The sequence below is a fragment of the Kitasatospora sp. NPDC032121 genome, from assembly GCF_055580145.1.
In genome coordinates this window covers 354,858-399,113 of the sequence record NZ_JBVILX010000006.1, presented here as the reverse complement: position 1 = coordinate 399,113, position 44,256 = coordinate 354,858, and the positions used below count along the sequence as shown (strand labels likewise).

Sequence of the window (44,256 nt, the reverse complement as noted above, 5' to 3'; positions counted from 1 at the left end):
CGTCAACGTTCTCTGGGCCCTGATTCGTGACAGACGGTGCTACCACATCACACCCCCAGCGACCGAGACGGCTTGACAACGACATTAGGAAGCGACGGCCTTGGCTCGGTCGGCGGCGATGTTCACGGCGAGGCCGGCGAGGACGGTGCCCATCGCGTAGCGCTGGATCCGCAGCCAGCCGGGGCGACGGTTGAGGAAGGCCGCGATGCTGCCCGCGCTCACCGCGATCAGGCCGTTGACGGTGATCGCGATCGCGATCTGGGTCAGGCCCAACAGCAGGCTCTGCACGGCGACGTGACCGCGCTCCGGGACCACGAACTGGGGCAGCAGCGAGATGTACATGATGGCGATCTTGGGGTTGAGCAGGCAGGTCAGGAAGCCCATCGCGAACAGTCGGCGCGGCGGGTCCGGCGGCAGCTGCTGCGGGGCGAAGACCGCCGTGCCGCCCGGCTTGACCGCCTTCCAGGCCAGCCAGAGCAGGTATCCGGCACCGGCCAGCTTGATCGCGGTGTAGAGGACGGGCACCACCGAGAACACCGCGGCCACCCCCGCCGTCACGGCGACCAGGTAGACCAGGAAACCGGCCCCGACCCCGAGCAGCGAGATCAGCCCGGCGCGGCGGCCCTGCGCGATCGAACGCGACACCAGGTAGATCATGTTGGGCCCGGGCGACAGCACCATGCCCAGGGCGACGGCGGCGATCCCGAGCACGGCCCGGCCGTCCACGGCGGATGTCAAGGCGTCCATGCGAGGAGGCTAGGCCGGGCAGTCGGCTCGATGCAATGATGACTTTGCACTCGGTGCAATGCGAGCCGCTGGAGGGCCGACCCCGATGGACGACTACCGCCTGCTCGCCGACCGGATCGCCGCCGAGATCGCGGACGGGCGGCTGCGGCCCGGCCAACAGCTGCCGACCCAGCGCGCGTTCGCCCGCAGCAGGGGAATCGCCGACTCGACGGCCGGGCGCGTCTACGGGGAGCTGGCCCGGCGCGGACTGACCGTCGGGGAGGTCGGTCGCGGCACCTTCGTCCGGGCCGGCCACGCACCGGACGGCGCCCGGGTCGCGCTCGCGGAGCCGTCCGCCACCCCCGTGGACCTGGAGCTCAACTACCCCTCCGTCCCCGGGCAGAGCGAGCTGCTGACGGCCGGACTGGCGCCGCTGCTGCGGCCGGACGCGCTGGGCGAGGCGCTGCGGCCGGTCGGCGCGGCGGGAACGGGCGCGGCCCGGCGGGCGTTCGCAGGACTGCTCTCGGTCGACGCCTGCGACGCCTGTGACTCCTGCGATGCCTGCGATTCCGGTGACTCCTGCGGCTCCTGGCACGTCGACCCGGCGGACCTGCTGTTCGCCGGCAACGGGCGGCAGGCCATCGCCGGGGCGCTGTCCGCGCTGGTGCCGCCCGGGCAGCGGCTGGGCGTGGAGGAACTGACGTACCCGGTGGTCAAGGCGGTGGCGGAACGGCTGGGCATCGTGCTGGTGCCGCTGGCCATGGACGAGCACGGGCTGCTGCCGGACGCCGTCGCGGCCGCCCATCGGACCGCCGGTCCGCTGCGCGCGGTGTACGTCCAGCCGCGCCTGCAGAACCCGCTCGGCGTGAGCCTGCCGCGGGAACGGGCGGTGGCGCTCGTGGCCGTGCTGCGGCGGCTCGACCTGACGGTGGTCGAGGACGCCGTCTGGTCCTTCCTCCGGCCGGGGTCTGCGCCGCTGGCCGCGCTCGCGCCGGAGCGCACGGTGCTCGTGGACAGCCTCTCCAAGCGGCTCGCCCCGGGGCTGACCACCGGGTTCGCGGTCGTTCCCGCGGCGCTGCGCGAGCGGGTGGCGGGGGCGCTGCGCTCGGGCGGGTGGGCGCCGAGCGGCTTCGCGCTGGAGGCGGCCGTGCGCTGGATCGGGGACGGCACGCTGGCCTCGGTGGAGGCCGCGAAGCGGGCCGACGCGACGGCCCGGCAGCTGCTGGCGCGCGAGGTGCTGACGGGGCAGCGGCTGCGGTCCGACCCGGGCTCGTACTACCTGTGGTGGGAACTGCCTCCGGGCCTGCGGGCGGAAGCCTTCGTCGCGGAGGCGGCGCGGGCCGGGGTGTCGGTCACACCGGCGGCGGCCTTCGCCGTCGATCCCCGGCGCTCGCCCTCCGCCGTCCGGGTCGGGCTCGCCTCACCGCCGTTGCCGGTGCTGGCGCGGGCACTGGAGATGCTGGCGGTGATCGCGGCGGGGCTCGGCGGAGGGCGGCGAAAGAGCTAGGGGAGACGGATGACGGATGACAGCTGACAGATTTCGAAATCTGTCAGCTGTGATCCGTTCGCTGTCATCTGTCTGCTGTCATCTGTTCGCAGCCAGCCGCCGGCCGCCGGACTGTCAACCGTCAGCCGCCCGACCCGCTCCGGCTCCCCCGGGCCTCCGTGTCCGCCGCGCCCCCTGCACCGACGGCGCGCAGGCGGCTCGCGGCGGTGGCGGCGAGCTGGGGGGCGAGCCGGGCCACGTCCCGGGAGCCGACCACCGCGATCATGGTCGGCAGCAGCCAGCGGACCGGCTGCATCCCGCGCAGCCAGGCCTGCGCGTAGACGTGGGCGGACCGGCGGGCGATCCCGGCGACGATCCGCTCCACCGCGGGTTCCAGCGGGTACGTCTTGTTCGCCGGCCACGGCAGCCGGGATCGCATCTGCCTCAGCACGGCGTCCTGGTCGGCCCCGCGCACCATGTCGGTGTCGGTCCAACTCAGGTACCCGACACCCACCTTGACCCCCTGGTACGCCACCTCGGCACGGATCGAGTGGGCGAAGGCCTCCACCCCGGACTTGCTGGCGCAGTAGGCGCTCATCAGCGGCGCGGGGGTCAGCGCGGCGAGCGAGGCGATCTGGAGCAGGTACCCGCGGCTCTCGGCGAGCGCCGGCAGGAAGGCCCGCGCGGTGGCCACGCTGCCGAGCAGGTTCACCTCGATGACCCGGCTGAACGCCTTGTGGTCGCTGTCGGCGAGCGGCCCGCCGATGGCGATCCCGGCGTTGGCGACGACGGTGTCGATCCGCCCGTAGTGCTCCTTGATCCGGCGGGCGGTGTCCTCCAGCGCCTCGAGGTCGGTGACGTCCACCTCCCAGCTGGTGGCGGACGGGCCGCACCGCTCGGCGACGTCCTTCAGCTCCTCCGGCTCCAGCCCGAGCAGGGCCACCTTGGCCCCGCGCCGGGCGAGCTTGCGGGCCAGCGACGCGCCGACGCCGCGCGCGGCCCCGGTGACGACGACGACCTGCGCGGACAGCGGCGGGATGGCGTTCATGCGACGGAGGTCCTCTCGTCGACGGAAGCGGGAACGGTGCCGACGGGCTCGGCACCAGCGACGGAAGCGGCGGCGGGAGCGGCGGCCAGGTACGCCGAGGCCATCCGGTGGATCTCGGCGGCGACCTCGTCCGGGCGCTCCAGCGGCGACATGTGGCCGACCCCGGGGAGCAGCAACAGCCCCTGCGGGTCCTGGAGTTCGGCGACGATCCGGTGGGCGTGCACCGGCGGGGTCAGGCGGTCGGCGGTGCCGACCACCACCGCCGTGGGCGCGGCGAGCCGGGCGAGTCCGGCGTGGACGTCCAGCCGGTCCAGCACCGCGGCCCAGTTGGCGCGGACGGCGGTCAGGCAGGCGTGCACGATCCGGGCCGTCGCCTCGACCTGGCCGGCGGGCGAACCGGGCCCCATGGTCGCGTACTTGAGCGCCACCCGGCTGACCGGCGAGACCGGCCCGAGCGGCATCCGGGAGCGCAGCAGCTGCCGGTGCAGGAGGCGCCGCAGTCCCGGGGAGCGTACGGCCGGTGGCAGGACGGTGAGTTCGGCCACCAGGTCGCCGGGCCCGGTGGAGATCAGGACGGCCGCGGCGGTGCGTTCGGCGACGTCGGGTCGGCCGCCGGCAGCCATGATGGTCATCCCACCCATGCTGTGTCCGGCCAGCACGGCCCGCTCGCCCGCCGGAACGGTCCGCGCGAGCACGGCGGAGAGGTCCTCGGCCAGTGCCCGGGTCGAGTAGCGGGCCCGACTCGGCGGGATCTCGCTGCGCCCGTGGCCGCGCTGGTCGTAGGCCACCACCCGGTAGCGGTCGGCCAGTCGGCGGATCACCGGGGCCCAGAAGGCGGTCGAGCAGGTCCAGCCGTGCGCGAGCACCACGGTGGGCGCGCCGGGCCGGCCGTGCACCTCGACGTGCAACCGGATGCCGTCCGCCGATCGGATGCTCAACTCCTCCTCCGGAACCGGCGGTTCGTACCCCTCGGGGAGGTGGACGCCACTCACGCGGAGACCTCCTGGCCGGCGGTGCGGGCGGCGGTCGGCGCGGCGCGCATGATCAGTTCGTACTCGCCGAGGTCGACCTTGCGGGTGGCCCGGCGGAACGAGGTGGTGGAGCCGGGCCAGAGCACGGTGTTCTTGCCGTTCGGGTCGAGGTACCAGCTGAGGCAGCCGCCGGTGGTCCACACGGTGCGGTCCATCCGGTGCTGGAGTTCGAGGTTCCACTGCCGCTGGGCGCGCGCGGTGGGCTGCATCGCGGCGGCTCCGATCGAGCCGAGCGTGGTCAACGCGTCGATCATGTAGTTCAGTTGGGACTCGATCATCAGGATCATCGAGCTGTTGCCGAGGCCGGTGTTGGGCCCGATGACGAAGAAGAGGTTCGGGAAGCCGTTCACGGTCGAGCCGCGCAGCGCCTCCATGCCGTCCTTCCACTCCTCCGCCAGGCTGGTGCCGTTGACACCGAACACCCGGGCACCGATGGGCATGTCGGTGACGTGGAAGCCGGTGCCGAAGACGATGGCGTCCACCTCGTGCTCGCTGCCGTCGGCCGCGACCAGGGTGGAGCCGCGCAGTTCGCGCAGGCCGGAGGAGACGACCTCGGTGTTGGCCGCCGCGAGCGCCGGGTAGTAGGTGTTGCTGAGCAGGATGCGCTTGCAGCCGATCCGGTAGTCCGGGGTCAGCTTGGCGCGCAGCGCCGGGTCGGGGACGCCCTGGGCGATGTGGCGTTCGGCGAGTCGCTGGACCAGGCGCAGCAGTCCGGGGCGGCGCACGAAGGCGTCCACCTGGATCTCGCGGAGCGCGAAGAGGGTGCCGCGGCGGATCTTGGTGGTGACCGGCAGGCGGCCGTGCAGCCACCTCTCCAGCTGGGTGATCTCGCGGTCGCGGCGCGGCAGCACCCAGGCCGGTGTGCGCTGGAAGACCGTCAGCTTGCCCACCTTGGGCTGGATCGACGGGATGATCTGGGCGGCGGAGGCGCCGGTTCCGACCATCGCGACGCGCTTGCCGGTGAGGTCGAAGTCGTGGTCCCAGCGGGAGGAGTGGAACACCTTGCCGGGGAAACCGCTGAGCCCGGGCAGGTCGGGGATCTGCGGGTCGGCGAGCGGTCCGGCGGCGGAGACGATGGCGTCGGCGGTCCACTGGCCGGCCGAGGTGGTGATCCGCCAGTGGGTCCGCTCGCTCTCCCAACGAGCTTCCAGCACATCGGCGTTGAAGCGGAGGTGGGGTCGGAGGCCGAAGACGGTGGCAACCTTCTCCAGGTAGGCGCGGATGTCCGGCTGGCCGGAGAAGCTGCGCGGCCAGTCGGGGTTGGGCGCGAAGGAGAAGGAGTAGAGGTGCGAGGGCACGTCGCAGGCGCAGCCGGGGTAGCTGTTGTCGCGCCAGGTGCCGCCGACGGAGTCCGCGCGCTCCAGGACCACGAAGTCGGTGATCCCGGCGCGGCGCAGTCGGACCGCGGCGCCGAGGCCGCCGAAGCCGGAGCCGATCACCGCCACCCGGACGTGCGGGACGGACTCCTGCGCAGCGGCGGTGTCGGTCGCTGCGGACGCGCCGGAGCTGGGGCGCTTGCTGCTGGATGCCATGCGGCAACCTCCTGAGGGTGGGACGGTGATCGTCGCGCTCTCCCGGGGGTCTGCGGCCCCGGGACCTCCCGGGGGCTCGCCTCCGGGACCCCGCCAATCGCGCCAGTAATCACTGGCATCGTTGGCAGGGTAGCCCTTGCTGACACCGGATGGAAGAAGCACGACAGCTCCGGTTCGGGGATCCTTCCGAGCCGACGGTCCTATGCTGATCGCCGTGGACAAGGTCAGAGCTGCTGCGGGCGACAGAAAACGCGAGTACCGGGTGGAGGAACTGGCCGAGGCCGCCGGTATCACCACCCGCACCCTGCGCTTCTACCGCGAGCGCAAACTGCTTCAGCCGCCCCGCAAGGAGGGCCGCATCGCCTGGTACGGCGAGGAGCACCTGGCCCGGCTGCGGATGATCGGCGAACTGCTCGAGCGCGGCCACACCCTGGGCGGCATCGCCGAGCTGATCGGCGCCGGGGAGAGCGGGCGGGACGTCGCCGGGCTGATCGGGCTGGAGGCGGCGATCGTCGCACCGTGGTCCGACGAAACGCCGGTGCGGCTGGACTGGGAGGAGCTGAAGGCGGCCTTCGGCGACCAGCTCACCGAGGAGAACACCGCCGAGTCGATCGCCCAGGGCTACATCACCGTCGAGGAGGACGGCATCACCCACGTCAGCCGCCGGCTGATGGACGCCACCACCGCGTTGGTGGCGGAGGGGGTGCCGCTCTCGGCGGTGCTGGAGGCGAGCCGCCGCACCCGGGAGCACGTGGACGCCATCGCCGAGATCTTCATCGAGGTGGTCACCGAACACCTGCTCAGCGCGCTCGCCACCGACACCCCGCTGTCGCGCGGCGAGGCGGCCCGGCTCACCGAGCGCATCCTTCGGGTCCGGCCGCTGGCACGGACCGTCGCGGACGCCCAGTTCACCCTCGCGATGGACCGGCGGGTCCACGTCGAGTACGCCGAACTCCTGCGCCAGCGACGAGAGAACGGCTCCGAGGCGTAACCGGGCCACGGTCCGGGCAGGGATTCCGGCGCCCCGCCCGTACGTTGGAGGTGCCGTCGATGCCCCGACCGCTCAGCCGCCGCACCGCTCTCGGCCTCGCCGCCGGGATCGCCCCCGGGCTCGTGCTCGCCGCGTGCGGGGCCGGCGGCACTGGCGGGGCTCGCGACACCGGCAGCACCGGCGGGACCCGGACGGTCCGGCACGCGCGCGGCGAGAGCACCGTACCGGCGCGGGCGAGCCGGGTGGTGGCCCTGGACAGCGACGCGCTGGACTCGGTGGTCACCCTCGGGCTCGACCCGGTCGGCGCCACCACCGTCGCGGCGGGTGCCGCCTTCCCCACCTACCTGCCCGCCGAACGGCTGGCCGGTACGAAGCCCGTCGGGGCCATCGGCCAGCCCAGTCTGGAGACGATCGCAGCACTGCGACCGGACCTCATCCTGAGCAACCAGGTCCGCGACGACAAGCGGTACGACGAACTGTCGAAGATCGCGCCGACGGTGCTCACCCGGACCACCGGGCCGACCTGGAAGGAGAACGTCCGGCTGCACGCCGAGGCGCTGGGCCGGACGGCCGAGGCCGACGCGGCGGACGCGGCGTACCGGGCGAAGCTCCGGGACCTGGTCACCGCGCTCGGCGGGCCGGCCAGGGCGGCGGCCACCCGGGTCGAGATGGCCCGCTTCCTGGCGGGCGCGCCGACCAGGCTCTACCTGAACGACACCTTCGTCGGCTCCCTGCTCAAGGACCTCGGGCTCGGCCGGCCCGCCAACCAGGACAAGACCGGCTTCTCGATGGAGATCAGCCCCGAGCAGGTGGACCAGGCCGCGGCGGACGTCATCTTCTACTCCGTGTACGGGGACGAGGCCAAGTCCGACCAGGGGAGGATCACCGGAGGGGCGCTCTGGAAGAACCTGGACGCCGTGAGGAGCGGGCGGGTGTTCCGGGTGGACGACGGTTTGTGGATGCTCGGCATCGGCTACACCGGGGCCGGGCTGATCCTGGACGAGATCCGCAGGGATCTCGTGCCGACGGTCGGGTGACGGGTGCCGGGCGACGGGCGCGGGTGCCGGGTGCCGGGTGCCGGATTTCAGATGTCAGCCGACAGATGACAGCTGACAGATTTCATCATCTGTCAGCTGAACTCCGTCATCTGTCACCGACCGCCCGCCGGCGCCAGCCGCCCGGTGCACGCGAGGAAGGCCACGAACCCGCCGAGGACGATCCAGCCGGGCCAGCCCGCCAACGACATGGTGAGCGGGTCCAGCTCGGCGTCGGGGTCCGCGAACTCCCGGACCATCGACACGCTCATGCTGCTCGCGAAGGCGTGCGCCACCACCGCCGGGACGACCGACCCCGAGCGCAGCCTCAGCCAGGTGAAGACCGGCACGACGAGCACACAGCTCACCGTCAGCGCGGGCACCGCCAGGTACCAGGGCCGTCCCGGGTACTGGCCACCCATCAGCAACGTCGGCAGGTGCCAGAGCGCGAAGGCCGTCCCGGTGAGCAGGTACGCCCGCACCAGCACCCCCGCACCGCCGCCTCCGCCACCACTACCGTCACCGCGTCGCAGCAGCCGGGGGAAGAGGAAGCCCTGCCAGCCGATCTCCTCACCGAAGAACAGCGGCAGCGACAGCACCATCCCGATCACCCCCCGGACCGCCCACGCTCCGACCCGCTCCGGGTCCAGCGAGCCGAAGCCGGCGAAGGGGTAGCTGCCCGCCAGGGCGCCGAGCACCAGCGCCGCGGCCGTCAGCCCGCCGAGCACCCCGAGCGGCAGCAGGCAGGCCCGGACCGCGCGCCACCGCGGCCTGGGCAGGCGCAGCGCGAGCGCCTCCCGCACTCCGCCGCCGCGCTCGACGAAGCGGACCACGAGCAGCGCCGCCAGCGCCGGGGCCAGCATGGCGGCCCCGATGCAGAGTTGCTCCAGGGCACCGGTCTCCTCCCGAGCGTCGGCCCGCCGGTACCCGTCGGCGAGCAGCGGTGCCATCGCCGCCCACATCCCGGCGTAGGCGAGCACCAGGTAGACCAGCAGGCCGCGCCGCCGGACGGCGCTCGTCGGGGTTCGCGTCAGTAGCGTCATGTCGGGGACGCTACGGACCTAGGGCCCTTTCCCGGAACCAAGTGCACTGCCGCCCCCGGTAGTTGTCCACTACCACCGCGATGGTCGAGTTTTCTGGGTGTACGGGAGCCCGGCAGAGGTGCTACGTCGCGCCCCGCGCTCCGCCGCCCGCCACCCGTCGTGCCGCGAGTCACCACGAAAGCTGCACGAGAAGGAAAATTGACGTATCGTCAGGCGTCACACAGCGGGGGCGACGGTGGTCCGCTCACCGTCGCCCCGCCGTACTCCCCCGCCGGCCGGCACCCACGGTCCGGCGGGGCCTCGACACTGCCCCGGGCCGGGCCTGATCGGTTCAGGCCCGGGCCTTGACCTCGGTCCGGATCAGTTGACGTTGACCGCCGTCCACGTGGCGGCGACCGCGTTGTACTCCGCACTGCCCGAGCCGTACAGGTCGGCCGCCGCGCTGAGGGTGCCCGCACGGGCGCCCGCGTAGTCGGTGGTGGAGGTGAAGTACGTGGTCAGCGCGCGGTACCAGATCTGCGCGGCCTTGTCGCGGCCGATGCCCGCGAGCGTGGAGTTGTCGTACGTCGGGCTGTTGTAGCTGAACCCGTTGATCGTCTTCGCGCCGCTGCCCTCGGACAGCAGGTAGAAGAAGTGGTTCGCCACCCCGGACGAGTAGTGCACGTCCAGGTTGCCGACGTTCGCGTCCCAGTAGTCCGCCGAGCCGCCGTCCTTGCTCGGCTGGTCCATGTAGCGCAGCGGGCTGCCGTCGCCGCGCAGGTTGATCAGCTCGCCGATCCAGTAGTTCGGCGGGTTGGAGGGCAGGTTGGCGTACCACTCGACCATCGTGCCCATGATGTCCGAGGTGGCCTCGTTGAGGCCGCCGGACTCGCCCGCGTAGTTGAGGTTGGCGGTCGCCGCGGTGACGCCGTGGCTCATCTCGTGGCCGGCCACGTCGATCTCGGTGAGCGGTGCGGTGTCGTTGCTGCCGTCGCCGTACGACATGCAGAAGCAGCTGTCGTCCCAGAAGGCGTTGACGTAGTTGGAGCCGTAGTGCACCCGGCTCAGGGCGCCGACGCCGTCGTTGCGGATGCCGCTGCGGCCGAAGGTGCTCTTGTAGAAGTCCCAGGTGGTGGCGGCACCGAACTGGGCGTCCACGGCGGCGGATTCGCGGTTGTTGACGGTTCCGTCGCCGAAGCTGTTGCTGGTGTTGGCGAACAGCGAGCCGGTTCCGTCGGTGCCGTTCTTGAGGTCGCTGGTGGACTGGCCGCCACGGCTGTCGTCCTTCAGCTGGTACTCCGAGCCGCTCTGGGCGGTGGTCAGCGGGACCTGGCCGACGAAGACGCCGTTGCCGTTGCCGGCCGCGGTCTGGACGGTCTCGTGGCCGGCGAGGGTGCGGCCGTCGGTGGCATCGGTGACCAGGATCTGACGACTCGGGGTGCCGTCGGCGCGCAGGCCCTCGACGGTGGTGCGGTACGCCAGGCGGGGGTTGCCGTCGGTGGCCCAGACCACCAGCTCGGCCCGGCCGGCCTGGTGGACCTCGGTGAGCGGCGACTCGTCGGCATCGGTGGCCACCCCGACGGTGGCCCTGACCGCCGCGGTGACCTCCGTGACGGCCTGGTCGGCGGAGAGCTTCGGGGTCAGGTTCGGCAGCGCGATCCGTGCCGCGACCGCCTTGTCGACCGACTTCACCGAGCCGTCGGCCTTCTGGTGCACGACGAGGTCGCCGCCGATCACCGGCAGGCCGGCGTAGGTGCGCTCGAAGCGCAGGTGGCGGGTGCCGTCCTTGTCCAGCACGGCGTCCCTGGCGACCAGTTGCTCCTTGTCGCCGAGCTTGAGCGCCTTGGCGAGCGGGCCGGCCTGACCGGCCGCCAGCTTGAGCACGGTCGCGTGCTGCTGGGCGGCCTGGGCCTGCAGCAAGGGGGTGGGAGCGGCCTGGGCGGCGGTGCTCACCTGGATCACACCGGTCAACAGGGCCGTGGCCGAGAGTACGGCGACGGCCGCGAGCTTACGCTTCACGTACGAGTCCTTCCGGGAAACCGCGTCTGGGCGCGGTCGCACCGCGTCCCGGGGGGCCGGGTCGGCACCTGTGGGGCGGGACGGGCACTGACGTGCGGGAACCCCGTGCAGTCGAGCGGCTCGCCACCGAGGGGTGGGGGTGGGGCTACCGCCGGGGGATGACCAGAAGCATGACAATCCAGCAGATGAATTGACAGGTCTGGCTCAGCGATTGGCCAGGTCCCGCCATTGGGTAAAGGGCGTCCAATCGACGGGCATACCGGGGCGATTCACCACATCCCACCGCGGGCCTCGACCCGTGCGACGGCCGACCGCCTGCGCCTACGGGCACTCACCCGCCGAACGCCGGGGTGACTCGTGCGCCCGGCCGACCGTCGATCGACTTTTACATGTGTGTAGAAGATTCCATACGGTCCCTTGACACGCCGGTGGCGAGGTCCCGCCACCCGAACCCCCTTGCCCACCTCATGAGTTCCTGCTATCGGCGCGCATCGGCCCGCGCCTGCACCCTGCCCGTGCCTGCGCCCGGGCCTGAACCCGTACCTGCGCCCGGGCCTGTGGCCGGGCCTGAACCCGGGTCTGCGCGGCCTGGGCCGTCACTGGAGCCGCCACTCCTGGGCGGTGTTTCCAGGGGTGCAGGCGACCATGGTGACCGCGCTGCCGGGGCCGTTGTTGGTCATGCAGCTCTGGTTCTGGTAGTCGCCAAGCGTGTACGAGCCGGTCGAACTCCCCGTGCGAACCGTCCAGTTGGTGAGGAAGCTGAATCCGCTGTTCAGGACGACCTTCCCATCCATCGTCTGGACCATCAGCGGGCCGCCGTTGTTGCAGGCGTTGAAGAGGATCCACGAGCCGGGGTTGGTCGAACGCACCCAGCCGTACTGCGCGTGACCTCCGACCACGATCGGGTTGTCGCCGTTCAGGTTGTCGTCGCGCATGCCGATCGCGCGGCCGTCCTTCACGCTGACGATGGTGCCCCAGCTGTTGCCGCCACAGGAGGCGGGCCGGCTCGGGCTCTGCGGGGCGCCGGTGGTCTGGGCGGGGGGCTGCGGGTTCTGGTTGGCGGGCGGGTTGGCCGGGTTGCCGCCGCCGGGCTGGTTCGCCTGACCCGCCGACGCCCCGCCCGCGGCCGTTCCCGTACCGCCGGCCCGGTTGCCGCCGGAGCCACCCGGGCCGCCGCTGCCACCCTGACCGGCGGCCGGGACCTGGGCGGCCGGGAGCTGCGGCTGGCCCTGGGCGGCGCCGGGCACCGGCTGGTCGGACCCCGGGGTGGCCGCCGGGGTGTCGGTCGGTGCCGGGGCGGCGGGCGCGGTCGTGGTCGCGGGCGCGGTCGCCGGCGTGGCGCCGCCCGGGTTCGCGGGGGCGGTGACCACCACGGTCGGCTGCGCGCCTGGCGGCAGGGCGGCATCGGAGCCGCCGGCACCGCGGTCGATCAGCAGGACGGTCGCCGTGCCCATCGAGATGACGACGGGGATGACGACGGGCACCAGCAGGGTGCGCCGCGAGCGCCGTCGGCCGGGTTCGGTGGGCGCCTGCGGCCCCACCTTCGCGACCTCGTCCGGCGCCGGGGTGCCACCCCTCGCCAGGTCCACCGCGGCACCGCCCCCGGCCGGCTCCGCTGCCCGGTCCTCGGGTCGATCCGCCGTGACCCGCTCGGCCGGGTCCGCCGCACGGGCACCGCCCGCAGCCCCCTCGCCCGCACCGGGCCGCAACGGGATGGTCCCGCTGTCGGCCGCGCCGGCCTTCCCGGGCACCCGCGCGCCTGCGGCGCCTCCCTCCCCCGCGAGCGCCGCACGGGCCGCACGCGCCGCCGACGCCATCGCGGCGGCGTCCGCGTACCGCTCCTCGGGCTTCTTGGCGAGCGCCCTGGCGACCAGTGCCCGCACCGACACCGGGAAGGTGTCCGGCAGTTTCGGCACCGGCTGGTTGACGTGCTTCAGCGCGATCTGGAGCGGCCCGTCACCGGAGTACGGCGGCCGGCCGACCAACAGTTCGTAGCAGACGACACCGATCGAGTAGAGGTCGGTGGCCGGCCCGAGGTCCGCGCCCTCGGCCTGCTCCGGGACATGTAGAGCGCGGTGCCGATGATCGCGAACGGGGCGGTGAGCTTGGTACTGGCGAGCGCCCGGGCGATGCCGAAGTCGGTGATGGCCACCCGTCCGTCGGCGCGCACCATCAGGTTGGACGGTTTGATGTCCCGGTGCACGATCTCCCGCCGGTGCGCGGCGTGCAGCGCGTCCAGCGCGCCGGCCACCAGGTCGAGGACGCGCTCGACGCCCATCGGGCCGGTGTCCTTGAGCACCCGGTCCAGCGGACGGCCGTCGATCAGCTCCATGACGATGTAGGCACAGCGCTCCTCGCCGTCGCCGCCGCTTTCGCCGTAGTCGTGGACGCCCACCACTCCGGGGTGGTCGACCGCGGCAACGAGCTGGGCCTCGCGGCGGAAACGCTGGGCCGAGGTCTCGTCCTCCAGCAGTTCCGAGCGCAGGATCTTGACCGCGACCCGCCGCGCCAGCACGGTGTCCTCGGCCTCCCAGACCGATCCCATCGCGCCGCCGCCGATCTTCTCGACCAGCTCGTACCGCCCACCGAGCACGGTGCCCGCGCCGCTCATACCCCTGCTCCCCCGTGTCATGACCCCGCCCCCGCGGGTCGTCGGCACACAGTGTGCCAGAGGATGTCGAGGACTCAGTCGCGCAGGTCTGAACGGGAATTGAGCATCGCTTGTCAGTCGGCGAGGAAGTACCGAGCACAGTCCGCGACCGTCCGACCGGCCGCGGCGACGGCCCGCGGCCGGTCGGACTGGATGGCGTGACCGGCGCCGTGAACGGTGCCGTGAACGGTGCCGGTGCGTTTCCCCGGACGGCGCTGCCGGCCATGTGCCGACGGGTCGCCGGGTCGGCCGGGTCGGGATCGGGCCTCAGGCCGGCAGGACCCGCTTCAGCAGGCCGAGCAGCGCCTCCCAGTGCCGTTCGGCGGCCACCGCGTCGTAGCGGGTGGTGTCGGCCTGGGTGTAGCCGTGCGGGGCGCCGGCATAAACCTCGGCCTTGTACCGGACGCCGGCGGCGGTGAGGGCCTCGGCGAGCCGGTCGATCTGCTCGGGCGGCAGCGCGGGGTCGTCGTCCGCGTGCCCGAAGTACAGCTCTGCGGTGATCCGGTCGGCACCCAGGTGCGGGCTGTCCGGGAGGTCGGTGGCGAGGCTGCCGCCGTGGAACCCGGCCGCGACGGCGATCCGGTCCGGGTGGCTGACGGCCGTGCGCAGCGCCAGCAGGGCGCCGCGGCAGTAGCCGGTCAGGCCGACCGGGCCGTCCTGGACCAGCGGGGACTCGGCGAGCCAGCGCAGGTATGCGTCCGCGTCGCGGGCGGTCGCCTCCGGGGTGAGCGTGTCGAGCAACGGGACGAGCCGGCCGAAGAGTTCGTCGGCCTGGTCCAGGTCTATGAGTTCCGGCAGTTCGACGACCGGCGAGCGGCCGTTGCGGTAGTAGGCGTTGGGGACGAGCACGGTGTACCCGGCGTCGGCCAGCCGGTCGGCCATGGCCTCCAGGTGCGGCCGGAGCCCGAAGGCGTCCATGTAGAGGATGACGCCGGGGTGGGCCCGACCGTCGTCGGGGTGGGTGAGGTAGGCGTCGGCGGTGCCGTCCGCCGTCGGGATGTCCACGAGGGTTCCGCGCACGGGCATGGTGAGGGGCGCTCCTTCCGGTTCGTCCGGCAGCGTATCCGGTGGGCCCGTGGCCCGCCCGTGCGCTTTCCGCCACAGCGCGGCCTCGCCCTCACAGCACGGCCTCGCCCTCACGGCGCGGCCCCCACACGCGGCGTGGTTTCGCGCCCCGGCGGAACCACGATGCACGGCCACGACGTGCCCGGGGAACGCCGGGGCCCCGCGGGGGCGTTGTGCGGGCATGGGGTGGATCGTGGGTGTGACGGCGGTGGTCGCGGCGGTGCTGGGGCTGGTCCTGCTGGCGGCGTGGCAGGTCCAGGACGAGGCCTCGTCACGGCCGCGTCAGCGCGGGCCGGGGACGGGGCTGGGTGTCGGCGGGCTGGAGGAGCTGCACGCGCTGTTCAGCCCGGGCAAGCAGGTGCAGATCGAGCAGAAGCACGAGCGGCTCGTGCTGCGGGACGACGCGCAGGCCGGCGCGCCGCCGCACTTCGGCGTGGACCTGGACCGGGGCGTGGCGGTGCTGCCCGACGGCGCCGGCGGGCGGACGCCCGGGGAGAAGGGGACTCAGGACTCCCAGGTGCGGGAGCAGAGCACCAACCGGTAGCCGTCCGGGTCGGCCATCGTCACGCCGTACTCCTCCCAGTACGGGTTGTGGGACTCGACCCGGGTGCCACCGGCCTCCTCCAGCCGGGCGACCAGGGCCTCGTCCACCGGGGCGCCGAGGTAGACGACGAACAGGTCCTCCACCGTCGGGGTGGGCTCCAGCGGCCGTTCCGGGTCGTGGGTCAGCTCGAAGTGCCAGCTGCCGCCGGACGGACCGACCATCAGCAGGTCGTGCTTGCCGGGCACCCGCTCGGTGCTGCGCCACTGCACGTCGAGGCCGAGGCCGCCGACGTAGAAGCGCTCGGCCGCCGCGAGGTCGCGCGAGGGGCGGGCGATCCGTACCCGCGTCGTGGAATCGATCACGCGGGTGACCATAGCCGATGCCACTGACAGCGAACGGGCCCGTACGGCGGCGCCGTGGACGGACCGTCAGAGGCGGCCCAGCCGCTCCTCGTCAGAGGTCCGCGGGCAGGTCAGGCAGGCGGCCGCGGCGGGACCGACGGCGTAGTAGAGGCAGCAGCCGAGCCGGGTGCGGGTGTGGTGGGCGCGCCCGTCGGGGGTGTGCAGGCGGCGGAAGTCGGCGCCACCGGGGAGCGGCAGGGTGCCGCCGGGCAGGACGGCCTCGGCGGCGGCGACGGAGGCGTCCTCCTCGCCGAGCATCCGGCCGAGGTACCAGAGGGCGGAGGCCAGGTCGTCCGTCACCATGCCCCAGAGCGCGCGGTCGCGGCGCCGGGTGGGCCCGGCGAACGCGGCGAGCACCGGTTCGAGGTGCGCGACCACGGCGGCCCGCAGTTCGGCGCGCAGTTCGTCGTCGCCGGGGAGGGTGACGTGTCCGCGCGGGCGCAGGGCGAGCGCACCGGTGGGGGCGTGCAGCCAGAGGTCGGCGGCCTCGACGACGGGGACCCGGCGGGCGAGGTACCAGGGCCCGGCGATCAGCAGGCAGGCCGACCAGGCGTAGTGGTGGAGCAGCCGGGAGGCGGTGACGTGCGGTCGCGGGGCGCGGCCGTGCTCGTCGGCGATGCGGGCCTCCGCGCCAGCCAGGACGGCGGCCAACGCCCGTTCGTCGGCGGCGAGTTCGGCTCCGGAGTACCAGCCGTCGGCGGCGCGCGGGTCGGGCTCGGCGGCGTCGAGCAGGCGCAGCTCGAGCACCGGGCAGAGCTCCAGCAGCCGCCGGTAGTCGGCGACGAGCGCCGAGGACGCGACGGACACCGCGGACGCGACGGACACCGACGACGCAACGGGCGCGACGGGCATGGGTGTTCCGGGAACCATTGACACTCCCGTGATCGATTCTGCATGATCGATTAAGGTGAGGCTCACCTTACAACGCTTCACGACGTCGAGCGGCGCCGGGTGATCCCGGGTAATCCCGAGCGGCCCCCGGCCGACCCGGCCGGCCCTATCGCCCCACAGCCCGACGGTTCGCCCCCCACGGTCGAGCCAACCGAAGCTTGACGAATTTAGGTAAAGCTAACCTAAGATATTGCTTCGTGCTGAGAACCGACCCGCCGGCCTCCACAGCCCCGGCGACGCCTCGTTCTCCGGCGATCCGGCAGCCCCTGCTGCTGCTCGCCGGCGTGTGCGCGCTCGTGCTGTGTGCCGCCCTGAGCCTCGCTCTGGGCTCCCGCTCCATTCCGCTCTCCACCGTGGTCGACGCCCTCACCGGTGCCGCCCACGGCGGTGACGCCGATGTGGTGACGGGCCTTCGGGTCCCGCGCACCCTCATCGGGCTGGCGGTCGGGGCCGCGCTCGGCGTCGCCGGGGCGGTCGCCCAGGGCGTCACCCGCAACCCGCTGGCCTCCCCGGTCACCCTCGGCATCAACGCCGGCGCGAGCCTCTTCGTGGTCGCCGCGATCTACGCGCTGGACCTCGCCCGCCCGGTCGAGTACGTCTGGTTCGCCTTCGCCGGTGCCGCCGTCGCCGCCGTCGGCGCGTACGCGATGTCCCGGCGCGGCGGGGACCTCGACCCGGTCCGGCTGGCGCTCGGCGGCACCGTGCTCACCGTGGTGCTCACCTCCTGGACCTCCGCGCTGATGCTGGCCAGTCACCGCACCCTGGACGAGGCCCGGTTCTGGCTGGCCGGCTCGATCGCCGGTCGGCACCTTGACACCCTCGCCCCCGTCCTGCCCTTCCTCGCGCTCGGTCTGGTCGGCGCCCTCGCCATCGCTCCCGCGCTCAACGCGCTGGCGCTCGGCGACGAGACGGCGCAGGCCCTGGGCGTGCCGGTGGCCCGGATCCGGCTGGCCGGCGGGCTGGCCGTGGTCCTGCTCGCAGGCAGCGCCGTCGCCGTGGCCGGACCGGTCGCGTTCATCGGGCTGGCCGCACCGCACCTGGTCCGTCCGCTGCTCGGCAACGACCACCGCTGGCTGCTGCCCGGCTGTCTGATCACCGGTCCGCTGCTGCTGCTCGGCGCCGACGTGCTCGGCCGGCTGGTGGTACGGCCGTCCGAGATCGAGGTCGGCATCGTGACCGCCTTCCTCGGCGCGCCGCTGCTCGCGGTGCTGGCCCGGAAGGTGGCCAAGTGAGCGCGATCGCGCTGCCCGTCCGGGGCCTCGCCCGCCGCCGTGCCCGTACCGCCGCCTGGTCGCTGGTGGCCGCCGCCCTGCTGGTGCTGCTGACCGGGATCGCGCTCGGCACCGGCCAGGTCGGCATCCCCGCCTGGGACGCGCTGCGCGCGCTGGTCGGGCAGGGCGAGCCCGGGAACGTCCTGGTGGTGCAGCAGTTCCGCGCGCCCCGGGTGGTCTCGGCACTGATCGCGGGCGCCGGGCTGGCGGTGGCCGGCTCGATGCTCCAGCGGCTGTTCCGCAACCCGCTCGCCGCGCCCGACACCATCGGCATCACCGGCGGCGCGTCCTTCGGCGCGGTCCTGATGCTCGCCACCGGCGCCTCCCAGCAGCTGATCCCGCTGGCCGCGGTCGGCGGCGGTCTGCTCGCGGCGCTGTTGCTCGGCGGCTTCGCCTGGCGCTCCAAGATGGCCGTCACCCGGCTGGTGCTGGTCGGCCTGGCGGTCCAGCAGGGCCTGGCCGCCGCCGTGAACCTGATGATCGTACGGTTCCCGGCCGAGCTGGCCTCCTCCGCACTCCAGTGGACCACCGGCTCGCTCTACGGCCGCAACTGGACCGAGGTGTGGATCGGCGGCACCGCGATCGCGCTGACCACCCTCGCCCTGCTGCTCTGCCAGCAGCGGGTAGCGGTGCTCGACCTCGGCGACGACTCGGCCGGCGGCCTCGGTCTCAACCCGGCCCGGGACCGGCTCTGGCTGCTGCTGCTCACCATCACCCTGGCCTCACTGGCCGCCGCGCTCACCGGGCCGGTCGCCTTCGTCGCGCTCGCCGTCCCGCACCTGGTCCGGCTGCTCGCCGGGCCGCCCACCCTCGGCACGCTCGGCCTCACCGCGCTCACCGGCGCCGTGCTGCTGCTCTCCGCCGACCTCCTCGTGCTGCACGTGATCCCCGTCCACGGCCTGCCGGTCGGTGCCGTCACCGCCACCCTCGGCGCGCCCTGGCTCCTGGTGCTGATGATCCGCCAGGGCCGGCTTCCCCAGAGGAGCAGCTGATGACCTCCGTCGAGACGACTGCCGGGACGGGCCCGGCCGCACGTGCGGCTACCGGTGCGACCGCCGCTGCCGGTGCTGCCGCCGGTGATGCCCCCGGTGCCCCCGGTGCCGCCGCGAACCGGCTCGCCGCCCGGGGCCTCGGCCTGCGCTACGGCGACCGGACCATCGTGGACGGGCTCGACCTCGACCTGCCCGGCAACGCCGTCACCGCGATCGTCGGGCCGAACGCCTGCGGCAAGTCGACGCTGCTGCGCGGGCTGGTCCGGCTGCTCGACCCGGCCGCCGGGACGGTCACCCTGGACGGCGCCGACATTCACCGGATGCCCGCCCGGGCGCTCGCCAAGCGGATGGGCCTGCTGCCGCAGCAGCCCGTCACCCCGGAGGCCGTCACCGTCGAGGCGCTGGTGCGGCTCGGGCGCTACCCGCACCAGCGGATGCTCAGCCCGTGGTCCAAGGCGGACCAGGCGGCGGTCGAGGAGGCGCTGGAGCGCACCGGCACCGCCGAGCTGCGCGACCGTCAGGTGGACCGGCTCTCCGGCGGGCAGCGCCAGCGGGTCTGGATCGCGCTGGCGCTCGCCCAGGAGACCGACCTGCTGCTACTGGACGAGCCGACCACCTTCCTGGACCTGCGCCACCAGCTGGACGTCCTCGACCTGGTCGCCGACCTGCACGCCCAGGCCGGGCGCACCGTCGTGATGGTGCTGCACGACCTCGGGCAGGCCGCCCGGTACGCCGACCACCTGGTGGTGCTCAAGGACGGGCGGCTCGCCGCCGCCGGTCCGCCGTCGGAGGTGCTGACGGCGGAACTGGTGGAGGCCGTCTTCCAGGTGCCGTGCCGGGTCGTGCCCGACCCGGAGACCGGGACTCCGCTGGTCGTGCCGCGGGCGCGCGGACGCGGCGGCGCCACCGCGTCCGCCTCCTGAACCCGGGCTCCTGAGCTCCGCCTCGTGACCTGCGGCCGATGACCTCCGCCCTGCCGAACTGCCCCTTCCCGTCCCCCTCCCCGTCCCCCTGTTCGGGCCGACCGCCCGAACCGATCCAAGGAACCCCGATGAACCGCCGACTCCCCGTCGCCGTCCTCGCCGTCGCCCTCTCGACCACCCTGCTCGCCGCCTGCGGCAGCAACGGGGACGGCACCACGTCGGGCGGCGACTCCGCGTCGTCCGCGTCCTCCGCCTCGGCCGCGACCGCCGCCGGGTTCCCGCGCAGCGTCAAGCACGCCGCCGGAACGGCCCAGATCAAGAGCCAGCCCAAGCGCGTCGTGGTGCTGGACAGCGGCGAGCTGGACGACGTCACGCTGCTCGGCATCACGCCGGTCGGCGCGGTGTCCCCGCACATGAAGACCGAGGGCGGGTTCCCGAACTACCTCAAGGACAAGATCAAGGACACCAAGGACGTCGGCCCGATGAACGAGCCGAACCTGGAGCTGATCGCCTCCCTCAAGCCCGACCTGATCCTCTCCTCGAAGGTCCGCCACGCCAAGGTGTACGACCAACTGAACGCGATCGCCCCGACCGTGCTGGCCGAGACCACGGGCTTCCCGTGGAAGGAGAACCTCGCGCTGTACGCCCAGGCGCTCGGCCGGGAGGACGACGCGAAGAAGGCGCTGGCCGACTACGAGGCGCGGGCGAAGAAGCTCGGCGAGGAGATCAAGGCGAAGAACAACGGGACGATGCCGACGGCTTCGGTGGTCCGCTTCGTGGCCGGCCCGACCCGCCTGTACGCCAAGGCCTCCTACAGCGGCGTGGTGCTCAAGGACGTCGGCCTGGCCCGTCCGGCCTCGCAGGACGTGGAGCAGAACATCGTCGAGGTCAGCGCCGAGCAGATCAGCCAGGCCGACGCCGACCTGGTGTTCGTCACCACCGCCGACGACCCGAGCAAGACCAAGGAGAGCGAGGTCCAGCAGACCCCGGTCTGGCAGGGCCTGAACGCCGTCAAGAACAACAAGGTGTTCAACGTCCCGGACGAGACCTGGATGTCCGGCATCGGCGTCCAGGCCGCCGACGCGATGCTCGTCGACATCGCCAAGGCCGCGGGCGTGGACGTGCCGAAGTAACCGTCGACAGCCCGGGCGAACAGATGACAGCCGTCGGACGACCGATGACCGATGACAAATGACAGATTTCAGATGACGGGTTTCAGATAACAGATTTCGAAAGTTGTCAGCTGTCATCTGTTCGCCCTCCCGTCTCCGCCAGCCCCGAGGACCCTCCATGCGGCTCTACCTGCTCGCGCTCAACCCCACCGACTCCGTCACCTCCGGCTTCCTGCCCGCCGCCGCCCGGCTCGGGCTCGACGTCACCGTCCTGACCGACGGCGCCGAAGCCCACCGTCGGGCCTACGCCGAGCTCCCCTTCCCCGCACCCGAGGTCCTGGAGTGCGACGTCCGCGACTTCCGCGCCGTCATCAGCCTCGTCTCCCGCCGCGCCCTGGCCGCCCCGGAGCACGCGCCCGACGCGGTGTTCAGCAACAGCGACCACCTCCAGACCCAGACCGCGCTGGCCGCCGAGTACTTCGGCCTCCCGGCCAAGGGCTGGAAGGCCACGTTGCGAGCCAAGGACAAGGGCCAGTTGCGCCGCCACCTCACGCTGACCGGCCTGGACACCGTCCGGTCCGCCGAGCTGGCCCCCGGCCAGGACCCGGCCGAGCTGGACGTGCCGTTCCCCTGCGTGGTCAAGCCCCGCGAGGGGGTGGCCAGCGAGGACGTCACCCTGGTCGCCGACGCCGCCGAACTCGCCAAGCGCTGTGAGGAGATCCGGCTCCGCAGAGCCGGCGCCACCCTGGTGGTCGAGGAGTTCCTGGCCGGGCAGCTGTGCACCCTGGAGACCCTCGGCGACGGCCGGCGACGGCACGTCCTCGGCGGCTTCCGTACCCGGCTCTCCCCGCCGCCGGACTTCATCGAGGAGGTACTCACCTTCGTCCCGGCCCACCCGCAGCCGGTGGTCGACCAGATCATCGCCCAACTCGACGCGCTCGGCGTCGGTTTCGGCGCCTGCCACACCGAGTTCGTGCTCCAGCCGGACGGCCGGGCCCGCATCATCGAGGTCAACTACCGCGCCATCGGCGACCAGTGCGACCTGATGCTGGCCGAGATCCTCGACATCCCCCTGTTCGAACTCGTCCTCGGCGTCCACCTGGGCCGCGACCTGCCCGCCGACCTCACCGAGCGGTGCGCCGCCACCCCCCGCCGGGCCCGCAACGAGGTGGTCTGCGCCGACCGCGCCGGCGTCCTCACCGCCGCGCCCGGCCCGTACGACGAGGAGGGCGACGGTGTCCGGCTCGCCTACCGGCCCCTGCGCCCGCTCGGCGAGCGCCACGAGCACTACCGCACCAACCGCGACTACCTGGGCGTCGTCTGGGCGATCGGCGCCGACCAGGACGCGGTGGACGCAGCCGCCGCCCGCTTCCTCGCCGCCAACCGCTGGGAGATCACCCCATGACCGCCGGACAGTCGTCGACCGGTGCCGCACAGCGCTGGACCGCGGCCGAGCAGCTCACCCTGCGCGTGCTCTCCGCCCTGCTGCGTGAGGATGTCCTCGGCCTGCGCACCCTCGGCCGCGTCGAGGAGCGTGCCGACGGCCACTGGCTGACCGTCCCCGGGCTTCGACTGGCCCTGCCCGTACGACCGGAGGGCTTCCAGTGCGAGTACGCGGCCCGGCTGCCGCTGCTGGAGCTGGCCGGTCGGCGGATCACCGGCCCGGACGCCGTCGTGGCGGCGCTCGCCGAGTCGGCCGAGGCCGAGGACCGGCCCGGCTGGGCGGCCTTCGCCGAGGAGTGCCGGCAGACCCTCGCCACCATGGAGTTGCACGAGCGGGTCCGCCCCGAGGTGCACGACCGGCTCGTCGACCTGTACGGCGAGGACCCGGCCGACTGGACCGGCCCCGCCGCCGCCCTCGGCCACGACACCCTGGCCGCCTACCTCGACCACCCCGTCTACCCCACCGCGCGCGGCCGCTCCGGCCTCACCGAGCCACAACTGCGTTCCTACGCACCCGAGTTCCACTCCCCCTTCGAGCTGCGCTGGCTGGCCGTGCCGGCCGAGGCGCTGACCGTCCACGGCGGGCAGCCGCTGCCGAGCTGGTGGCCCACCCCGGCCTGGCTCGGCCTCGGCGACCGGTGCCCCGGCGAGGGCTGGGCCACCCTGCCGGTCCACCCGCTCACCGTCGGCGAACCCCTGGACGAGGCGCTGGCCGCCACCGGCCTGACCGGCCGCGCGGTGCTCGCCGAACGGCCGTACCTGACCGTCGTCCCGACCCTGTCCATGCGCACCGTCGCCGTCGCCGACGACCCCTCCTGCCACCTCAAGCTCCCGCTCGCCACCGCGACCCTGGGGCGCCTCAACCGCCGCACCATCAAGCCCGGCACACTGCTCGACGGCGCCGCCGGCCAACGGCTGATCGAGGCCGCACTGGCGCGCGAGCCGCGTTTCGCCGGCCGTATCCTGCACGCCGACGAGCAGTCCTGGGCGCATGCCGGACACGAGCTGCTGGCCGTGCTGCTGCGCCGCTACCCGGCCGGGCTGGAGCAGGCCGTCACCGTCCCGTTGGCCGCCCTGCTGGCCCCCGCGCCCGGCGGCCGCCTCGTCCTGGACCACCTCGCCGACCGCTACTACCGCGGTGACGTCCTCGCCTGCTACGACGCCCTGTTGGAGCTGCTGCTGGACTGGCAGGCCACACTGTTCGGCCACGGTGTCGCCCTGGAGTCGCACCAGCAGAACACCTCCCTGGTGATCGACCGGGACGGCCTGCGGCTGCTCTACAAGGACGACGACGGTCCGCGCGTGCACACCGCCCGGATGACCGCATCGCTGGGCGAACTCGCGCCCGCACGGGAGGAGTTCGACGACGCACGGATATTCGGCGAGGACGACCGGGCGCTCACCGACCTGTTCGCCACCATCACCGGCCACCTGTGCACCGGCGCCCTCGCCTTCGGTCTCGCCGACCACGGCCGGGCCGAACTCGCGGACACCCTGGCTCTGTTGCGCAAGCGTACGGCCGAGGCCGTGGAGCGGATCGGGCCGGCGGGCGCACCGCTGCGGGCCGCACTGCTGGACGCCGAGCGACTGCCGGTCAAGGCCATGGTCACCGCCGGGACACTGCTCAGCAAGCAGCGTTCGGGCGCCGCCGACATCAACAAGCACTACACCAGCGGGCCCAACTATCTGCGCGAACAGACCGGAGAGCCCCCGCACGACCGGCCGGGCGGCATCGTTCCGGACGGCGCTTCGAGCCTCGATCCGGACGGCGTTCCGGTCGGCGTTTCGGATGACCATCCGCACGACCACCTGGACGGCCACCCGCACAACCACCCGGTCGGTCTTCAGGAGAACGGACTTCAGGACGGACTTCAGGACGGCCTTCCGAACAGCCGGCGACGCACGGACGAGGCCGTCCGGTGACCGCGGAGACCCTGTCGCCGCGGTCGCAGCCCTCGGCCGACCGCTCCGGCGGGCTCGGCCGGCGCCAGGTGCACGCCGTCGCGGCCTGCTACTTCGTCGCCTCCTTCGCCGCGCTCGGCCTGCCGCCCTACCTGACCGCGATCCTGCCCTCGCTCGGCGACCCGCAGGCCCGCTGGGCCGGTGTGCTGTACATCGTCCCGACGGTGTTCAGCGCCCTCGGCGCGCCGCTGTGGGGCCGACTGGCCGACCGCTTCGGCCGCAAGCGGCTGCTGCTGCGCGCCCAACTCGGGCTCACCGTCTCCTTCCTGCTGGCCGGAGCCGCCGACAGCCTGACCACGTTCACCCTCGCACTGGTCCTCCAGGGCTTCCTCGGCGGCACCTTCGCCGCGACCAACGGCTACCTGGCCGCCGCGCTCGACGGCCCCCGGCTCTCCCGCGCCCTCACCCTGATGCAGGGCAGCGCGCGGGCCGCGCTGGTGGCCGCGCCGATCCTGGTCGGGGCGCTCTCCCCGTGGATCGACCCGCACCGCCAGTACCTGATGATGGCCGTGCTCCCGCTCGCCGCGGCGGTGTTCCTCTCGCTGCTGCCCGAGCCGGAGCGCCCCGAGGCCGTCCCGGCGACCGGCGGCCGCCCCGTCGAGCGGACCGCCACGGTGTCCCTACTGCCGCTCTACGCCTTCGAGTTCACCTTCGTCTTCGCGACGGTGATCTCCTTCCCGTACCTGATCGCCCTCGCCGAACAGCGCCTGCCCGGCGTGGACGGCACCACCACCGGGGTGCTGTTCGCCCTGCCGCACCTGTGCTACCTGGTGTTCGCCGCCCGCACCCACACCGTGTTCCACTCCCGCCCGCACGCCGGCATCGCGCTCGGCTTCGGCTTCGTCGCGCTCGGCCTGGCCGGGCACGCGGTGGCGTACTCGCTGCCCGTGTTCGTCGCCGTCCGGCTGCTGCTCGGGGCCGGGCTCACGCTGGGGCTGGTCTGCCTCGCCGTGCTCGCCGCCGGCGCCGCCCAAGGGCGCCCGCCCGGGCGGATGTTCGGCACCCTCGAACTGGTTTCCAAGGGTGGCGCCGTCGCCGCCGGCGCCGTCGCCGCGCTGGCCAACGGGCGGTTCGGCGCCGCCGCCCCCGTGGTGGCCGGAACCGCCGCCGCCCTGCTGGCCGCCGTCGCGGCCACCACCCTCACCCTCCCGTCCCTCCGCCAGCGCTGGAGTCGCCGATGACCCCCGAGCAGTCCCCCCACTCGCCCAGGACCGACGACCCCCGCGGCACCGACGGCCGGCCCTTCGAGTCCGGAAGCCGAACCGGCGCCACCGACGAACTGCCCACCGCCGACGAGGCGGTGGTCCACACCCTGCTGAACTGCCTGTTGCGCGAGGTCTCCGCGCCCGAGCACCAGACCGCCGCCGACGAGGGCCGTCTGCTGCTGCGCCTGCCGCGCCGCGGCGTGCTGCTGCGGGTCGCACTGCGCCGCACCTCGCTGCTCGGCGCGCATCGCTTCACCGGCCCGGTCGAGGCCGAACGCGACGGCGGCTGGGTCGAGTTGGACTGGCTGGAACTGGCCGAGCACGTCCGACACGAACTGGAGCTGCGTACCGGCACGGTGAACGAGGAGTTCCTCGACCAGGTCGCCTCCAGTCACCACGGCGTCCGCGAGGGCCTGGCGGGCCGACCGGCCGCCGGAACCGACCGCTACCTGGAGTCCGAGCAGGCGCTGCTGTTCGGCCACCGCTTCCACCCGGCCCCCAAGTCCCGCTCCGCCGCCCGCGGCGACTGGCGCAGCTACGCCCCCGAGTCCCGTGCCGCCTTCCCGCTGCACCACCTCGCCGTCCGGGCCGACCTGCTGGCCGAGGAGTCGCTGGACGGGAGCACGACCGCCCTGCTGGACGGGCTCGGCGAGGTACCGGACGGCTACCGGCTGCTGCCCGCCCACCCCTGGCAGTACCAACTCATCGGTGACCACCCGCTGTTGCGCGCCGCCCTGGCCCGTGGCGACGTCCTCGACCTGGGTCCGCGCGGCGAACGCTTCACCGCCACCGCCTCGGTGCGCACCCTGCACGGCGCCGACGCCTTCCTCAAGTTCAGCCTGAACGTCCGCATCACCAACTGCCTGCGCAAGAACGCCGCTTACGAGCTCACCGGAGCCGTCGCCCTCACCCGGCTGCTCGCCCCGGCCCTGGCCGACCTCGCCCGGCGCTTCCCCGACTCGGCCATGCTGCGCGAACCGGCCTTCCGTACCCTCGCACTGCCCGGCGCCGACGGCCACCCCGACCGGGCACTGTACGAGGGCTTCGGCCTGATCGTCCGGGAGGGCTTCGGCGGTGTGCTCCGGCCGGGCGTCACCCCGCTGCTGGCCGCCGCCGTCGCCGACGAGCACCCGACCAGCTCCGCGCACGTCTCCCGGCTGCCGGCGGGCGGTTCGGACGGCGCGGCGGCGCTCGGCTGGTGGCGGGACTACCTGCGGCTGCTCGTCCCGCCGGTCCTGGCCGCCTACTTCGAGCACGGCGTGGTGCTCGAACCGCACCTGCAGAACGTGCTGATCGGCGTGGACCCCACCGGGCACCCCGTCCAGGTGCTCTTCCGCGACCTGGAGGGCACCAAGCTCGTCCCCGAGCAGAACGGGGACGTCCTCGCCGCGCTGCCGCCCGAGGTGGCCGGCCCGATGACCTACGACGCGGAGCGCGGCTGGGACCGGGTGGTCTACTGCCTGCTGGTCAACCACGTCGCCGAACTGCTCGCCGCGCTCGCCGACCGCCACCCCGACCTGGAGTGCGCGCTCTGGCAGGCCGTCCGGGACAGCCTGGAGGAGTACGCCGCCGCACACGGCTGCCCGCCCCGGCTGCGCGCGCTGCTCGCCGGTGTCCCGCTGCCCGCCAAGGCGAACCTGCTGACCCGCTGGGAGCGCAAGGCCGACCGCGAGGCGGGCTACGTCCGACTGCCCTCCCCACTGGCCGGCTCCGTCCTCGCCGAGGCCGCCCGCATGCCCGCCCGGACGTCGGCCCGCGCGTCCGCCCACGCGCCCACCCACACGTCCGTCCGCCTTCCCGCCGGGAGCACCGCCCGATGACGAACCAGACCGTCCGGCCGACCCAGCCCCTCCGGGCGACCCAGCCCCTCCGGGCGACCGAGGCGGCCCGGCCGACCGAGGCCGTCCGCCGCTTCAGCGCCGACCTGGCGGCCGAAGAACTGCCCTCCTACGTCTACGACTTGGCGGCACTGCGGGAGCACGCCGCCGCCGTCCGGGCCGCGCTGCCCGAGCGGGTCGAGCTGTACTACGCCGCCAAGGCCAACCCGGAGGCACCGCTGCTGACCGCGCTGCGCGAATCGGTGGACGGCTACGAGGTGTCCAGCGGTGGGGAGTTGGACCACGTCCGGGCCGCCGTGCCGGGCGCACCGCTGGCCTTCGGCGGCCCGGGCAAGACCCCGGCCGAGATCACCTCGGCGGTTGAGGCCGGGGTGCACCGCTGGCACGTCGAGAGCGAACAGGAGCTGCATCGGCTGGCCGCCGTCCTCGCGGACCGGCCGGACACGGTCGTGGACGTGCTGCTGCGGGTCAACCTGGCGGTCGAGACGGAGGCGCTCGACGCTGTGCCGCTCGCGATGGGCGGACGTCCGACGCCGTTCGGCCTGGACCCAGACCGGGCCGAGGAGTGCGCCCGGCTGCTCACCGGGGACGGCCCGCTGGGGCGACAGCTGCGGCTGCGCGGCGTGCACGCCCACCTGGCCAGCGGGCTCGCGGCAGCGGAGCAGCTGTCGGTCGCAGCGCAGATCACCGGTTGGTCGGCCGCGCTGGCCGAGCGGCACGGCTTCCCGCTGACAGAGGTCAACATCGGCGGCGGGATGGCCGTGGACTACGCGGACCCGTCCGCCCGCTTCGACTGGACGGCCTTCGGCGAGGGCCTGGCCAAGCTGCTCGACGCCCACCCCGGGCTGACGCTGCGGATCGAGCCGGGCCGGGCACTGACCGCCTACTGCGGCTGGTACGCGACCGAGGTGCTGGACGTGAAGGCGAGCCACGGCGAGGACTTCGCCGTGGTCCGCGGCGGCACCCACCACCTGCGCACGCCGGCGACCCGGGGGCACTCCCAGCCCTTCGCGGTGCTCCCGGTGGACGCCTGGCCGCACCCGTGGCCGCGCCCGGCCGTCACCACCGGCCGTGCCACCCTGGCCGGGCAGCTCTGCACCCCGAAGGACGTCCTCGCGCGCGCCGCCGAGGGAGCCGACGGCCTGCGGGCGGGCGACCGCGTGCTGTTCGCGATGGCGGGCGCGTACGCCTGGAACATCTCGCACCACGAGTTCCTGATGCACCCTCGCCCTGGCTTCCACCACCTGGACGGCGACGGGCCGGGCGCGGTGGAGGAGTGACGGAGGAGCCGACGAAGGACCGCTGACGGATGACAGCTGACAGATTTCGAAATCTGTCAGCTGTCATCCGTCATCTGTCAGCGGTCAGCCGTCGGTCATCCGCTGTGATCTGTCGGCTGTTGTCCGTCGGCTGTTGTCCGTCGGCCGCCGATCGCCCGCGCCGCCCGCCACCTGTACCGCCGCCCCCTTCCGCCACCTGGACCGCCGCCGCCCCCTTACGCCGCTCGTGGGAGAGTGGTAGGCAGCGAAGGGAGCGCGAACGTGCTGATGGACAAGGTGGCGGAGATACTCGCCGAGGCATCGGCCGAGGCGGTGGAACCGCGCTTCCGGGCGCTGACCGCCGGCGAGGTGCTGGAGAAGGCCCCCGGCGAGATCGTGACGGTCGCCGACCGCGAGGCCGAGGCGATCATCGCCCGCCGCCTGCACGAGCTGCTCCCCGTGCCCGTGGTCGGCGAGGAGGCGGTCGCCGCCGATCCGTCGCTCGCCATGGCCCTGCACGACGAGCCCGCCGTCTGGCTGGTCGACCCGGTGGACGGCACCGCGAACTTCGTCGCCGGCAGACCCGAGTACGCCGTGATGTGCTCACTGGTCCGTTCCGGCCGGACCGTCGCCTCCTGGATCTGGCAGCCCGCCACCGCCACCGCCTACCGCGCCGAACTGGGCTCCGGCGCCTGGCGCGACGATGTGCGCCTGACCCGCCCCCCGGCGCCGAAGGACGTCGCGAAGCTGCGCGGCTCGGTGAAGAGCCGCTACCTCGACGCCGAGCACAGCCGTCGGCTCCAGGACAACATCGCGGCCTTCGGCGAGATCTCCTCCGGTCGGCACGCCGCCGGGATCGAGTACCCGGACGTCGTCGAGGGCCGCTCCGACTTCGTCCTCTACTGGCGCACCCTCCCCTGGGACCACGCCCCCGGCTCCCTCCTGGTCACCGAGGCCGGCGGTGTCTCCGCCCGCCCGGACGGCTCCCCCTACCGCCCGGAGGCCCCCGGCTGCGAGGACGCTCTCCTGGTCGCCGCCGACCCCGAGACCTGGGAACTCACCCACTCGATCCTGCTGGTCGGCTGAGCCCGCGGCCGCGCCCGCCCGGAACCGTTCCGGCCGCGCCCTGGACCCATTCCGGCGCGCCCCGTTCCGGCCCCGCGCAGCCGGACCGGCGTCTACCCCGCCCGCTCGCCCGCCACCGCGCGGCCGGCGTCCGCCACCTCCCGCAGCAGCGCGCCGACCTCCTCCACCGTGGTGTGGGGGTTCAGCAGCGTGAGCTTCAGCCGAACCCGGCCCGGGCCGTCGCCCGGCAGTTCGGTGCGGCCGACCACCGCCCGTCCGGTGCGCAGCAGCAGGCGCCGCAGCCGCCCGTTGACCTCGTCCAGCGCCGTCTCGTCCGTCATGCCGGGCGGCCGGTACCGGAAGAGCAGGACGGTGAGCACGGGCTCGGCGTGGAGTTCGAGCGCCGGGTCGGCGCGCACCGCGTCGGCGGTGGCGCGGGCGAGGTCGTGGCAGGCGTCGACCAGCCGGCCGAGTCCGTCGCGGCCGAGGGTGCGCAGGGTGACGGCGAGCTTGAAGGCGTCGGCCCGGCGGGTGGTGCGCAGCGAGCGGCCGAGCAGGCTGGGGTAGCCGGCCCGCTCGTCGTCGGCCGGATTGAGGTACTCGGCTCGGCGGGCGAGCGAGGCGTAGGTCTCGGCGCGGCGGACCAGGAAGATCCCGGCCGCGGCCGGCTGCCAGCCGAGCTTGTGCCAGTCGAGGGAGACCGAGTCGGCGCGGGCGAGGCCGTCGAGCAGCGGGGCGAGCCGGTCGGAGAGCAGCGCCCCGCCGCCGTACGCGGCGTCCACGTGCAGCCAGGCGCCGTGGCGGCGGGCGAGGTCGGCGGCGGCGTGCAGCGGGTCGACGGCTCCGGTGTCGGTGGTGCCGGCGGTGGCGACGACGGCGATCGGGGTCCGTCCGGCCCGGCCGGCCTCGGCCATCGCCCGCTCGAGTGCGTCCTCGCGCATCCGCAGCCTCCGGTCGACCGGGACGGGGATGACGGCCCGCTCGCCGAGTCCGAGCAGGGCGGCGGCGCGCTGGACGGAGAAGTGCGAGGCCTCGGAGGCGAGGATGCACGGCCGGACGCCGGTCGGGATGCCGTCCAACTCGACGATGCCGTCGAGCTTCTGGTCGCGCGCCAGCATGAGCCCCATGAGGTTGGACTCGGTGCCGCCGGAGGTGAGGACGCCGGCGGCGCGGTCCGGGTCGTAGCCGACCAGTCCGGCGATCTCGGCGAGCAGGGCGCTTTCCAGGGCGGTGGCGGCGGGGGCCTGGTCCCAGGAGTCCTGGGAGGGGTTGAGGGCGCTGACCGCGAGGTCCGCCGCGGTGGCGACGGCGAGCGGCGGGCAGTGCAGGTGCGCGGCGCAGGCCGGGTCGGCGGGGTCGGCGGCGGCGTGGGCGAGCAGTTCGGTGAGCCGGGCGAGCGCACCGGGTCCGTCGGCGGTGGCCAGCGCGTCGTCGACGAGTGCGGCGATCTCGGCCGGGCTGCCCTTCGGCAGCGGTCCGGAGCGTTTGGCGGTGCCGCGCTCCAGGGAGTCGAGGACGGTGGCCAGCAGCGGTCCGAGTGCGCCCGGCCCGGCCGCGCCGCCCGCCAGGGCGTCCGTCGCGACGCTGTCGTGGGGGAGCCCGACGGGGCCGGCTCCGGCCCCGGTCACCGCTTCCCCCGAACCGCCGACGCTCCCGCCGGACCGCCTGCCGAACCATGGACCACCGCGCCCGACGACCCACCGCCGGGCCCGCTCGCGGAAGCCGCCGCGATCGCCTCCGCCAGCCGCTCCAGTACCGCCGCCACCTGTTCGTCCGTGATGGTCAGCGGCGGGAGCAGCCGCAGCACCGCGTCGTGGCGTCCGCCGAGTTCGACGATCAGCCCCCGGGCCAGGCACGCCTCCCGGACCCGCACCGCGAGCGCCGGGTCGGCCGGCCGGGCGCCGCACGCGTCGGGCTCGGCCGCCGGGTCGACCAGTTCGACCCCGAGCATCAGCCCCCGTCCGCGAACGTCGCCGATCACCGGCAGGTCGGCCGCGAGTTCGCGCAGCCGGGCCGCCATCCGCTCGCCGACGGCGGCGGCCCGCTCGGCCAGCCCGTTCGCCGCGACGTGGCGCAGTGTCGCGGCCCCGGCGGCCATGGCGAGGGTGTTGCCGCGGAAGGTGCCGGTGTGGGCGCCGGGCCGCCAGCCGTCGTAGTCCTCGCGGTAGACGACGACGGCGAGCGGCAGGCTGCCGCCGATCGCCTTGGAGAGGACCATGGCGTCCGGGACGATGCCACTGTGCTCGATCGCCCACATCGCCCCGGTGCGGCCGACTCCGGTCTGCACCTCGTCGACGATCAGCGGGATGCCGCGCTCGGCGGTGATCCGGCGCATCGCGCGCAGCCACCCGTCGGGCGCGGGGACGACCCCGCCCTCGCCCTGGACGGCCTCCAGGATCATCGCGGCGGGCGCCACCACACCGCCCGACGGGTCGTCCAGCAGCCGCTCCACGTACGTCTCGGCGAGTTCGGCACCCGCCTCGCCGCCGACCCCGAACGGGCAGCGGTAACCGTACGGGTAGGGCAGCCGGGCGACCTCGCCGCCGCTCGGCAGCGGCTCCTTGACGGCGACGTTGCCGGTGAGCGCGAGGGCGCCGGCGGTCATGCCGTGGTAGGCGCCGGTGAAGGCGAGCGCACCGGAGCGGCCGGTGGCGGTCTGCATCAGCTTGAGGGCGGCCTCGACGGCGTCCGTCCCGGCCGGTCCGCAGAAGTGCACCCGGGCGCGGGCGGCGAACTCCACGGGCAGGCTCTCGAACAGCGCGCTGGTGAAGTCGTCCTTCTCCGCGGTGGCGAGGTCGAGCAGGTGCAACGGGGCGCCGCTGTCGAGGGTGCGGCGGATCGCCTCCAGCACCACCGGGTGGTTGTGGCCGAGGGCGAGCGTGCCGGCGCCGGAGAGGCAGTCCAGGTAGCGCCGTCCGTCGGCGCCCTCGACGGTCATGCCGTGGGCGCGGACCGGGACGATCGGGAAGGAGCGGGCGTAGGTTCTGGCGGCGGACTCGCGGACGCGCTGACGGCGCAGGATCGCTTCACCGGCGGCCGGGGTTCCGGAGGTGGCCTGGACGGGTACGGCAGCGAGCGACACGAGAAACCCCCAGGGGAAGTTAGGTAAGCCTAACTTTACTGGCCGTGACCTGGCGGAATGCCCCCGGGGCCCCAGAACCACCCGCGCGAGTGAACCTCCCCCGGTTCGCCCAACGAGCGCCGCGTGGAAAGGTCACGGCCCGGACCTCGACGCCCCTCCGACCGACGGTCCGGGTCCGGATACGGCCCCGAGCCCGGACTCGGGCTCAGGGCCGGGCTCGGGCTCGGGGCCGGGCTCGGGCTCAGGCTCGGGGCCGGGGCCGGGCTCGGGCTCAGGCTCGGGCTCTGACTTGGTGAACCGTCAGGCCCGGCTCCTCCACCGGTAGCAGAGCTCCGGCCGCCCGACGCTGCCGTACTGCGGCTCCCGCACCGCGCACCCGGTCTCCACCAGGTGCTCCAGGTAGCGCCGAGCGGTGATCCGCGAGACCCCGGCGGCGGCGCCGGCGGCCGCGGCCGAGAGTCCGGTGGCCGCTTCGCGCAGGACCGAGGCGACGGAGTCCAGGGTGGGCGCGCTCAGCCCCTTGGGCAGGGTGGTGCGCTCCGGCGTGCGGAGCAGCGCGAACGCCTGGTCGACCTCCTCCTGGCCGGTCGCCTCGCCGGTGCGCCCGAGGCTGTCGCGGTAGCGGGCGTAACGCTCCAGACGGTCGTGCAGGGCGGCCGCGCTGAACGGTTTCAGCAGGTACTGCACGACGCCCGCGGAGACGGCCTGCCGGACCATGGCGAGGTCACGGGCCGAGGTCACCGCGATGACGTCGGTGCTGTGACCGGCCGCGCGCAGGGTGCGGCAGAGCTGGAGCCCGTGGCCGTCCGGCAGGTAGAGATCGAGCAGGGTGAGGTCGACGGGCGTCCCGGCCGCGCGGGCCCGGTCCAGGAAGCGCAGCGCGTCGGCGCAGCTGTGGACCGTCCCCGCGGCGTGGAAGCCGGGCTCGCGCCGCACGTACAGGGTGTGCGCTGCGGCGGCCACCGGGTCGTCCTCGACCACCAGGACGGAGATCTCCTTCCCGGCGGGGGCGCCGATGCCGGTGTCGGCCGTGCTGTCGGCGGCGCCACTCATGCCAGGGCCCCTTCCTGCTCCCGACCGGCGGACCGGGCGGCCTGGTCGGCCCGGTCCGCGGACTCCTCCGATTCGCCCGCCGATCCTCCCGGCTCCCCCGGCTCCCCCGGCCGGCCGGCCAGCGGCAGCCGCACCGTGAGCACCGCACCGCGCTCCCGTCCGACCTCGACGGTGCCGCCGTTGCGCCGCGCGGTCTGGGCGACCAGCGCCAGCCCGAGCCCGTGCCCACGGCCGTCCTGCTTGGTGCTCCAGCCGCGCCGGAACACGTCCTCGACCGCGCCCGGGTCGATCCCCGCGCCGGTGTCGGCGACCCGCAGCAGCAGGCACGCGCCGGGCGCCCCCACGTCCCCGTCGTCGCCCCGGCCGTCGCTCCCGCGATCCCGACCGACGCCGTCCCGACTGCCACCGCCCCGACCGCCGCCATCCCGAACGCCGCAGTCCCGGCCGTCGGCGATCCGCGCCGTGACGGTGACCTCCGGCGGGACGGGGCTCTCGGCCGCTCCGGCGATCGCGGCGTCCACGGCGTTGTCGATGAGGTTGCCGAGCACGGTGATCAGGTCTCGTGCGGAGAGCCCGGGCGGCAGCACCCCGTCGTCGATCCGGCTGTCCTCGGTGAGGGTCAACTCCACGCCCCGTTCGGCGGCTTGGGCCGCCTTGCCGAGCAGCAGCGCGGCCAGCACCGGCTCGCTCACCGCCGCGACCACCCGGTCGGTGAGCTGCTGGGCGAGTTCGAGCTCGGCGGTCGCGAACTCCACCGCCTGCTCATGGCGACCCAGTTCGATCAGCGAGACCACGGCGTGCAGCCGGTTGGCGGCCTCGTGCGCCTGCGCGCCGAGCGCCTCGGTGAAGCCGCGCACCGAGTCCAATTCTCCGCTGAGTGCCTGGAGTTCGGTGTGGTCCCGGAGGGTGACCACCCGGCCGAGGCCGGTGCCCGCGCCGATGGTGGAGGTGTTCAGCACGACGACCCGCTCGGCCGTCAGGTGCACCTCGTCCCGGACCGGATCCTTCCCCAGCACGGCCGCGACCAACGCCTCCGGCAGGCCCAGCTCCACCACCGGACGTCCCTCCAAGTCACCCGCCAGTCCGAGCAGTTCACGGGCGGCGTCGTTGCACAGCACCACCCGGTGCGAGCAGTCGACCAGGACCAGCCCCTCGCGCACCGCGTGCAGGGTGGCCTGGTGGTACTCGTAGAGGTGGCTCAGCTCGTCCGGCCCCATCCCGTGGGTGTGCCGCCGCAGCCGGGAGTTGGCGAGGTAGGTGCCGACGCCACCGAGCGCGAGCGCGGCCACCGCCACCCCGACCAGGGCGAGCAGTGGACCGCTCAGCTGCGCGGAGATCGACTCCACCGTGAGGCCTGCGCTGACCAGCGCGACCACCCGGTGCTGGTCGTCCCAGACCGGGGTGACCACCCGGACGGACGGGCCGAGCGTTCCGGTGTACGTCTCGCTGCGGGTCTGCCCGGCGAGCGCCCAGTCGATGTGCCCGAGGTAGGTCCGGCCGATCTGCTCGGGCAGCGGGTGGGTCCAGCGCACGCCGTCGGTGTCCATGACGGTGATGAAGGAGACCCCGGTGTCGGCCCGCACCTGCTCGACGTACGGCTGGAGCACCGCGGTCGGGTCCGGGCCGCCGACGGCCGCACGGACGGACGGCGAGTCCGCGACGGCGTGCGCGACCGCGGTCACCTGGCGGCGGGCGGCGTCCTCGGTGCGGCCGGCGGTGAAGAGGTACGCGAGCATAGCGCCGCCGGCGACCACGGCGGCGACGATCACCACCTGGACGACGAACAGCTGCCCGGCCAGGCTGCGGACCAGCCGCCGGGGCCCGCGGCCCGTCGACCGGTGCGAACGGCGGCGCGGGGCGGTGGGGGCGGTGCGCTCGGACATGCCTGCCAGTGTGCACCACACTCCCGGACGACCCCAGGGCACGGCGACGGGCGGCCGCAGCCCACCCGTGCCCGCCCGGCCCGCACCGTTCACGGCCCGCGCCGTTCGCAGCCCGCACCGTTAGCGGCCCGCCGTTAGCGGCCGGGACATCCGGGCCACCCGCACCGTTCATGAACTCTATGAACGCAAACGTGACCTCCGTCACCTCCGGGCCCATAGTCAGAGCGGCCCATCCCCCGGGGCCACCAGGACTGCACGGCAAGGGAGCCGCAGATGTCGATCACCGGAGCCGCCACGGCGGCAGGACCCAGACGCAAGGACCGGACCCACTACCTCTACATCGCCGTGATCGCCGCGGTGGTCGCGGGTGTGGTGGTCGGCCTGGCCGCCCCCGGTTTCGCCGTGGAGCTGAAGCCGGTCGGTACAGGCTTCGTCAACCTGATCAAGATGATGATCAGCCCGGTGATCTTCTGCACCATCGTCCTGGGCATCGGCTCGGTGACCAAGGCCGCCAAGGTCGGCAAGGTCGGCGGCCTCGCCATCGGCTACTTCCTCGCCATGTCGACCGTCGCGCTGGGCATCGGCATGGTCGTCGGCAACCTGCTGGAGCCCGGCGGCGGCCTGCACCTGACCGCCGCGCTCGCCAAGTCCGGCCACGCCCAGGCGGCCGCCGGCGGCGCCCAGTCGACCACCGACTTCCTGCTCGGGATGATCCCCGAGACCCTGTTCTCGGCCCTCACCCAGGGCAAGGTGCTCCAGACCCTGCTGGTCGCCCTGCTCGCCGGCTTCGCCCTCCAGGCGATGGGCACGGCCGGCGCGCCGGTCCTGCGCGGGATCGAGCACCTGCAGCGGCTGGTCTTCCGGATCATGTCGATGATCATGTGGGTTGCGCCGATCGGCGCCTTCGGGGCCATGGCCGCCGTGGTCGGAGCCACCGGCACCGCCGCGCTGAAGAGCCTGGCCGTCATCATGATCGGCTTCTACGTCACCTGCGTGCTGTTCGTCGTCGTGGTGCTGGGCACGCTGCTGCGCCTGGTCGCCGGGGTCAACGTGTTCTCGCTGCTGAAGTACCTCGGCCGCGAGTTCCTGCTGATCCTCTCCACCTCCTCCTCCGAGAGCGCGCTGCCCCGCCTGATCGCCAAGATGGAGCACCTGGGCGTCAGCCGCCCGGTCGTCGGCATCACCGTGCCGACCGGCTACAGCTTCAACCTCGACGGCACCGCCATCTACCTGACCATGGCCTCGATCTTCATCTCCGAGGCGATGGACAAGCCGATGTCGCTCGGCGAGCAGCTCTCGCTGCTGGTCTTCATGGTGATCGCGAGCAAGGGCGCGGCCGGGGTCACCGGGGCCGGACTGGCCACCCTCGCGGGCGGGCTGCAGTCGCACAAGCCCGCGCTGGTGGACGGGGTCGGCCTGATCGTCGGCATCGACCGCTTCATGTCGGAGGCCCGCGCCCTCACCAACTTCGCGGGCAACGCCGTCGCGACCGTCCTGATCGGGCACTGGACCGGCGAGCTCGACACCGAGCGCTCCCGGCGGGTGCTGGCCGGCGAGCTGCCGTTCGACGAGCAGACGCTGGTCGACGTCCACGGCGCGCCCGCCGGCCCGGCCACCGCGGCGGACGGCTCGACGGCTGCCGCCCCCGAGGCCGTTCCCGCCCAGGGCGCCGCTCCCGCCGGCGTCTGAGCCCGGCAGCGGCCCTCGCACTCCCCCGGCCCGGCGCCTCCACCAACCCCGGAAACGGCGCCGGACCGGGGTTTCTTCTTCCCCGGACCGGGGGTTGTGTCTTCCCCGGACCGGGGGTTTCGTCTTCCCCGAGCCGGGGCCTCGTCGTTCCCGGGCCGGCCGGTCAGCCCTGACGGGCCTCGCGACTCGCTCGTCACAGCTCCTGCGAGCCGCTGACCACCCAGGCCACCCCGCTGGCCGGATCCTCCAGCGCGACGTGCAGATGGTGCAGCCCGGCCGACGGCTCCTGCCAGGTGAAGCAGCGCATCCGGGCCACCAGCGCGTTCACCTCGGCGCGGTCCACTCCGCGCGTCCCGGTCGTCCCGGCTGCCCTTTCCCGAGTGCCTGCCCCGTCCGCCCCGTCGGCCGTGTCCGCCCCGTCCGCACCGTCCGCCCTGTCCGCACCGTCCATCGCAGCCATCTCGGCCAACGCCCGCCACAGCGCCAGCCGCCCGTGCGCGCAGCCCTGATCCCGCCCCACGGCGGCGGCCCGCACCAGCGCCGGATAGGCGAGCGGGAACGGCAGGTACCCGCCGATCACCCGATGGTCGCGGGCGAGCAGGGCGGCCGCCGCCGGGGCCGGACCGCGGACGCAGGCCGTCGCCGCCCACGGCGCGAGTGCCCCCAGTCCGGCCAGCGCCCGGGTGACCCGCGGCCCGTCCGGGCGTCCGGCCGACTCCTCCGCCGGCGGCAGTTCCACCTCACCCAGGCCCTCCCGGCTGGCAGGCAGGGTCAGCAGCGCGCAGCGCGCACCCCCGCCGGGCAGGTACTCGCGTACCCGGGCCGCCTCGTCCCAGCCCGACGCCTCCCACGGCTCCAGGCGCAACGGCACGCCCTCGGGGTCGGACTCGGGACCGTACGGCCCGGGGCCGCACGACTCGGACCGGTGCGACTCGGACTGGTGCGACTCGGACCGGTCCAGCTCGGACCCGTGCGAGAGGTCCTCGCCGAGCAGTGCCCGGGTGTGCGCGACCAGCCGTCGCACCGGGGCCGGGCCCAGCAGCGGGGCCAGCCGCGACCAGGAGTGCCTGGTCGCCAGCACCTCCCAGAGCGGGCCGGCGTCGTGGTCGGCCACCCCGGCCGCCGTCCCCGCGCCGCCGTCCCCGTCGAACAGCCGGACGGCCAGCTCGGGCGGCGCCGCGTAGGCGATCAGGTGGCCGAGCGGTGCCGTCAGCACGGCCGCGGCCTCCTCACCGGCCTCGGCCACGGCGGCCGCCCGGCCCTGCCGGTAGGCGGCGAGCAACTCGGGCCAGCGGCCGTCCTCGGCCAGTGCGCGCAGGCGGCCGTCCTCGTACGTGATCACGATTCGCAGGGTACGGGCCGGGGCGCCGCATCAGTTTGACTTGCCGTCAGCCCGGTGCGTCGGAGCGGCGATCGCACACCCATCCCGACCCCCTCGGCCGCGCCCGCGGTCACGCCCGCGGGCGCGTTCCCGGTCGCGCTCCCGGTCGCGTTCCTGCTGGAGGATCGCGCGCAGTCGGCCGTGGGCGCGGCGCCGGGTGACAGCGAGCGTACTGCGGTGCAGCCCGAGCAGTTCGGCGGCCTCGTCGATGCTGTAGCCGTCGATGTCCACCAGCACCACCGCGCGGGCCTGCTTGACCGTCAGTAAGCCCAACAGGCGCAGCACCTCCCAGCGCGCCTGCGACTCGGCCATCCCGCCGGCCCAGGAGTCGGCGGCGCTCCGGTCCCGCTCGCCGACGTCGCCCGCCTCCGGCACCTCGGGCATCGGCACCCGCCGACGCTCCCGGCGCCACTGGTCGCGCAGGATGTTCACCATCGTGGTGAACGCGTAGGCGTACGGCTGCGGATGACCGAGGAAGCGCTCCGGCCGGCGGGCGATCCGGAGGTACGCGTCGTGGACGACGTCTCCCGCTCCGATCGGGCCGCCGGCGAGGGAGGCCGCCGCCTGCTGGAGCCTGGGCAGCAGATCCGTGAACACCCGGTTGAACTCTGCCGATTGACCACTACTCACGCCCGGGGCGCAGTCCGCTTCCCGTCCGCCGCCCGCATTCCGACCACTGCAATCCGCCATGCCGCTCTCCCCGGAAATCGGCACCCCGAGCACCAGGCCGGCCTTGGCGACGGAGCACCGTAGGCCAACCGGATGACTTGTGACACAGGTCACATCATAGTTCGTCGTTTCACTGTGCGCAGTCAATCGTGTGCAACATGTCACCGGCCGCGCGGGAGGCGGGAGTTCACCTCCCGGCAGACTCCGGGCGGGCGGGGCGCCCCGCCCGACGAGAACCCCTCGGCAAGGAGAACCACCGTGCGAGGCTGCATCGCCAGGAAGTTCGCCATGTTCGGACTGGCGGCCACGGCCGCCCTCGGCGCACTCGGGACCACCACCCCGCCGGCCGCCGCGGCGACGGTCCGGATCCAGACCACGCCCCCCGACGCCATCCCGGCCTGGAACACCGTCGCGACCGACACCTACCGCTGCGTCATCACCGGCAACTACGGCTGGCGCTGGGAGGGCCGCTGCAACGTCTACTCCGGACGGCTGCGCACCATCACGTACTGCGCCGACGGCTCGTACAGCACCGGCCTGTGGATCGGCGCACGACCGGAGGCCTGGGCGGTCTGGGGCAACTGCCCCGGGTCCACCTGGACGCGGGTCGTGTTCCAGTGGCACAGCTGAACCGCTGACGCCCTCGGCGGAACGGCCGGAGCACCCCCGACCGAACGCGGACGACCGATCGACCGACCGCCGACGACCACCGCCGACGACCACCGCCGACAATCGACGGCGGACGATCGACGGCGGACAAATGACGGATAACAGATGACAGCTGACAGATTTCGAAATCTGTCAGCTGTCATCTGCCATCCGTCCGCCGCACGCTGTCCGCCCGTCGGTACTCGGCCCGCCCGCCCGCCTCAGCCCACCGGTGAGGCGTCCGCGAGCAGCCTGGCGGCGTGCACCCGGCCCGCGTGCTCGACCAGGTTGATCAGCACCTCCTTGCCCGAGGCCCGGTGGCGCGCGTCGCACAGCAGCACGGGTGTGCCCGCGTCCAGGTCCAGTGCGCGGGCGACCTCCTCCGGACCGAACTCCCGTGTCCCGGCGAAACGGTTCACCGCGACCACGAAGGGAATTCCCCGGTGTTCGAAGAAGTCGACGGCCGGGAAGCAGTCCGTCAGCCGGCGGGTGTCGGCGAGCACCACCGCACCGAGCGCCCCCTGGGCCAGCTCGTCCCAGAGGAACCAGAACCGGTCCTGCCCCGGGGTGCCGAACAGGTAGACCGCCAGCCCCTCGCGGATGGTGATCCGGCCGAAGTCCATCGCCACCGTGGTGGTGGACTTCCGCTCCACGCCGTCCAGGTCGTCCACCTCGCGCCCGGCCTCGGTCAGCCGTTCCTCGGTCCGCAGCGGCCGGATCTCACTGACCGCGCCGACCAGTGTCGTCTTCCCCACCCCGAATCCCCCCGCCACCAGGATCTTGAGCGCGAGCACCGTGCCGTCGGGATCCTCGGCGTCGAGCGGATCCGGTCCGTCGAACGGATCCGGCCTGTCGAACGGATCCGGCCCGTCGTACGGCGCGGGCGGCGCGGACGGGGCTGCCGACGCGGACGGGGCGGGCGGGTGGTCAGAGTGCGCGGAGTCCACGGATGACCTCCTGGAGGATGCGCTCGTCGGGGAGCAGGGCGGGCGGGACGGGGCGGCGGACCCGGATGAGCCCGGCCGCCAGCAGGTCGCCGAGCAGTACCCGCACGACGCCCACCGGCAGGTCGAGGTCGGCGGCCAGCTCGGCCACGGACAGCGGGGTCCCCCGGCACAGCGCGAGGATCCGCGCCTGTTCGGGGCCGACCGGCGGCTCGGGCGCGTCCGGCACGAGCACCGGGTCGGGCAACTCGGTGACCACCACGGCGATCAGGTCGAACTGCTGCTCCCCGGCCCCGGTGCGCCCCCGGGTCATCGCGTACGGGCGGACCACCGGCCCGGCGTCGTCGTCGTACCAGCGGGACCGGTGGGTGGCGGCGAGCGGATTGCGGGAGTGCCCGTCGGGTTCGGCCCTCGGGTGCTCCGGATGTCGCCCCCGGTACGGGCGGGGCACCGGACTCACCGGCCGCCCACCGCCCGCGGCGGGGTGCTCAGGTGCTCGCCGACCCGGCGGACCAGCCTGGCCATCTCGTAGGCGATCAGGCCGAGGTCGGCCCGGGCGGTGGCGAACACGGCGAGGCAGGTGCCCTCCCCGGCTGCCGCGACCAGCAGGTACCCGCCCTCCAACTCGACCATGGTCTGGCGGACTTCACCCGCGCCGAAGTGTCGGCCGGCGCCCTTGGCCAGGCTGTGGAAGCCGGAGGCGACGGCCGCCAGATGCTCCCCGTCCTCGCGGGCCAGGCCGGCCGAGGTGCCCATGGCCAGGCCGTCGGCGGAGAGCATCACGGCGAAGCGGAGTTCGGGGGCGCGCTGGACCAGCTCGTCGAGGAGCCAGTTCAGCTCCCCCGCGCGGTGGGTGGTGGCGATCACGGACGCTCTCCTTCGGTTCGGAACGGGTGTCGGGGGTGGCGTGCCGGCGGCGGCTGCGGAGGGTCGGCGGGTTGCCCGTCCGGCCGGCCCTCCGGGTACAGGCCGCGCGCCCATCCGCTCTGGAAGGCGGACATCGCCGCCCGCGCCTCCTCGGGGCTGCGGCCCGCGGCGCCAAGGCCGTCGCCGGCTCCGGGATCGGCCGAGGAGGCGGCAGCCGTACGGCGGCCGCGCGCGGTCGGGCGGGCCGGGGCCTCGCGCAGCTGCGGCGCGAGGCTCGCCTGCCGGGTCCGGCGCGGCAGCTCGGCGGGGCCCGGGTCGGCTGGGTGACCGTCCGGTACGTGGCCGCTCGCAGGTCGGGCCTCCGGTCGCCGGGCCTCCGGTCGGTGATCGTCGAGTCGGTGATCGTCCGGCCGGTGGCCGCCCGGTCGGTGGCCGCCCGGTCGGTGGCGCTCCGGTCGCTGGCCGCCCGGTCGTTGGCCACCCGGCCGCCGGTCCTCCGGCCTGGCGTCGCCCGCGCCGCCGGGCCCGCGCGCCGGTTCGGCCTGGGGTTCCGTACGGTACGGCTCCGCGCCATACGGCTGCGGCGGTCCGGACCGCGGACGGGCGGTCGCACCCGTACCCCCGCCCGCAGCCGGACCCGCCACCCGGGCGCCGTCGGCCCGGAAGGGGGTGCGGCGCACCGGCCCCGGGTCACTGCCCCGGACACCGAACGCCAGCAGAGCCCCACCCTCCGGCGGTGGCCCACCCACCGCCGGAAACCCGTCGCCGGTCCTGCCCTGCGGGTGCTCCCGACGCCTCGGGCCGCCGATCGGGCCGCCGCTCGGGCCGCCGCTCGACGCGTTGCCCATGGCGCTGCCCGGATCGCCCGTCGCCCCCTCCCCGCGGGCGTGCACCGCCGTGAACTCCCGCTCCGGGAGACCGGTTTGTACCCACTCGGCAGGCAGCGACCCCACCGGCGCCTCCCCGGCCGCCGCACCGCCCGGTGCCGCTGCGGACGGCAGGGGCGCCACCGGCTCGACGTCGTGTCGCACGTCCCCCGCCTCCATCGCCTCCGGCTCCATCGTCTCCGCCGCCATCGCCTCCGCCGCCGCCTCGTCGGCCAGCAGCGTGGTCGGCAGCAGGACCACCGCGGTGGTGCCGCCGTACGCGGAGGTCACCAGCGAGACCTTGACGTCCTGCCGCCGGGCGAGCCGGCTGACCACGAACAGGCCGAGCCGGTCGCTGTCGAAGAGGTCGCTCTGCTCGACGGCGGCGATCCGGCGGTTGGCCGAGGCCAGCACCTCCGGGCCCATGCCGAGGCCGCGGTCCTCGATCTCCAACGCGAAGCCGTTGCCGACCCGTTCGCCCCGGATGTGCACCCGAGTGTGCGGCGGGGAGAACCCGGTGGCGTTCTCGACCAGTTCGGCCACCAGGTGGGTGAGGTCCGCGACGGCGTGGCCGACCACGGCCGCGCGCGGCAGCGGGTGGACCTCGACCCGGGCGTACTCCTCGACCTCCGAGACGGCCGCGCGCACCACGTCCACCAGCGGGACAGGTCGGCGCCAGCCACGGCCGGGAGCCGCCCCGGAGAGGATGATCAGGCCCTCGGCGTGGCGGCGCATCCGAGTGGTGAGGTGGTCCAGCCGGAACAGGTCGGCCAGCTCGGACGGGTCGTCGGTACGGCGCTCCATCGCGTCCAGCAGGGTGAGTTGGCGGTGCACCAGGACCTGGCTGCGGCGCGCGAGGTTGACGAACACCCCGGAGACACCGGAGAGCACCTCGGCCCGCTCGACTGCCGCTGTGACGGCAGCCCGCTGGACGGTGCCCAGCGCCCGGTGCACCTGGCCGATCTCATCGTCCCGCCCCACCGGCCGGGGCGCCTCGGCCTCGATGTCCACCTCCTCGCCCGCGCGCAACTTCCGCATGGTCTCCGGGAGTTTGCGCCCGGCCAGCTCAAGTGCCGAATTGCGCAGGCCGATCAGCTCGGTGACCAGGCCGCGACCGATCTGCACCGAGATCACCAGCGAGGCCACCACGCCGACCAGGCCGAGCAGCACGGCCATCCCGGCCGGGGTGAACAGGCCCAGGGCATAGGGGTCCTGGCGCTCGGCGGCGACCCGTCCGGCCCGGTCCTCGACGGTCCGCAGGGCGCCGGCCACATTGCCCGCGACCATCGCCCAGCGGTCGGCCGGCACCGCGGCGACCGCGGTCCGCCCGTCGGCGGCCGTCCGCACCCTGTCCTCGTACCCGGCCAGCTCGCGGTGGTCCTGGCCACCGGTGACGGCGAGCAGCGACTCCCGGTCGGCGGGGCGCAGGTCGGCGGCGGCACCCCGCTCGAACTCCCGCCGGGCGAAGGCCGCGCCGGAGAACTCCCGCAGCTGGTCGTCAGCGAGCCCGCCGGACAACTGGGCGGCGCGCAGCAGCGAGTCCTCGCGGGCGAGCAGCTCACGGGAGCGAGCCAGCTCCAGCAGCACCCGGGCGTCGGCGGCCACCTGGCGGTCCTGGAAGGGCGCGACGGCGCCGGCGGCGGCGAGCGCCCGGTCCACCGCCT

37 protein-coding genes (1 of these 37 cut by a window edge) are annotated in these 44,256 nt (G+C 74.1%); 16 read left to right on the top strand and 21 right to left on the bottom strand.

Annotation, left to right across the window (positions count from 1 at the left end):
• Window positions 1–84 precede the first annotated feature (84 nt).
• A complete protein-coding gene (locus ACZ5OX_RS19610) occupies window positions 85–747 on the bottom strand; it encodes a LysE family translocator (protein ID WP_465631388.1) in 663 nt (220 codons plus the stop codon).
• An 85-nt stretch (window positions 748–832) separates the two neighbouring features.
• On the opposite strand from ACZ5OX_RS19610, the gene ACZ5OX_RS19605 reads away from it, so the two are divergent.
• Window positions 833–2,233 (top strand): aminotransferase-like domain-containing protein, encoded by a 1,401-nt coding sequence (locus tag ACZ5OX_RS19605; RefSeq protein ID WP_465631416.1) that lies wholly within the window; start codon window positions 833–835, stop codon window positions 2,231–2,233.
• 121 nt (window positions 2,234–2,354) lie between these two features.
• On the opposite strand, the gene ACZ5OX_RS19600 is transcribed toward ACZ5OX_RS19605, so the two are convergent.
• Genes ACZ5OX_RS19600 through ACZ5OX_RS19590 form a run of 3 tightly spaced genes read right to left on the bottom strand, consistent with a single transcriptional unit; the run spans window position 2,355 to window position 5,823 of the window.
• On the bottom strand, window positions 2,355–3,260 hold the full coding sequence (locus ACZ5OX_RS19600; RefSeq protein ID WP_465631386.1) for an SDR family oxidoreductase: 906 nt from the start codon (window positions 3,258–3,260) through the stop codon (window positions 2,355–2,357).
• Window positions 3,257–4,252 carry an alpha/beta fold hydrolase gene (locus ACZ5OX_RS19595; protein ID WP_465631384.1) on the bottom strand — a complete coding sequence of 332 codons (996 nt, stop codon included), beginning with the start codon at window positions 4,250–4,252 and terminating at the stop codon, window positions 3,257–3,259. Before ACZ5OX_RS19595 ends, ACZ5OX_RS19600 begins: the two co-directional genes overlap by 4 nt.
• Window positions 4,249–5,823 carry a flavin-containing monooxygenase gene (locus ACZ5OX_RS19590; protein WP_465631382.1) on the bottom strand — a complete coding sequence of 525 codons (1,575 nt, stop codon included), beginning with the start codon at window positions 5,821–5,823 and terminating at the stop codon, window positions 4,249–4,251. The genes ACZ5OX_RS19595 and ACZ5OX_RS19590 overlap by 4 nt, the downstream gene beginning before the upstream one ends.
• A 202-nt stretch (window positions 5,824–6,025) precedes the next feature.
• Here ACZ5OX_RS19590 and ACZ5OX_RS19585 point away from each other — a divergent pair, with 202 nt between their 5' ends.
• Window positions 6,026–6,814: a MerR family transcriptional regulator gene (locus tag ACZ5OX_RS19585; protein WP_465631380.1), complete on the top strand. Its 789-nt coding sequence runs from the start codon at window positions 6,026–6,028 to the stop codon at window positions 6,812–6,814.
• A gap of 59 nt (window positions 6,815–6,873) precedes the next feature.
• On the top strand, window positions 6,874–7,851 hold the full coding sequence (locus tag ACZ5OX_RS19580; protein ID WP_465631378.1) for an ABC transporter substrate-binding protein: 978 nt from the start codon (window positions 6,874–6,876) through the stop codon (window positions 7,849–7,851).
• A 113-nt stretch (window positions 7,852–7,964) separates the two neighbouring features.
• On the opposite strand, the gene ACZ5OX_RS19575 is transcribed toward ACZ5OX_RS19580, so the two are convergent.
• The 5 genes from ACZ5OX_RS19575 to ACZ5OX_RS19555 form a co-directional block, all read right to left on the bottom strand.
• Window positions 7,965–8,891, bottom strand: coding sequence for a CPBP family intramembrane glutamic endopeptidase (locus ACZ5OX_RS19575; protein ID WP_465631377.1), 927 nt, complete (start codon window positions 8,889–8,891; stop codon window positions 7,965–7,967).
• Window positions 8,892–9,251: 360 nt separating this feature from the next.
• Entirely contained in the window at window positions 9,252–10,889 is a 1,638-nt protein-coding gene (locus ACZ5OX_RS19570) for a M4 family metallopeptidase (protein ID WP_465631375.1), read from the bottom strand.
• A 596-nt stretch (window positions 10,890–11,485) separates the two neighbouring features.
• Window positions 11,486–12,874 (bottom strand): serine/threonine-protein kinase, encoded by a 1,389-nt coding sequence (locus tag ACZ5OX_RS19565; RefSeq protein ID WP_465631373.1) that lies wholly within the window; start codon window positions 12,872–12,874, stop codon window positions 11,486–11,488.
• A complete protein-coding gene (locus tag ACZ5OX_RS19560) occupies window positions 12,823–13,500 on the bottom strand; it encodes a serine/threonine-protein kinase (RefSeq protein ID WP_465631371.1) in 678 nt (225 codons plus the stop codon). The genes ACZ5OX_RS19565 and ACZ5OX_RS19560 overlap by 52 nt, the downstream gene beginning before the upstream one ends.
• Window positions 13,501–13,806: 306 nt before the next feature.
• Window positions 13,807–14,565, bottom strand: coding sequence for a dienelactone hydrolase family protein (locus tag ACZ5OX_RS19555; protein WP_465631369.1), 759 nt, complete (start codon window positions 14,563–14,565; stop codon window positions 13,807–13,809).
• A gap of 220 nt (window positions 14,566–14,785) precedes the next feature.
• On the opposite strand from ACZ5OX_RS19555, the gene ACZ5OX_RS19550 reads away from it, so the two are divergent.
• Window positions 14,786–15,148 (top strand): DUF6191 domain-containing protein, encoded by a 363-nt coding sequence (locus tag ACZ5OX_RS19550; RefSeq protein WP_465631367.1) that lies wholly within the window; start codon window positions 14,786–14,788, stop codon window positions 15,146–15,148.
• Here ACZ5OX_RS19550 and ACZ5OX_RS19545 read toward each other — a convergent pair.
• Window positions 15,109–15,510: a VOC family protein gene (locus ACZ5OX_RS19545; protein WP_392871857.1), complete on the bottom strand. Its 402-nt coding sequence runs from the start codon at window positions 15,508–15,510 to the stop codon at window positions 15,109–15,111. The genes ACZ5OX_RS19550 and ACZ5OX_RS19545 overlap by 40 nt on opposite strands.
• A gap of 66 nt (window positions 15,511–15,576) precedes the next feature.
• A complete protein-coding gene (locus ACZ5OX_RS19540; protein ID WP_465631365.1) occupies window positions 15,577–16,401 on the bottom strand; it encodes a (2Fe-2S)-binding protein in 825 nt (274 codons plus the stop codon).
• A gap of 293 nt (window positions 16,402–16,694) precedes the next feature.
• Between ACZ5OX_RS19540 and ACZ5OX_RS19535 the strand changes: the two genes are divergently transcribed.
• From ACZ5OX_RS19535 to ACZ5OX_RS19490, 10 genes are all read left to right on the top strand, one after another.
• Window positions 16,695–17,672: a FecCD family ABC transporter permease gene (locus tag ACZ5OX_RS19535; RefSeq protein ID WP_402400886.1), complete on the top strand. Its 978-nt coding sequence runs from the start codon at window positions 16,695–16,697 to the stop codon at window positions 17,670–17,672.
• Window positions 17,669–18,703, top strand: a complete 1,035-nt coding sequence (locus ACZ5OX_RS19530) for a FecCD family ABC transporter permease (RefSeq protein ID WP_465631363.1) — start codon at window positions 17,669–17,671, stop codon at window positions 18,701–18,703. The genes ACZ5OX_RS19535 and ACZ5OX_RS19530 overlap by 4 nt, the downstream gene beginning before the upstream one ends.
• A complete protein-coding gene (locus ACZ5OX_RS19525; protein ID WP_465631361.1) occupies window positions 18,703–19,626 on the top strand; it encodes an ABC transporter ATP-binding protein in 924 nt (307 codons plus the stop codon). Before ACZ5OX_RS19530 ends, ACZ5OX_RS19525 begins: the two co-directional genes overlap by 1 nt.
• Before the next feature lie 128 nt (window positions 19,627–19,754).
• On the top strand, window positions 19,755–20,759 hold the full coding sequence (locus ACZ5OX_RS19520; protein ID WP_465631359.1) for an ABC transporter substrate-binding protein: 1,005 nt from the start codon (window positions 19,755–19,757) through the stop codon (window positions 20,757–20,759).
• A 157-nt stretch (window positions 20,760–20,916) separates the two neighbouring features.
• Window positions 20,917–22,143 (top strand): ATP-grasp domain-containing protein, encoded by a 1,227-nt coding sequence (locus tag ACZ5OX_RS19515; protein WP_465631357.1) that lies wholly within the window; start codon window positions 20,917–20,919, stop codon window positions 22,141–22,143.
• Window positions 22,140–24,104, top strand: coding sequence for an IucA/IucC family protein (locus ACZ5OX_RS19510; protein WP_465631356.1), 1,965 nt, complete (start codon window positions 22,140–22,142; stop codon window positions 24,102–24,104). Before ACZ5OX_RS19515 ends, ACZ5OX_RS19510 begins: the two co-directional genes overlap by 4 nt.
• Window positions 24,101–25,324, top strand: coding sequence for an MFS transporter (locus tag ACZ5OX_RS19505; protein WP_465631354.1), 1,224 nt, complete (start codon window positions 24,101–24,103; stop codon window positions 25,322–25,324). Before ACZ5OX_RS19510 ends, ACZ5OX_RS19505 begins: the two co-directional genes overlap by 4 nt.
• Window positions 25,321–27,168, top strand: coding sequence for an IucA/IucC family protein (locus ACZ5OX_RS19500; RefSeq protein ID WP_465631352.1), 1,848 nt, complete (start codon window positions 25,321–25,323; stop codon window positions 27,166–27,168). The genes ACZ5OX_RS19505 and ACZ5OX_RS19500 overlap by 4 nt, the downstream gene beginning before the upstream one ends.
• Window positions 27,165–28,466 carry a type III PLP-dependent enzyme gene (locus ACZ5OX_RS19495; RefSeq protein WP_465631350.1) on the top strand — a complete coding sequence of 434 codons (1,302 nt, stop codon included), beginning with the start codon at window positions 27,165–27,167 and terminating at the stop codon, window positions 28,464–28,466. Before ACZ5OX_RS19500 ends, ACZ5OX_RS19495 begins: the two co-directional genes overlap by 4 nt.
• Window positions 28,467–28,733: 267 nt before the next feature.
• Complete coding sequence (locus ACZ5OX_RS19490) at window positions 28,734–29,531, top strand: inositol monophosphatase family protein (RefSeq protein ID WP_465631414.1); 798 nt, start codon at window positions 28,734–28,736, stop codon at window positions 29,529–29,531.
• 92 nt (window positions 29,532–29,623) lie between these two features.
• Here ACZ5OX_RS19490 and ACZ5OX_RS19485 read toward each other — a convergent pair whose 3' ends face one another.
• The 4 genes from ACZ5OX_RS19485 to ACZ5OX_RS19470 form a co-directional block, all read right to left on the bottom strand.
• Window positions 29,624–31,138 carry a pyridoxal phosphate-dependent decarboxylase family protein gene (locus ACZ5OX_RS19485; protein ID WP_465631348.1) on the bottom strand — a complete coding sequence of 505 codons (1,515 nt, stop codon included), beginning with the start codon at window positions 31,136–31,138 and terminating at the stop codon, window positions 29,624–29,626.
• A complete protein-coding gene (locus tag ACZ5OX_RS19480) occupies window positions 31,135–32,592 on the bottom strand; it encodes a diaminobutyrate--2-oxoglutarate transaminase (protein ID WP_465631346.1) in 1,458 nt (485 codons plus the stop codon). The genes ACZ5OX_RS19485 and ACZ5OX_RS19480 overlap by 4 nt, the downstream gene beginning before the upstream one ends.
• Window positions 32,593–32,892: 300 nt before the next feature.
• The gene (locus ACZ5OX_RS19475; protein ID WP_449791625.1) at window positions 32,893–33,645 is read right to left on the bottom strand and encodes a response regulator; all 753 of its coding nucleotides are present in this window, start codon (window positions 33,643–33,645) and stop codon (window positions 32,893–32,895) included.
• Complete coding sequence (locus ACZ5OX_RS19470; RefSeq protein ID WP_465631344.1) at window positions 33,642–35,528, bottom strand: ATP-binding protein; 1,887 nt, start codon at window positions 35,526–35,528, stop codon at window positions 33,642–33,644. Before ACZ5OX_RS19470 ends, ACZ5OX_RS19475 begins: the two co-directional genes overlap by 4 nt.
• A gap of 273 nt (window positions 35,529–35,801) precedes the next feature.
• On the opposite strand from ACZ5OX_RS19470, the gene ACZ5OX_RS19465 reads away from it, so the two are divergent.
• Window positions 35,802–37,217: a cation:dicarboxylate symporter family transporter gene (locus ACZ5OX_RS19465; protein WP_465631342.1), complete on the top strand. Its 1,416-nt coding sequence runs from the start codon at window positions 35,802–35,804 to the stop codon at window positions 37,215–37,217.
• Window positions 37,218–37,410: 193 nt separating this feature from the next.
• Here ACZ5OX_RS19465 and ACZ5OX_RS19460 read toward each other — a convergent pair whose 3' ends face one another.
• Together ACZ5OX_RS19460 and ACZ5OX_RS19455 are read right to left on the bottom strand one after the other, a co-directional pair.
• A complete protein-coding gene (locus ACZ5OX_RS19460; RefSeq protein ID WP_465631340.1) occupies window positions 37,411–38,559 on the bottom strand; it encodes a hypothetical protein in 1,149 nt (382 codons plus the stop codon).
• Between the two features lie 30 nt (window positions 38,560–38,589).
• Window positions 38,590–39,195 carry an RNA polymerase sigma factor gene (locus tag ACZ5OX_RS19455; RefSeq protein ID WP_465631338.1) on the bottom strand — a complete coding sequence of 202 codons (606 nt, stop codon included), beginning with the start codon at window positions 39,193–39,195 and terminating at the stop codon, window positions 38,590–38,592.
• 330 nt (window positions 39,196–39,525) lie between these two features.
• On the opposite strand from ACZ5OX_RS19455, the gene ACZ5OX_RS19450 reads away from it, so the two are divergent.
• A complete protein-coding gene (locus ACZ5OX_RS19450; protein ID WP_465631336.1) occupies window positions 39,526–39,897 on the top strand; it encodes a hypothetical protein in 372 nt (123 codons plus the stop codon).
• A gap of 239 nt (window positions 39,898–40,136) precedes the next feature.
• Here ACZ5OX_RS19450 and ACZ5OX_RS19445 read toward each other — a convergent pair whose 3' ends face one another.
• From ACZ5OX_RS19445 to ACZ5OX_RS19430, 4 genes are all read right to left on the bottom strand, one after another.
• Window positions 40,137–40,709 carry a GTP-binding protein gene (locus tag ACZ5OX_RS19445; RefSeq protein WP_449791667.1) on the bottom strand — a complete coding sequence of 191 codons (573 nt, stop codon included), beginning with the start codon at window positions 40,707–40,709 and terminating at the stop codon, window positions 40,137–40,139.
• Between the two features lie 133 nt (window positions 40,710–40,842).
• A complete protein-coding gene (locus ACZ5OX_RS19440) occupies window positions 40,843–41,190 on the bottom strand; it encodes a DUF742 domain-containing protein (protein WP_392913937.1) in 348 nt (115 codons plus the stop codon).
• A gap of 125 nt (window positions 41,191–41,315) precedes the next feature.
• Window positions 41,316–41,726 carry a roadblock/LC7 domain-containing protein gene (locus ACZ5OX_RS19435; RefSeq protein WP_465631334.1) on the bottom strand — a complete coding sequence of 137 codons (411 nt, stop codon included), beginning with the start codon at window positions 41,724–41,726 and terminating at the stop codon, window positions 41,316–41,318.
• A protein-coding gene (locus ACZ5OX_RS19430) for a sensor histidine kinase (protein ID WP_465631332.1) crosses the window boundary here: on the bottom strand, window positions 41,723–44,256 show its 3' portion. It continues 574 nt past the right edge of the window; only the last 2,534 of its 3,108 coding nucleotides appear in the window; its start codon lies beyond the right edge, outside the window; the stop codon is at window positions 41,723–41,725. Before ACZ5OX_RS19430 ends, ACZ5OX_RS19435 begins: the two co-directional genes overlap by 4 nt.

Coding starts and splice junctions, on each gene's coding strand:
- ACZ5OX_RS19610 (WP_465631388.1), bottom strand. CDS start 747: ATGGACGCCTTGACATCCGCCGTGGACGGCCGGGCCGTGCTCGGGATC.
- ACZ5OX_RS19605 (WP_465631416.1), top strand. CDS start 833: ATGGACGACTACCGCCTGCTCGCCGACCGGATCGCCGCCGAGATCGCG.
- ACZ5OX_RS19600 (WP_465631386.1), bottom strand. CDS start 3,260: ATGAACGCCATCCCGCCGCTGTCCGCGCAGGTCGTCGTCGTCACCGGG.
- ACZ5OX_RS19590 (WP_465631382.1), bottom strand. CDS start 5,823: ATGGCATCCAGCAGCAAGCGCCCCAGCTCCGGCGCGTCCGCAGCGACC.
- ACZ5OX_RS19585 (WP_465631380.1), top strand. CDS start 6,026: ATGCTGATCGCCGTGGACAAGGTCAGAGCTGCTGCGGGCGACAGAAAA.
- ACZ5OX_RS19580 (WP_465631378.1), top strand. CDS start 6,874: ATGCCCCGACCGCTCAGCCGCCGCACCGCTCTCGGCCTCGCCGCCGGG.
- ACZ5OX_RS19575 (WP_465631377.1), bottom strand. CDS start 8,891: ATGACGCTACTGACGCGAACCCCGACGAGCGCCGTCCGGCGGCGCGGC.
- ACZ5OX_RS19560 (WP_465631371.1), bottom strand. CDS start 13,500: ATGAGCGGCGCGGGCACCGTGCTCGGTGGGCGGTACGAGCTGGTCGAG.
- ACZ5OX_RS19555 (WP_465631369.1), bottom strand. CDS start 14,565: ATGCCCGTGCGCGGAACCCTCGTGGACATCCCGACGGCGGACGGCACC.
- ACZ5OX_RS19550 (WP_465631367.1), top strand. CDS start 14,786: ATGGGGTGGATCGTGGGTGTGACGGCGGTGGTCGCGGCGGTGCTGGGG.
- ACZ5OX_RS19540 (WP_465631365.1), bottom strand. CDS start 16,401: ATGCCCGTCGCGCCCGTTGCGTCGTCGGTGTCCGTCGCGTCCGCGGTG.
- ACZ5OX_RS19525 (WP_465631361.1), top strand. CDS start 18,703: ATGACCTCCGTCGAGACGACTGCCGGGACGGGCCCGGCCGCACGTGCG.
- ACZ5OX_RS19520 (WP_465631359.1), top strand. CDS start 19,755: ATGAACCGCCGACTCCCCGTCGCCGTCCTCGCCGTCGCCCTCTCGACC.
- ACZ5OX_RS19515 (WP_465631357.1), top strand. CDS start 20,917: ATGCGGCTCTACCTGCTCGCGCTCAACCCCACCGACTCCGTCACCTCC.
- ACZ5OX_RS19510 (WP_465631356.1), top strand. CDS start 22,140: ATGACCGCCGGACAGTCGTCGACCGGTGCCGCACAGCGCTGGACCGCG.
- ACZ5OX_RS19500 (WP_465631352.1), top strand. CDS start 25,321: ATGACCCCCGAGCAGTCCCCCCACTCGCCCAGGACCGACGACCCCCGC.
- ACZ5OX_RS19495 (WP_465631350.1), top strand. CDS start 27,165: ATGACGAACCAGACCGTCCGGCCGACCCAGCCCCTCCGGGCGACCCAG.
- ACZ5OX_RS19490 (WP_465631414.1), top strand. CDS start 28,734: ATGGACAAGGTGGCGGAGATACTCGCCGAGGCATCGGCCGAGGCGGTG.
- ACZ5OX_RS19475 (WP_449791625.1), bottom strand. CDS start 33,645: ATGAGTGGCGCCGCCGACAGCACGGCCGACACCGGCATCGGCGCCCCC.
- ACZ5OX_RS19470 (WP_465631344.1), bottom strand. CDS start 35,528: ATGTCCGAGCGCACCGCCCCCACCGCCCCGCGCCGCCGTTCGCACCGG.
- ACZ5OX_RS19465 (WP_465631342.1), top strand. CDS start 35,802: ATGTCGATCACCGGAGCCGCCACGGCGGCAGGACCCAGACGCAAGGAC.